Annotated in this window: 51 protein-coding genes (1 of these 51 only partly in view); 26 read left to right on the top strand and 25 right to left on the bottom strand. The window is 70.6% G+C overall.

The annotated features are described in order from the left end of the window. Together ABZ717_RS05900 and ABZ717_RS05895 are read left to right on the top strand one after the other, a co-directional pair. The coding region (locus ABZ717_RS05900) for an LCP family protein (protein ID WP_358506208.1) at positions 1-1,149 on the top strand (1,149 nt) is incomplete at its 5' end. A 112-nt stretch (positions 1,150-1,261) separates the two neighbouring features. Further along, positions 1,262-1,852 carry a CueP family metal-binding protein gene (locus ABZ717_RS05895; RefSeq protein ID WP_087103415.1) on the top strand — a complete coding sequence of 197 codons (591 nt, stop codon included), beginning with the start codon at positions 1,262-1,264 and terminating at the stop codon, positions 1,850-1,852. A gap of 13 nt (positions 1,853-1,865) precedes the next feature. Here the strand turns inward: ABZ717_RS05895 and ABZ717_RS05890 are convergent, their stop codons facing one another. From ABZ717_RS05890 to ABZ717_RS05875, 4 genes are all read right to left on the bottom strand, one after another. Continuing rightward, a complete protein-coding gene (locus ABZ717_RS05890) occupies positions 1,866-2,522 on the bottom strand; it encodes a response regulator transcription factor (RefSeq protein ID WP_087103417.1) in 657 nt (218 codons plus the stop codon). Then, positions 2,519-3,817 carry a histidine kinase gene (locus ABZ717_RS05885; RefSeq protein WP_358506204.1) on the bottom strand — a complete coding sequence of 433 codons (1,299 nt, stop codon included), beginning with the start codon at positions 3,815-3,817 and terminating at the stop codon, positions 2,519-2,521. Before ABZ717_RS05885 ends, ABZ717_RS05890 begins: the two co-directional genes overlap by 4 nt. A gap of 17 nt (positions 3,818-3,834) precedes the next feature. Then, positions 3,835-5,835, bottom strand: coding sequence for a serine hydrolase (locus ABZ717_RS05880; RefSeq protein WP_358506233.1), 2,001 nt, complete (start codon positions 5,833-5,835; stop codon positions 3,835-3,837). Positions 5,836-5,949: 114 nt separating this feature from the next. After that, positions 5,950-6,873 (bottom strand): sugar-binding domain-containing protein, encoded by a 924-nt coding sequence (locus tag ABZ717_RS05875; protein ID WP_358506231.1) that lies wholly within the window; start codon positions 6,871-6,873, stop codon positions 5,950-5,952. A gap of 172 nt (positions 6,874-7,045) precedes the next feature. Between ABZ717_RS05875 and ABZ717_RS05870 the strand changes: the two genes are divergently transcribed. From ABZ717_RS05870 to ABZ717_RS05845, 6 genes are all read left to right on the top strand, one after another. Further along, positions 7,046-8,059, top strand: coding sequence for a zinc-dependent alcohol dehydrogenase family protein (locus ABZ717_RS05870; RefSeq protein WP_087103424.1), 1,014 nt, complete (start codon positions 7,046-7,048; stop codon positions 8,057-8,059). 17 nt (positions 8,060-8,076) lie between these two features. Beyond that, positions 8,077-9,438 (top strand): sugar ABC transporter substrate-binding protein, encoded by a 1,362-nt coding sequence (locus tag ABZ717_RS05865; protein WP_358506201.1) that lies wholly within the window; start codon positions 8,077-8,079, stop codon positions 9,436-9,438. Then, the gene (locus ABZ717_RS05860; protein WP_087103428.1) at positions 9,435-10,394 is read left to right on the top strand and encodes a sugar ABC transporter permease; all 960 of its coding nucleotides are present in this window, start codon (positions 9,435-9,437) and stop codon (positions 10,392-10,394) included. Before ABZ717_RS05865 ends, ABZ717_RS05860 begins: the two co-directional genes overlap by 4 nt. 65 nt (positions 10,395-10,459) lie before the next feature. Continuing rightward, the gene (locus ABZ717_RS05855; protein WP_358506228.1) at positions 10,460-11,263 is read left to right on the top strand and encodes a carbohydrate ABC transporter permease; all 804 of its coding nucleotides are present in this window, start codon (positions 10,460-10,462) and stop codon (positions 11,261-11,263) included. Positions 11,264-11,318: 55 nt separating this feature from the next. After that, complete coding sequence (locus ABZ717_RS05850; protein ID WP_358506197.1) at positions 11,319-12,254, top strand: aldo/keto reductase; 936 nt, start codon at positions 11,319-11,321, stop codon at positions 12,252-12,254. A 72-nt stretch (positions 12,255-12,326) separates the two neighbouring features. Then, positions 12,327-12,959 carry a GNAT family N-acetyltransferase gene (locus tag ABZ717_RS05845; protein ID WP_358506194.1) on the top strand — a complete coding sequence of 211 codons (633 nt, stop codon included), beginning with the start codon at positions 12,327-12,329 and terminating at the stop codon, positions 12,957-12,959. A 12-nt stretch (positions 12,960-12,971) separates the two neighbouring features. Here ABZ717_RS05845 and aztD read toward each other — a convergent pair whose 3' ends face one another. The 4 genes from aztD to aztB form a co-directional block, all read right to left on the bottom strand. Then, the gene (gene aztD / locus ABZ717_RS05840; protein WP_358506191.1) at positions 12,972-14,159 is read right to left on the bottom strand and encodes a zinc metallochaperone AztD; all 1,188 of its coding nucleotides are present in this window, start codon (positions 14,157-14,159) and stop codon (positions 12,972-12,974) included. A gap of 75 nt (positions 14,160-14,234) precedes the next feature. After that, the gene (gene aztC / locus ABZ717_RS05835; RefSeq protein WP_358506225.1) at positions 14,235-15,158 is read right to left on the bottom strand and encodes a zinc ABC transporter substrate-binding protein AztC; all 924 of its coding nucleotides are present in this window, start codon (positions 15,156-15,158) and stop codon (positions 14,235-14,237) included. Beyond that, positions 15,158-16,342, bottom strand: a complete 1,185-nt coding sequence (locus tag ABZ717_RS05830) for an ABC transporter (RefSeq protein ID WP_358506188.1) — start codon at positions 16,340-16,342, stop codon at positions 15,158-15,160. The genes aztC and ABZ717_RS05830 overlap by 1 nt, the downstream gene beginning before the upstream one ends. After that, positions 16,339-17,235 carry a zinc ABC transporter permease AztB gene (gene aztB / locus ABZ717_RS05825; RefSeq protein ID WP_358506186.1) on the bottom strand — a complete coding sequence of 299 codons (897 nt, stop codon included), beginning with the start codon at positions 17,233-17,235 and terminating at the stop codon, positions 16,339-16,341. Before aztB ends, ABZ717_RS05830 begins: the two co-directional genes overlap by 4 nt. Before the next feature lie 73 nt (positions 17,236-17,308). Here aztB and aztA point away from each other — a divergent pair, with 73 nt between their 5' ends. Then, on the top strand, positions 17,309-17,932 hold the full coding sequence (aztA, locus tag ABZ717_RS05820; RefSeq protein WP_358506184.1) for a zinc ABC transporter ATP-binding protein AztA: 624 nt from the start codon (positions 17,309-17,311) through the stop codon (positions 17,930-17,932). Positions 17,933-17,953: 21 nt separating this feature from the next. Here aztA and ABZ717_RS05815 read toward each other — a convergent pair whose 3' ends face one another. Genes ABZ717_RS05815 through ABZ717_RS05795 form a run of 5 tightly spaced genes read right to left on the bottom strand, consistent with a single transcriptional unit; the run spans position 17,954 to position 23,178 of the window. Then, positions 17,954-18,787, bottom strand: a complete 834-nt coding sequence (locus ABZ717_RS05815) for a DUF1989 domain-containing protein (RefSeq protein ID WP_358506181.1) — start codon at positions 18,785-18,787, stop codon at positions 17,954-17,956. A gap of 24 nt (positions 18,788-18,811) precedes the next feature. Then, positions 18,812-19,636 carry a carbohydrate ABC transporter permease gene (locus tag ABZ717_RS05810; RefSeq protein WP_358506179.1) on the bottom strand — a complete coding sequence of 275 codons (825 nt, stop codon included), beginning with the start codon at positions 19,634-19,636 and terminating at the stop codon, positions 18,812-18,814. Continuing rightward, positions 19,633-20,547 carry a sugar ABC transporter permease gene (locus ABZ717_RS05805; protein WP_358506177.1) on the bottom strand — a complete coding sequence of 305 codons (915 nt, stop codon included), beginning with the start codon at positions 20,545-20,547 and terminating at the stop codon, positions 19,633-19,635. Before ABZ717_RS05805 ends, ABZ717_RS05810 begins: the two co-directional genes overlap by 4 nt. Next, entirely contained in the window at positions 20,540-21,898 is a 1,359-nt protein-coding gene (locus ABZ717_RS05800; RefSeq protein ID WP_358506174.1) for an extracellular solute-binding protein, read from the bottom strand. The genes ABZ717_RS05805 and ABZ717_RS05800 overlap by 8 nt, the downstream gene beginning before the upstream one ends. 41 nt (positions 21,899-21,939) lie before the next feature. Beyond that, entirely contained in the window at positions 21,940-23,178 is a 1,239-nt protein-coding gene (locus tag ABZ717_RS05795) for an ROK family transcriptional regulator (RefSeq protein WP_358506171.1), read from the bottom strand. A 90-nt stretch (positions 23,179-23,268) separates the two neighbouring features. On the opposite strand from ABZ717_RS05795, the gene ABZ717_RS05790 reads away from it, so the two are divergent. Both ABZ717_RS05790 and ABZ717_RS05785 read left to right on the top strand, forming a co-directional pair. Then, positions 23,269-25,446 carry an alpha-N-acetylglucosaminidase TIM-barrel domain-containing protein gene (locus ABZ717_RS05790; protein WP_358506169.1) on the top strand — a complete coding sequence of 726 codons (2,178 nt, stop codon included), beginning with the start codon at positions 23,269-23,271 and terminating at the stop codon, positions 25,444-25,446. Continuing rightward, positions 25,443-26,381, top strand: coding sequence for a BadF/BadG/BcrA/BcrD ATPase family protein (locus ABZ717_RS05785; RefSeq protein WP_358506166.1), 939 nt, complete (start codon positions 25,443-25,445; stop codon positions 26,379-26,381). The genes ABZ717_RS05790 and ABZ717_RS05785 overlap by 4 nt, the downstream gene beginning before the upstream one ends. On the opposite strand, the gene ABZ717_RS05780 is transcribed toward ABZ717_RS05785, so the two are convergent. Both ABZ717_RS05780 and ABZ717_RS05775 read right to left on the bottom strand, forming a co-directional pair. Continuing rightward, positions 26,378-27,049: a lysophospholipid acyltransferase family protein gene (locus ABZ717_RS05780; protein ID WP_358506163.1), complete on the bottom strand. Its 672-nt coding sequence runs from the start codon at positions 27,047-27,049 to the stop codon at positions 26,378-26,380. The genes ABZ717_RS05785 and ABZ717_RS05780 overlap by 4 nt on opposite strands. Before the next feature lie 134 nt (positions 27,050-27,183). Next, positions 27,184-28,107 carry a threonine/serine dehydratase gene (locus ABZ717_RS05775; RefSeq protein WP_358506160.1) on the bottom strand — a complete coding sequence of 308 codons (924 nt, stop codon included), beginning with the start codon at positions 28,105-28,107 and terminating at the stop codon, positions 27,184-27,186. A 103-nt stretch (positions 28,108-28,210) separates the two neighbouring features. Here ABZ717_RS05775 and ABZ717_RS05770 point away from each other — a divergent pair, with 103 nt between their 5' ends. Both ABZ717_RS05770 and ABZ717_RS05765 read left to right on the top strand, forming a co-directional pair. Next, positions 28,211-29,152: a LysR substrate-binding domain-containing protein gene (locus tag ABZ717_RS05770; RefSeq protein WP_358506157.1), complete on the top strand. Its 942-nt coding sequence runs from the start codon at positions 28,211-28,213 to the stop codon at positions 29,150-29,152. A 63-nt stretch (positions 29,153-29,215) separates the two neighbouring features. Continuing rightward, positions 29,216-29,632 carry a VOC family protein gene (locus ABZ717_RS05765; protein WP_358506154.1) on the top strand — a complete coding sequence of 139 codons (417 nt, stop codon included), beginning with the start codon at positions 29,216-29,218 and terminating at the stop codon, positions 29,630-29,632. A gap of 5 nt (positions 29,633-29,637) precedes the next feature. Here ABZ717_RS05765 and ABZ717_RS05760 read toward each other — a convergent pair whose 3' ends face one another. Continuing rightward, the gene (locus ABZ717_RS05760; RefSeq protein ID WP_358506151.1) at positions 29,638-30,270 is read right to left on the bottom strand and encodes a trimeric intracellular cation channel family protein; all 633 of its coding nucleotides are present in this window, start codon (positions 30,268-30,270) and stop codon (positions 29,638-29,640) included. A 95-nt stretch (positions 30,271-30,365) separates the two neighbouring features. On the opposite strand from ABZ717_RS05760, the gene ABZ717_RS05755 reads away from it, so the two are divergent. Next, positions 30,366-31,295, top strand: coding sequence for an ATP-binding cassette domain-containing protein (locus ABZ717_RS05755; RefSeq protein WP_358506149.1), 930 nt, complete (start codon positions 30,366-30,368; stop codon positions 31,293-31,295). 31 nt (positions 31,296-31,326) lie between these two features. Further along, the gene (locus tag ABZ717_RS05750; RefSeq protein ID WP_358506146.1) at positions 31,327-32,685 is read left to right on the top strand and encodes an NAD(P)/FAD-dependent oxidoreductase; all 1,359 of its coding nucleotides are present in this window, start codon (positions 31,327-31,329) and stop codon (positions 32,683-32,685) included. 18 nt (positions 32,686-32,703) lie between these two features. Here ABZ717_RS05750 and ABZ717_RS05745 read toward each other — a convergent pair whose 3' ends face one another. After that, positions 32,704-33,552 (bottom strand): siderophore-interacting protein, encoded by an 849-nt coding sequence (locus ABZ717_RS05745; protein ID WP_358506143.1) that lies wholly within the window; start codon positions 33,550-33,552, stop codon positions 32,704-32,706. A gap of 83 nt (positions 33,553-33,635) precedes the next feature. Further along, positions 33,636-34,613, bottom strand: a complete 978-nt coding sequence (locus ABZ717_RS05740) for a BadF/BadG/BcrA/BcrD ATPase family protein (RefSeq protein WP_358506222.1) — start codon at positions 34,611-34,613, stop codon at positions 33,636-33,638. Positions 34,614-34,760: 147 nt separating this feature from the next. Between ABZ717_RS05740 and ABZ717_RS05735 the strand changes: the two genes are divergently transcribed. Then, positions 34,761-36,053 carry a GNAT family N-acetyltransferase gene (locus ABZ717_RS05735; RefSeq protein WP_087103482.1) on the top strand — a complete coding sequence of 431 codons (1,293 nt, stop codon included), beginning with the start codon at positions 34,761-34,763 and terminating at the stop codon, positions 36,051-36,053. Between the two features lie 165 nt (positions 36,054-36,218). After that, the gene (locus tag ABZ717_RS05730; RefSeq protein ID WP_358506140.1) at positions 36,219-36,674 is read left to right on the top strand and encodes a nitroreductase family deazaflavin-dependent oxidoreductase; all 456 of its coding nucleotides are present in this window, start codon (positions 36,219-36,221) and stop codon (positions 36,672-36,674) included. A gap of 12 nt (positions 36,675-36,686) precedes the next feature. On the opposite strand, the gene ABZ717_RS05725 is transcribed toward ABZ717_RS05730, so the two are convergent. The 3 genes from ABZ717_RS05725 to ABZ717_RS05715 are packed head-to-tail and all read right to left on the bottom strand — an operon-like array spanning position 36,687 to position 39,724. Beyond that, positions 36,687-37,019 (bottom strand): hypothetical protein, encoded by a 333-nt coding sequence (locus ABZ717_RS05725; RefSeq protein WP_358506137.1) that lies wholly within the window; start codon positions 37,017-37,019, stop codon positions 36,687-36,689. Then, the gene (locus ABZ717_RS05720; RefSeq protein WP_358506134.1) at positions 37,016-38,323 is read right to left on the bottom strand and encodes an acyclic terpene utilization AtuA family protein; all 1,308 of its coding nucleotides are present in this window, start codon (positions 38,321-38,323) and stop codon (positions 37,016-37,018) included. Before ABZ717_RS05720 ends, ABZ717_RS05725 begins: the two co-directional genes overlap by 4 nt. Positions 38,324-38,368: 45 nt before the next feature. Further along, positions 38,369-39,724, bottom strand: a complete 1,356-nt coding sequence (locus ABZ717_RS05715; RefSeq protein ID WP_358506131.1) for a citrate:proton symporter — start codon at positions 39,722-39,724, stop codon at positions 38,369-38,371. Between the two features lie 114 nt (positions 39,725-39,838). Here ABZ717_RS05715 and ABZ717_RS05710 point away from each other — a divergent pair, with 114 nt between their 5' ends. Next, positions 39,839-40,765, top strand: a complete 927-nt coding sequence (locus ABZ717_RS05710; protein ID WP_358506128.1) for a LysR family transcriptional regulator — start codon at positions 39,839-39,841, stop codon at positions 40,763-40,765. A 25-nt stretch (positions 40,766-40,790) separates the two neighbouring features. Here the strand turns inward: ABZ717_RS05710 and ABZ717_RS05705 are convergent, their stop codons facing one another. Next, positions 40,791-41,846, bottom strand: coding sequence for an aminotransferase class V-fold PLP-dependent enzyme (locus ABZ717_RS05705; protein ID WP_358506125.1), 1,056 nt, complete (start codon positions 41,844-41,846; stop codon positions 40,791-40,793). An 83-nt stretch (positions 41,847-41,929) separates the two neighbouring features. Next, the gene (locus ABZ717_RS05700; protein WP_087103498.1) at positions 41,930-42,469 is read right to left on the bottom strand and encodes a MarR family transcriptional regulator; all 540 of its coding nucleotides are present in this window, start codon (positions 42,467-42,469) and stop codon (positions 41,930-41,932) included. Between the two features lie 237 nt (positions 42,470-42,706). Here ABZ717_RS05700 and ABZ717_RS05695 point away from each other — a divergent pair, with 237 nt between their 5' ends. From ABZ717_RS05695 to fahA, 5 genes are read left to right on the top strand one after another with little or no spacing between them, the layout of a single operon-like run. Further along, positions 42,707-43,669 (top strand): MBL fold metallo-hydrolase, encoded by a 963-nt coding sequence (locus tag ABZ717_RS05695; protein WP_087103500.1) that lies wholly within the window; start codon positions 42,707-42,709, stop codon positions 43,667-43,669. Between the two features lie 59 nt (positions 43,670-43,728). Further along, complete coding sequence (locus ABZ717_RS05690; protein WP_358506120.1) at positions 43,729-45,411, top strand: FAD-dependent monooxygenase; 1,683 nt, start codon at positions 43,729-43,731, stop codon at positions 45,409-45,411. A gap of 56 nt (positions 45,412-45,467) precedes the next feature. Then, the gene (locus ABZ717_RS05685; RefSeq protein WP_087101761.1) at positions 45,468-46,673 is read left to right on the top strand and encodes a cupin domain-containing protein; all 1,206 of its coding nucleotides are present in this window, start codon (positions 45,468-45,470) and stop codon (positions 46,671-46,673) included. 11 nt (positions 46,674-46,684) lie between these two features. Further along, positions 46,685-47,515 carry a hypothetical protein gene (locus tag ABZ717_RS05680; protein ID WP_358506117.1) on the top strand — a complete coding sequence of 277 codons (831 nt, stop codon included), beginning with the start codon at positions 46,685-46,687 and terminating at the stop codon, positions 47,513-47,515. A 20-nt stretch (positions 47,516-47,535) separates the two neighbouring features. After that, the gene (gene fahA / locus ABZ717_RS05675) at positions 47,536-48,747 is read left to right on the top strand and encodes a fumarylacetoacetase (RefSeq protein WP_358506114.1); all 1,212 of its coding nucleotides are present in this window, start codon (positions 47,536-47,538) and stop codon (positions 48,745-48,747) included. A 65-nt stretch (positions 48,748-48,812) separates the two neighbouring features. Here fahA and ABZ717_RS05670 read toward each other — a convergent pair whose 3' ends face one another. Further along, positions 48,813-49,826: a hypothetical protein gene (locus ABZ717_RS05670; RefSeq protein ID WP_358506111.1), complete on the bottom strand. Its 1,014-nt coding sequence runs from the start codon at positions 49,824-49,826 to the stop codon at positions 48,813-48,815. 287 nt (positions 49,827-50,113) lie between these two features. On the opposite strand from ABZ717_RS05670, the gene ABZ717_RS05665 reads away from it, so the two are divergent. After that, entirely contained in the window at positions 50,114-50,956 is an 843-nt protein-coding gene (locus tag ABZ717_RS05665) for a YihY/virulence factor BrkB family protein (RefSeq protein ID WP_223809112.1), read from the top strand. On the opposite strand, the gene ABZ717_RS05660 is transcribed toward ABZ717_RS05665, so the two are convergent. Continuing rightward, the gene (locus ABZ717_RS05660; RefSeq protein WP_067599598.1) at positions 50,953-51,780 is read right to left on the bottom strand and encodes a helix-turn-helix domain-containing protein; all 828 of its coding nucleotides are present in this window, start codon (positions 51,778-51,780) and stop codon (positions 50,953-50,955) included. The two genes, ABZ717_RS05665 and ABZ717_RS05660, sit on opposite strands and share 4 nt — an antisense overlap. 141 nt (positions 51,781-51,921) lie before the next feature. On the opposite strand from ABZ717_RS05660, the gene ABZ717_RS05655 reads away from it, so the two are divergent. Together ABZ717_RS05655 and ABZ717_RS05650 are read left to right on the top strand one after the other, a co-directional pair. Continuing rightward, entirely contained in the window at positions 51,922-52,179 is a 258-nt protein-coding gene (locus ABZ717_RS05655; RefSeq protein WP_067599704.1) for an Atu4866 domain-containing protein, read from the top strand. After that, positions 52,179-52,447, top strand: partial view of an SDR family oxidoreductase gene (locus ABZ717_RS05650; RefSeq protein WP_067599601.1) — the start only. Its footprint extends 466 nt past the window's final position; the window shows 269 of its 735 coding nt (coding positions 1-269); the start codon lies at positions 52,179-52,181; its stop codon lies off the right edge, out of view. The genes ABZ717_RS05655 and ABZ717_RS05650 overlap by 1 nt, the downstream gene beginning before the upstream one ends.

Raw genomic sequence — 52,447 nt, 5'->3', positions numbered from 1 at the left:
GCCGAGGGCGAGCGCCCCGACACCATGCTCATCGCCAGCGTCAACGTGGACAACGGCGCCGCCACCCTGGTCAACCTGCCCCGCGACCTCATGGTCGACCTGCCCGGCTGTGAGGCCGTGGAGGGTTACGAGGGCATGGACCCCCAGCAGGGCATGATCAACTCCGTCATGACCCTGGGTGGGGTGGGCTGCCAGTGGAAGGCCGTGGAACAGGTGACCGGTGTGCACCTGGACCACTTCCTCATGATGGACTTCACCGGGTTCAAGGACATGGTGGACGCCCTGGGCGGGGTGCGGATGTGCATCCCCGAGGCCGTCGACGACCCCAAGGCCCACCTACGGCTGGACGCCGGACTCCAGACGCTCGATGGCGAGGACTCCCTGGGCTTCGTGCGTTCCCGCTACGCCCAAGGGGACGGCAGCGACCTGTCGCGGATCGACCGCCAACAGGAGTTCATGGGCGCCATGCTCCGCGAGGTCCTCAGCAGCGAGGTCATGACCAACCCGGTCACCATCACCAACTTCCTCGGCGCCGTCACCGATTCCATCAGTACCGACGACGACCTCACCGTCGACATCATGACCGACCTGGCCATCTCCATGCGCGAGGTCGACCTGGACCGGGTCCAGTTCGTCACCGTCCCCAACGGGGCGCACCCCGACGACGAGAACCGCATCATGATGAGCCGGCCCCAGGCCACGGAGCTGTTCGAGGCGATCAACGCGGGAGCGGATGTTTCCGGGGGAGAGGAAGGGGACGGGGACGACGCGGCCGATCCACCCGATCCACCCGAGATCTCGGTCGAGATCGTCAACAACACCGGCATCGACGGGCTCGCCCTGGAGATCCAGACCCTCCTGGTCGACGAAGGATTCGTGGTCACCGGTACCGGAAACCCCGAACTGCGCGCCCCCGCCGCGACCACCGTCTACCACGGTCCGGGCGAGGAGGCGGCGGCCGAGCTGCTCGCCGGTTCCCTGGACAACGCCGTGACCGAGGAAACCGAAGGGCTGGAGCAGACCCTCGAACTCGTCGCGGGTACCGATTGGAACGGTCTCTCGGGCGACTCCTCGGCCGAGACCGACCTGTCCATCACCGACGACCTGGGCGGCGTCACCGCCGAAGAGACAGAGGAGAGCGCTTGCTGAGGTAGGACCCCGCACGTTCCACCGATCCGCCGAGCCGGGTACCCCGGGCGGGTATAGGATGATCCCGCTCGACGTCGACCACGGGATCACGGGATCGGAACGGGAATCGGACATGAGGTACACGGCCATGGCCACGGTCGCCGCCGCGGCGCTCGCACTCACGGCGTGCGCCGCTCCACAGACCCAAGAGGGCGCCCCCGCGGACCAGGTCACGGAACTCCTGGCCGCGCATGGGCTCGACGACCTCGAAGGGCTCGACCCCCGGGAGCTCGTCGACCGCCTCGACCTCATGGCCGTGGAGGATCGACCCACCGACCTCATGGCCTCGGTGCGGCCCGGCTCACTGCTCCTGTCCGACACCGCCGGGGGCGAAGAGGTCGAACTCGACCTGCCCGAGGACCTCTTCTACCTGTCCATGGCCCCTTACGTGGACCGGACCCACGACTGTTTCCACCACAGCCTCACCTCCTGCATGGGCGAGCTGCGCGGTGAGGAGGTCACCGTGACCATCACCGACGACGCCGACGACACCGTGCTGGTGGAGGAGACCGCCCCCACCTTCGACAACGGGTTCGTCGGCTACTGGCTGCCCGGCGACATCGACGCGACCGTCACCGTCGAGTACGAGGGCCGCTCCGGTAGTACGCCGATCTCCACCGGTGCGGACGACCCGACCTGCCTGACCACCCTCGAACTGGTTTGAGGTACTCGACGCCTCAAGGCCGGGCCACACCCGTCCGGTAGGCCCACACCACCGTCTGAAGCCGGTCCCGGGTACCGATCTTGGTCATCGCCCGCCCCAGGTGCGACTTCACGGTGCTGGTCTCGATGAACAACACCTCGGCGATCTCCGCGTTGGACATCCCCTTGGACAGCATCCGAACGATCTCCGCCTCGCGCGAGGTCAGCAGGTCCACCACCTCGGGGGCGCGCTCCTTGGGCGGTCGCCGCCGGGCGAACTCGGCCATCACCCGCCGGGTCACCGACCGGTCCATCAACCCCTGCCCTCGCGCCAACCGCCGTACCGCCTCCACCAGATCGTCCGGGTCGGTGTCCTTGAGGACGAACCCGGACGCGCCGGCCTCCAGCGCCCCGAACACGTACTCGTCGAGGTCGAACGTGGTGATGACCAGCACCTCGGGCGGCTGCCCGCCGGCATGGTCCAGGATCTCCCGGGTCGCGGACAAGCCGTCGCCACCGGGCATGCGCACGTCCATGAGCACCACGTCGGGCTCCAGCCGACGGGCCAGTTCCACGGAGCTCGGCCCGTCACCGGCCTCGCCCACCACCTCGATGTCCTCGGCCGACTCCAGGATGACCCGGAACCCGGTCCGAACGATGGCCTGGTCGTCCACCAGCAGCACCCTGATCAACGCGTCTCCTCCCGCTCCACCGGAATCTCCCACCGAACCCGCCAGCCCCCGCCGTCCGTGGGCCCCACGTCCAATCTCGCGCCGACCACGTCCGCGCGCTCACGCATCCCCAACACCCCGAGCCCTCGGTGGCGCCGGTCGGTGTCCGGGGTGCCGCCCCTCTCGTTCTCGACCTCCAACGCGAACCGCGCGGGTCGGTACCACAACCGTACGGACACCTTCGCGCCGGCGGCGTGGTCACGGGTGTTGGTCAGTGCCTCCTGCACCGTCCGGTAGGCGGTCACGTCGGCGATCGGTGGCAGTTCGTAGGGGCTGCCCTCACGAACGAGGCGAAGGTCGGTGCCCAGTTCCCGTTCCGTCGACACGAGTCGTTCCACGGCGGCCAGTCCCGGAACCGGCGCGTCCCGGACCTCCGTCTCGTGGCCGGGCCGCGCCTCCTCCTCGTCCGGGTCGCGTAGTGCCCCCACCACGGCCCGCAGGCCGGTGAGGGTCTCCTTGCCCTGGGTACGCACCCAGTCCATCGCGTGGCGGGCGGCCTCGTCGTCGCGACCGATCAGCCGTTCGGCGGCCCCCGCCTGGACGACCATGCCGGACAGGTGGTGGGCGGCGATGTCGTGCAGCTCCCGCGCCATGCGGGTGCGTTCGGCCCGGATCGCGGTCTGTGCGCGCTCCTTGTGCGCCTGTATCTCTTCGGCGTCGCGCAGCCTCACCAGTTCCGCGTAACGGCGGTGGGTCCCCACGTAGATGCCGATCAGGCCCGGGATGAGGAGCGCCGGCACGGTCAGGATCGGCGCCGTCACCCAGGGAGGCGGTTCGCCCGGCAGTACCAGGGAAACTCCTGCGGCCGGCGCCAGAGCACCCGTGAGCAGGCCCTCCGCCGTCCCGTACACCAGGGCGCACGCCACCAGCACGACCGACAACCGCGACAGTGACAGCATGGTGCCGCAGGTGTAGGCGGCGATGAACAGGGCCGGCCCATGGAAGTTGAACCCGGCCGGGGTCAGGGCCGCGAGCAACACCTGGAGCGCCGCGACCCCCACCAGGGACAGGACCGGGTTCCGCCGACGCAGCCCCAGAGGAAGGGCCTGCGTCAGCAACACCAGGCCGGCGGAGACGATCGTTCCCCGGGCGAGCACGAGGCCCTCCAACGCCTCCAAGGCGGGCAGGGACACCCACAGGACGGCGACGGACACCGCTGCCACCAGCAGACCCAGGGCGATGTCGCGGCGGGTGTCCCCCCGCAGTCCCAGACCGTCCAGCAGATGATCGAAACGGTGCGTCGCCGACCGATCCATGATGATGACCTCTCGCCTTAGTAGGACACGCTGGGGAAGAGCAGCCCGAAGGTGACCGCGAACCACTGCACGATCAACAGGGCGATCAGGACCAGGGCACCGCCCACCACATACTTCCATCCCGCGCGCCGTCGGAGGTCCTGGAACAGGCTCCAGGCCGCGGGCAGGATCGCCAGGATCCCGAGCAGTTGCAGCGCCTGGATCGAGCGCAGCACCAGGGTGGGGACGGTCTGGAACTCCATGATGACCATGACGACCGACACCCAGGACGAGAGCGCCACCACGGTGGATCCCACACCGACCCTGGTGAGGACGCGGGCGAGCCGACCTTCGCGGCCGCGCCCGGGTTTGCCGGCCCAGCGCCGCAGAAGGGCCCCGATCGGCCACGACAGCACGGTCACCACCAGGATGAGCACCGCCGCCGCCATGATCGGCAACGCCACCGATTGCTGACGCTCACCGTCGACAGGAAGCAGGGTGAACGCCGACGCGAAGCCGATGGCCTCGACGCTCTGCCCGTCCTCGTCCGGGCGCATGGTGATCACGCTGTGTCCGTCGACCTGGCGCCACACCCACGGTTCGATCTCCTCGTAGACCGTTGGAACGAACGTTTCCGGTCCGGGGGAGACCAGGATCGTCCCGTCGCCGAGGTCCTGTACCCGGGTCTGCCCCAGGAGGTTCAGGGTGGCGAGGAAGTTGCTCTCCATCTGCCGTGAGCTGATGTAGTAGCCCTCGGCGAGGGCGGCGTGTTCGGCGGCCGTGTCCTCGACCGAGGCGTCCTCGACGCTTCCCTCCTCGGCGGGGAAGTACCGGTCGAAGAATCCGTCCACGACGTCCATGCGCAGGAGGTGGCTGGCCATGTCCGCGTTGCCGCTGCCGTTGAGGGTCACGAAGATGCCGCTGCGCGCCTCGGGCAGGAACTGCATCTCGGTGTGGAAGTGCTGGGTGTCCCCGCCGTGCCCGAGGATGCGGTGACCGTTACGGTCCTCCTCGAAGAGCCCCAGCGTCATCCGCGGTCCACCCGCCATGGGGCCCAGGACGTCCTCGTCCAGGGCCGGGGCGTGCATCTGCTCCAGGGTGGCGGGTTCGAGGATCTCCCCCTCTCCCTCCTGCGGCATGTGGGCGAGCATGAACCGCGCCATGTCGGTGGCCGAGGCGGTGAACGCGCCGGCGGGGGCCTCGGCCACCGTCTCGAACGGTTGGGCGGGGCCGCCGGTGACCTCGTAGGCGCCGGACAGACGTTCCCGCAGGTCGTCGGGTAGCGGCTGGGCGAAGGAGGAGGAGTCCATGCCGAGTGGTTCCAGGACCTCGGACCGGACGTACTCGTCGAAGGGGACGCCGCTGACCTGTTCGACGATGAGTCCGGCGAGCGAGTTGCCGTGGTTGGAGTAGGACGGGACCTCACCGGGCGGGTAGATCTGCTCCGGTGGGTCGGTGCTCAGACGTTGGGCCAGATCGGTCTCGGCGCCCTCGGCGAGGATGGCCCCTTCGATGCTTTCCTCGAACCCGGGTGTGTGGGTCAGCAGGTGCCGCATCGTGATGGGCTCGTCGAAGTTCTTGGGCTGGGGGAAGTCGAGGTATTCGTCGATGTCGGTGTCCAGGTCGATCTCCCCGCGCTCCACCAGTTGCATGGCGGCGGTGGCGGTGAACACCTTGGAGACGGAACCGACCCTGAAGAGGGTTTCCTCCGGATCGACGGGTACCGGTTCCTCCCCGTCGACGCCGGTGTCGGCGTAGCCGTAGCCGCGGGCGGTGAGCAGTTCACCGTCGTGGACCACGGAGATCGAGGCGCCGGGGATCTCGGTCCTCGCCAACTCCGTGGGGACCAATCCGTCCAACCAGGCGTTGACGTTCTCCTCGGTGAGTTCGGCGGTTACGGGGGGCACGGGGGCGGGGGTGGCCGCGACCGGGTCGGCCGAGCCGGAGGCGCACCCGGTGGCGAGCACGGCCAGGGCGCCGAGGGCGGCGGCCAGGGTCACCGGGGTCCGGTGCCGGCGGGTGGGTGGGTCGGTCTTCATGGGGATCACGGATCTCCTTCTCGTGTGTGATCCCAGCCTTGTGGAGGGCGCCCCCTCGCCGCATCGGGCGCGGGTCGAGACCGCGTCTACGACCTTTGGTGGAGGCGGCCACCCTCAGAACCCTTCGAGCAGTACCTTCGCCACGTCGCCGTCGGTCACCAGGGTCGAGACCAACCCGCTCTTGAGTACCGCGCCGATCGCCCGGGCCTTGGCCTCGTCGCCGGCTCCGGCGACCGCCACCACCTCGGGAACCTCGCGCAGTCGGTCGGTGTCGATGCTGATGACCCGCTCGTCCAGGTCGGTGTGGATGCGCCGCCCCTCGGAGTCGAAGAGCCGGGCGGACATCTCCGCGCTCACGCCCAGCGCCGTGTACCGCTCGCGCGCCCGCGGGGTCAGCGCGGGATAGACGGTCGAGTTGTGCTCGTCCCAGCCGCCGATGGCCACCACGGCGGTGGAGAGTCGATCGAAGTGCCCGAACGCGGCGGCGATGCCCGGGTCGGCGCGCAGGGTCCGCGCGGTCGCCGCGTCCGGCAGGATGAGCGGCGCGTAGATCGGGTACGCCGCGCCACCGGACAGCCGCGCCACCCTGCGTACCGTCTCCACCGACCCGCCGGCCTCGGTGTGCTCCGAGAGCACCCCGTTGAGTTGCACCACCGTGCATCGGGGCAGTTCGACCATCTCCGCGCCCATGGCCTGGAGGCCGCGACTCCAGGCCAGTCCCAGCACGTCGTCGGGGCGCACGATCTCGGCCAGCAGTCGAGCCGCCACCGAACCCAGGGCCCGGCGGGTCTCCAGTGGGTCCTCCAAGGCGTCCACGACGATGGCCCGCCGCAGCCCGTAGGCCTCTCTGAGCCGTTCGGACTGTTCCCCGGCCAGCCGCGCGGGCAACCGGATGTCGATGCGCACGATCCCGCTCGTTCGAGCGGTCTCCAGGTCGCGAGCGATCTTGAACCGGCTCAGTCCGAACTCCTCGGCGATCTCCACCTTGGAGCGTCCCTCCAGGTAGAACCTGCGGGCTATCGCGGCGAGCCGCACCATCTCCGCGGGGCCGTCGGGGGTAGGGTCACTGCGCCGATCGCTCATATGTGCATGAGTGTACTCGATTGTTGCTCCACCCATTGACACGCTGATTCCGGTGGGCTTTGAATGTACGAACATCTGTGACACAGATCGCTCAAACGAGCGATCACGCTTTCGGGAGGGTTCAGCCGTGCGCGCCGCCATCATCACCGAACCGGGATCCCTCGCCGTGGGAGACCGCCCGGAACCCACTCCCGCCCCCGACGGAGTCGTCGTCCGGGTCGGAGCCTGTGGCATCTGCGGGACCGACCTGCACATCGCCGACGGGGAGTTTCCGCCCAGCCCCTACCCGCTGGTGCCCGGCCACGAGTTCGCCGGTACCGTGACCGCCGTCGGCGAGCGCGCCCCCGGGGGCCTGCGCCCCGGCGACCGGGTGGCCGTCGACCCCTCGCTGTTCTGCGGACACTGCGAGTACTGTCGCGCCGGACGCGGCAACCTCTGTGCCAACTGGGGCGCGATCGGCGACACCGTCGACGGCGCCTTCGCCGAGTACGTGGCCGTCCCCGCCGCCAACTGCTACCGCATGCCCGACTCGATGAGCATGCGCGAGGGCGCCCTCGTCGAACCTTTGTCCTGCGCCGTGCACGGCGTGCGACGCATCGGCGTGGAGAACGGCGAACGCTTCCTGCTGATCGGCGCCGGCACCATGGGCCTGCTCCTGCAACAGCTGCTCCAAAGCTCCGGTGCCCGGGTGACGATGGTCGACCGCAACACCCGCCGCCTGGCCATCTCCGCCGACCTGGGCGCCGAACACACCGCCACCGACGTCACCGAACTGGACGGTGTCGGACCGGCCGACGGCTTCGACGCCGCGGTGGACGTCACCGGGGCGCCCCCCGCCATCGAAGCGGCCTTCATGTCCCTGCGCAGAGGGGGACGCCTGCTCGTCTTCGGGGTCGCCGACGGAGAGGCCCAGATCTCGCTCTCGCCCTTCCGGATCTACAACGACGAGATCACCATCGTGGGCTCCATGGCCGTGCTGAACAGTTACGGAGCCGCCGTGGACCTCATGGCCTCCGGGGCGATCCAGACCGCGCCGCTGCTCACCGACACCCTGCCCCTGGAGAAGTTCCCGGAGGCACTGGCCATGATGCGGGCCGGTAGCGGGGTCAAGATCCAGGTCGTCCCCGAGACCTCCGCCTGAGCCGGAAAGGCATCACCGTGCGCACCACCACCTTCACCACCGGCGCCACCGCCGTGGCGGCCTCGGCGCTCCTGCTCACCGGCTGCGCCGGGGCGGGGGCCACCTCCGCGGGGGAGGGGGCCGTCCGACTGACCGTCGCGATCGTGTCCAACCCACAGATGCAGGACGCGATCTCCCTGCAGGACGAGTTCCGCGAGGAGAACCCCGGCATCGAGGTCGACTTCGTGTCCCTGCCCGAGAACGAGGCCCGCGCCAAGATCACCACGTCCGTGGCCACCGGCGGGGGCGAGTTCGACGCCGTCATGATCAGCAACTACGAGACCCGTCAGTGGGCCGAGTACGGCTGGCTGGAGAACCTGCAACCCCTCATCGACGAATCCGAGGGCTACGACCACGAGGACTTCATCCCCTCCCTGCGCGAGGACCTGTCCGTGGACGGCGACATGTACTCGGTGCCCTTCTACGGGGAGTCGTCCTTCCTGACCTACCGCACCGACCTGTTCGAACAGGCCGGCCTGGAGATGCCCGAGAACCCCACCTGGGACGAGGTCGCCGATCTCGCGGCCGAACTCGACGGGGTGGAGCCGGGCGTGGCCGGGATCTGCATGCGCGGCCTGGCCGGGTGGGGTGAGGTCCTCAGCCCGTTCAACAGCGTCCTCAACACCTTCGGCGGCCGCTGGTACGACGAGGAGTGGAACGCCGAACTCGACTCCCCGCAGTTCCAGGAGGCCGCCGAATTCTACGTGGACCTGGTCCGCGAACACGGACAGCCCGGCGCCGCCAACAGCGGCTTCGGTGACTGCCTGAACCACTACTCCCAGGGCCGCGCGGCCATGTTCTACGACTCCACCTCCATGGTCAGCACCATCGAGGACGAGAACACCGCGACCGTGGCCGGACTCAACGGCTACGCGCCCGCCCCGGTGGCCGAGAGCGACTACGGCGGCTGGCTCTACGCCTGGGCCCTGGGCATCCCCTCCACCTCCGAGCACAAGGAGGAGGCCTGGACCTTCCTGGAATGGATGACCGACCGGGACTACGTGCGCACGGTCGCCGAGGAGTACGGCTGGCAGCGGGTCCCGCCCGGCAACCGACTGTCCACCTTCGAGGAGCCCGCGTACCAGGAGGTCGCGGGGGCCTACGCCGAACCCATGCTCCAGGGCATCGAGGAGGCCGACCCGCAGGACCCGGGCACCCGACCCGTCCCCTACGACGGCATCGGATTCCTGGCCATCCCCGAGTTCCAGGACCTGGGCACCCGGGTCAGTCAACAGCTCAGCGCCACCATCGCCGGACGGATCACCGTCGAAGAGGCGCTCGCGCAGAGCCAGGAGTACGCCGAGACGGTCGGCGACACCTACAAGGAGGACGGGCGATGAGCACGGCGACGGCACCCGCCGAGAAGACGTCCGGGAAACCGACCGCACCCGCGGCCCGCACCGGTCGCGGCCCACGCGCCGCCGGGTGGGTGCGCCGGGCACCCCTGCTGCCCGCGCTGGTGTTCATGCTGGTCGTCACCCAGCTGCCGTTCCTGGCCACCATCGTCTACTCGCTCAGGTCCTGGAACCTGGTGCGCCCCGACTCCCAGGCGTGGGTGGGGCTCACCAACTACCTGGCGGTCTTCACCGACCGGCAGTTCCTCGCCGCGACGGCCAACACGGTGCTCATCACCGCCGCCTGCGTGGTGGTGGCGATGCTGTTGGGCGTCGGCCTGGCCCTGCTGTTGGACCGGAAATTCTGGGGGAGGGGCGTGGTGCGCACCCTCATCATCACCCCGTTCCTCATCCTGCCGGTGGCCACCGCGCTGCTGTGGAAGCACATCATGTTCGAGCCGGTGTTCGGCCTGATCAACTTCGTGCTCTCCCCACTGGGCGTGGAAACCTACGACTGGGTCTCCCAGACACCGATCGTGTCCGTGGTCATCGCCCTGGTGTGGCAGTGGACCCCGTTCATGACGTTGCTGGTCCTTGCCGGTCTCCAGAGCCAGGACACCGACGCCCTGGAGGCCGGACAGGTCGACGGCGCCTCCAGGTGGCAGAGCTTCGTGTGGATCACCCTGCCGCACCTGCGCCGCTACATCGAACTGGGCGTCCTGCTGGGGTCGATCTACGTGGTCAACACCTTCGACACGATCTACATGATGACCCAGGGCGGCCCGGGCACGGCCAGCTCCAACCTGCCCTTCTACATCTACCAGCGCACCTTCCTCGGCTTCGACATCGGTCAGTCGGCGGCGATGGGCGTCGTGGTGGTGGTCGGCACCATCCTCGTGGCGATGCTGGCGCTGCGACTGATCTTCCGCACGTTCATGAACGCACAGGAGGCCACATCGTGACCGCCCAGGCCACCGCACCCTCGGCCTCCGCCGACACCCGCGTCCCGCACCGGCCGCGCCGGCCGATCGGCGCGATCGCCCTGAGCGTGTTCACCTGGCTCGTGGGCCTGGTGTTCGTCGCCCCCGTCCTGTGGCTGGTGCTGACCGCGTTCAAGCAGGAGAACCAGGCCGCCACCGACCCGCCCACGCTCTTCTTCCAACCCACCCTGGACCGGTTCGCCGCGGTGCTGGGCGCGGACTTCATGCCCTACCTGGGCAACTCCGTGATCGCCACCCTGGCCTCCACGCTCCTGGTGCTGGCCCTGGGCATACCCGCGGCGTACGCGCTGTCCATCGCCCCGGTCAAGCGCACCAACGACGTGCTGTTCTTCTTCATCTCCACGAAGATGCTGCCGGTGGTGGCGGTGGTCGTGCCGATCTACGTCGCGGCCGCGCACCTGTCCATGCTCGACAACATCTGGACCCTGGTGGTGCTGTACACGGCGATGAACCTGCCCATCGCGGTGTGGATGCTGCGCTCGTTCTTCCTGGAGGTGCCCAAGGCGATCGTGGAGGCCGCCCGGGTGGAGGGGGCGGGTCTGGGCCGGGTGCTGTGGTCGGTGATGCTGCCGATCATGGCACCGGGCATCGCGGCCACCGCCCTGATCTGCATGATCTTCGCGTGGAACGAGTTCTTCTTCGCGGTCAACCTGACCGCCGCCCAGGCCGCCACCGTCCCGGTCTTCCTCACCGGCTTCATCACCAGCGAGGGACTGTTCGTGGCGCAGCTGTCGGCGGCCGTGGTCATGGCGTCGCTGCCCATCGTGGTGATCGGCTGGACCGCCCAGCGTCAACTCGTCCGCGGCCTGTCCATGGGCGCCGTTAAGTAGTGGATTCTTCGATCGGGTGCCCGTAATGTGGGCGCCCGATCGGAAAGGACCCCCGTTGAAGACGTTCACCCTGCCCGGAACGGGCATCACCGTTCCCAATGTCGTGCTCGGGCTGATGCGCATCGCCCGCAAGACCGACGAGGAGATCCGCGCCCTGGTCGGCGCCGCACGCGAGGCGGGGATCGACTTCATCGACCACGCCGACATCTACGGGCCCACCACCCACGCCTGTGAACGTCGCTTCGCCGAGGCGATGCGCCTGACCCCCTCCGAGCGCGAGTCCCTGACCATCCAGACCAAGGCCGGTATCGTCCCCGACGGGCCCTACTTCGACCACTCCTACGAGCACATCGTGGCCTCCGTCGAGGGTTCCCTGCGGGCCCTGGACACCGACCACGTCGACATCCTGCTGCTGCACCGACCCGACGCGCTCGTCGAACCCGAGGAGGTCGCCCGCGCCTTCGACGAACTCGAAGCGGCCGGGAAGGTGCGCGCCTTCGGGGTCTCCAACCACACACCCCGCCAGGTCGACCTGCTGCGCAGGTACGTGCGGCAGCCGATCGTGGCCAACCAGCTCCAGCTGTCCATCACCCACGCCCCGATCATCACCCAGGGCCTGGCGTCGAACATGCTGGGCGAGCCCCAGTCGGCCACCCTCGACGGCGGCGGTGTCCTGGACCACGCCCGCCTGCACGACATCACCGTGCAGGCCTGGTCGCCCTTCCAGGCCGGGTTCTTCGACGGGGTGTTCCTGGGCTCGGACGAACACGCCGAACTCAACGCGGTCATCGACCGTCTCGCGGAGAAGTACGGCGTGCCGCCCATCGCGGTGGCCACCGCCTGGATCACCCGCCACCCCGCGCGGATGCAGGTCGTACTGGGCACCACCACCCCCGAGCGGGTCACCGGCGCCGCCCAGGGTTCGGAGCTGAACCTGACCCGCCCCGAGTGGTACGAACTGACCCGCGCCGCAGGTCACCGCGTTCCCTGACCCCGCGAAGGGGTCCCTCGTCGGGCCGATCTCCGGTACTGTACCGTCTGGACGGTTCATGAAAGGAGAGGCATGGGAAGCGCGGAGGAAAGAGGGGGCGGGCTCTCGATACGGGCGGCCGGCCGTCGGGACGTGACGGCCGTGTCCCGGGTGCTGGCACGGGCCTTCGAGAAGGACCCGTTCGTGGCGTGGATGTTCCCCGAGGACCTCGGGCGGCGGGCACGCCGGCTCTACGCGATCGAGGCCGGGTTCGAGTACCTGCCGTACGGGCTGATGGACGTAGCCGTGCTCGACGACCGGGTCGTAGGCGCTGCCCTGTGGGGCAGACCCGACGTCTCCACGGGCCCGGGCGCCCTGCGCTCCCTTCCGCACCTGGCCGCGCTCTTCGGGGCGGATCGGCTGCCCACCGTGCTCCGGGGCCTCACCAGCCTTTCCGAACACACACCCCGCACGCCGCACTGGTACCTCGCGGAACTGGGCACCGACCCCGACGTTCGTGGCGTCGGGGCCGGTGTGGGCCTGCTGCGTCATGGGCTGGAACGGGCCGACCTGCACGGTGCGCCGGTCTTCCTGGAGTCGAGCAACACGGAGAACCTGCCGTTCTACGAACGCTTCGGGTTCCGAGTCCTGACCGAGGTCCCCATGCCCGACGGGCCGACCCTGCACACCATGCTGCGCGACCCGGCCCAGGCCGACGATCACTGACCGATCAGTCGATCAGTGATCGACCCCGCTGAGCTCGTTGGGGGTCTGCTCCAGCGTCACCGAGGCGGTGACCTCACCATCGGCCAGGTCCACGGCGTGCACCTGGTCGGTGGCGGTGTCGGTCACGTAGGCGGTGCCACCGCGCACGAACAGGGCGGGACGGGGCTCCTGCCACTCCAGCGGCTCCTCCCAGGCGTCCATCAGGTCGATGCCGTCGGTGATCTCGGCCGATTCGGGGTCGATCACGTGCAACGTGCCGTCGGTGCCCAGGACCAGGGCCTCACCGTCCGGGCCACGGCCCAGGGAACGGAAGGTGTAGCTGGAGGGCAGGTCGACCAGATCCATGGAGGAGTCGGCGGTGTCGACGAGGGCGACCTGCTCGGGGCGTTCCAGCTCGGCGTCCGGGTCGGTCTTGTAGTCGCCCAGGACGATAGGGGAGTCCTCGGAGCCGGCCTGGTTGCCGATGCGCCCGTAGTCGTCCTCGCTGTCCACCTTGGTGAACTCGCCGTCCTGGTAGGTCAGGACACCGTCCTCGCAACCGATGACCACGGCCTCACCCTCGGCCGTGGTCTCCCCGTGCACGCCGGGGCACTCCTCGCTTCGGGCGACCTCTTCGTGGTTCTCGTCCAGGACGATGGCGCCGACACGTTCCTCCTCGTCGCCGAGGGTGACGAGCAGCTCCCCGTTCCCCAGTTCCACGGCCACGCCGTGGTGGGCCTCCTCGGTGGTGTAGGTGTCGAGGTCGGCGGGCGTTCCCTCGCCGAGCGCGTCGGTGTCGAAGGCGGTCACCTCACCGGTTCCGTCGGCGAACAGCACGGTGCGGCCCGCGTGCCGGACCACGTGCCCGGGGGTGTCCGCGGCGAAGACCGTGTCGGTCAGCCGCGCGCCGACGGCGTCCAGGACCTGGAAGCCCTCGGAGGTGGAGACGAACACGTGCTGCTCGTCCCCGGCGGGGTTGAGGCGGTTGAACCCCTCCAGTTCGATGTCCTCGATGACCTCCAGGGTTTGGCCGTCCAGGACGTAGAGGCCACCGTCGTAGGTGGTGACGATCGGTTCGTTCACCGAGACGCCGGTCTCGTCGGAGGTCTCCGCTCCGGCCTCGGAGGCGGCGTCGTCGTCGGTGCCGCAGGCGGTCAGCAACAGCCCCGCGCAGAGCAGGACGGGTAGTGCGACCCGGCGTCGGTGGTGTGGTGTGCGCATGGTTCTCTTTCGGTTCTCGGTGTGGGAGAAAACGGCCGTGGCGGGAGACCACGACGAGGGGACCCGGAGTTCGGGTCAGTCGCCGCCGAGTCCGGCGGCGATGGCTTCGGTGTTGGCGCGCATCATCTCCAGGTAGGTGGCGGCGCCCCCGCCCTCCTCGGTGAGGGATTCGGAGTAGAGCGGGACGACCTCGATCTCCACCCCCGCCTCCTCGGCCATGACGGTGGCCAGCCGGTCGGGTTGGGAGGAGTCGGCGAAGACGGCCGAGACACCTGCTTCGGCGACGGCGTCGGAGAGGTCCTTGAGGTCGGAGGTGCTGGGCGAGGCCAGGGTCGTGCCGCTGGGGATGACCGCGCCGATGACCTCGAAGTCGTAGCGGTCGGCGAGGTAGCCGAAGACGTGGTGGTTGGTCACGAGCCGGCGGTCCTCGTCCGGCAGGGCGGCGAACTCCTCGCCCATCCACGCGTCGAGTTCCCGGACCCGGGCGGTGTAGGCCTCGGCGTTGGCGCGCACGGTGTCGGCGTCGGCCCCGTCGACCTCCTCGACCACGTGTTCGGTGATCAGGTCCACCGCCATGAGCACACGGGCCGGGTCGGTCCAAAAGTGCGGGTCGGGCTCGCCCTCGCTCTCGTCGGAGGTGTAGGGGAGGGGGTCGACGTTCGCGCCGACCTCCAGGGCGGGCACGCCCGCCTCCTCCGCGGCGGCGACGTTGCGCGCGATCCCCTCCTCCAGACCGAGACCGTTGTGCACGACCAGGTCGGCGTTCTCCAGCCTCGCGGCCTCCTGGGCGGAGATTCCGAACGAGTGCGGGTCGGCGTTGGGTTTCATCAGTACGGTCACCTCGGCCTGGTCGCCGACGATCTCCCGGGTGATGTCGCCGAGGATGTTGGTGGTCACCACGATTCCCTCACCGCCGTCGTCGGCGGAGCAGGCGCCCAGCGCGACGACGAGTCCGGTGACGGTGAGCGCGGCCAAAGCCTTGCGGGGACGCACGTCGATCACCGTCCCGTCTCGACCATGAGGTGCGGCGCGATGTCCACCTCGAAGGTGCGGGCCGTGCGAAGGTCGTCGTTGTAGTCGATCTCGTGGACCAGACCGGCCTCGGCGTCGTTGACGTAGGCGCGGGAGGTGTCCACCTGGAGCGTGGGTGGATGTTCGGCGTCGACGGTCGCCACCAGCGATGTTCGGGCGATCTCCTCCCCGGTCTCGGGGTCGAGGGAGTGCAGGGCGCCCTCACCGTCCAGGGCCAGAACGGGCATCCCCTCGCCGACCGCGGTGACGGCGATCGTGTCGTCGAGGTCGAGGGCGCGCCACTGGGCCGCGGCCAGGTCCAGGACCCACGGGTCGCCATCGGTGGACAGCGCGGCCAGGACCGCCGATCCGGGGCGGTGATGGAAGGAGTCGACGCGCCCGGTCCCCGGGTAGGACAGGAGGGACGCTTCGAGGGCGTCGTCCTCCTCGGTCAGGTGCAGGGCGCCCTCGGCGCAGCCCACGACCAGGCCGCGGCGGGTGACGGCCGCCCCTCGGGGGTCGGCGCAGGTCTCGTCCAACGTCTGGGCGGACCCTCCGTCCCTGTCCAGGGACCGGACCGCGCCGTCGTCGTCCACGGCGACCAGGCCACCGCCGAACGGCAGGGCGAGCGACGTTTCCTCGGAGGTCGGGTCGACGGCGGAGACCGTTCCGTCCTCCAACCCCTCCCGTTCCAGGACCAGGGAGGTACCCGCCTCATCGATGACCGAGGTGAGCACGGTGTCGGTGACGACCGAGGAGGTGGTGACCCCGTCCAGGGCGCCGACCGGCCCGGTGCCGGTCCGGTAGTAGTGGTTGTGATCGCCGTGGTCGACCGTCCATACCCCGCTGTCGAACACCTCTGTCATCCCATCACCGGATGAGTTGAGGTAGGCGAATCGGCCATCCCCGGCGATGCCGTCCGCTCCGGGGACGGTGCCGAGTTCGCTGGTCTCCTCGGTGATCAGGTCCACCAGCCGCACCTCGCCGCTGTCGGCGTCGGCCAGGACCAGCCGGGACTGCGGTTCGGCGGCCTCCTCGGCCCCTTCGACGTAGCCGTGGGGTGTTTCCTCGGCCTCGGGCGCCTCGTCCCGGGGCGGTTCTCCGGCGCAGCCGGCCAGGAGCAGGGCGCACAGCCCCACGGCTGCGGCCTTCGCTGTGGTCAGGGGTCTCACGGGGTCATCGACCTCTCTTCGAGTCGAGGGTGGGAAGGGGACGTGGCGGAGGGGGTCGTGGGGCGCTCTCGTCGCGTGAGTCGAGAACGCAGGGCCGAGAGCGCCACCGAGACGAAGAAGAACGCCACGGCGGTCGCCGCGATGCTCGCCCCGGCCGCGGTCTCCCAATGCCAGGAGGCCAACAGCCCGACGAAGGTCGAGGCGACGCCGATCAGGGCGGCGGCGCACATGATCGTCGGCACGCTCCTGGCCCACAGCACGGCCGCCGCGGGCGGCGCGATCAGGAGGCCGAACACCAACAGGGTGCCGACCACGTGGAAGGAGGCGACCACGGCCAGGGTGACCAGGGCGAGCATCGCGGCGTGGGCCGCGCGCGGGGCCAGCCCCAGGGTGTGCGCCTTGCGGGGGTCGAACGCCAGGGCCATGAACGCCCGGTGCCCCACGATCGCCACCACCAGCGCCACCAGCAGACAGATCCCCAGGTGCCACAGGTCGCGTTCGCGTACCGCCAGTACGTCACCGAAGAGGAGCCCGGTGAGGTCGACGGCGAACGTGGCCGAGTGGGAGACCAGGATGACGCCGAGGGAGAGCATGCCGACGAACAACAGTCCGATGCTCGTGTCCTGCGACAGCCGCGGGGAGCGGTTCAACAGGGTGACCCCCGCGGCCATGGCCCCGGCCGCCAGGGCGGCGCCCAGGAACAGGCTCTGACCGAGCAGGGCGGCCAGGGCCACCCCGGGAAGCATGCCGTGCGACATCGCGTCCCCGAGGAAGGCCATTCCCCGCAGGACGACCCACGTTCCCGCGATCGCGCAGATGAGGGAGACGAGGGCGCCGCCCCACAGCGCCCGCTGGACGAAGGTGACCCCGAACGGATCGATCAGTGCTTCCATGATGGGACACTCTACAACGATAACCATTATCGTTTTAACATCGGGTCGAATGAGGGGAAGGCGGAGGAAGCGGATGAACCACACCGAGTTGCGGAACGTTCACGCGGGGTACGGGCGTGAGGACGTGCTGAAGGGGGTCGACGCGCACATCCCCCAAGGCCGGGTCACCGCGCTGGTGGGGGCCAACGGCGCGGGCAAGTCCACCTTGCTCGCGGTTTTGGCGGGCATCCTCAGGCCGCGCGGCGGTGAGATCGTCCGGGCCACGCGTGCCCGTCCCGCCTTCGTGGTCCAGCGCAGTGCGGTGTCCGACACGTTGCCGCTCACGGTGCGCGACGCCGTCGCCATGGGGCGCTGGGCCCATCAAGGCCTGTGGCGGCCACCGACCCGACACGACCGCGCGGTGGTGGAAGGGGCGATGGAGCGGGTCGGTATCGCCGACCTGTCCGGTCGCCAACTGGGAGAGATCTCCGGGGGCCAGCGCCAGCGCGCCCTCATCGCCCAAGGACTGGCCCAGGAGGCGGACCTACTGCTGTTGGACGAGCCCTCCGCCGGCCTGGACCGTGGGGCCAGGGAACGGATCGCGCGGGTGATCGCCTCGCTGCGGGGCGAGACCACCATCGTGCACGCCACCCACTTCCCGGACGAGGCCGCGGGCGCCGACCACCGTCTCACCCTGGACGAGGGCCGGGTGGCGTAGGCGGACCGGGCCCCGGTCCCCTCAGCCCTGGAAGCGCAACCCGTGCGCGCCCCGGTAGGCGGCCGGCTCCGGCTCGCTCCAGCCCTCCAACAACTCTGGAGCGAGCCGGTACACCTCCACGGCCAAGGGGCGGCACACGTCGATCGGGTCCCGCGCGTCCGGACCCCACAACGGCACCGACAGGTCCCCGCCCGGACACGTCGACAGCGCGCACAACAGGTCCTGTTCGGCGAAGAACTCCAGGAAGTCACCGGGACGGGCGGGCGAGGCCTTCATGAAGTAACGGTCCTCGTCGTTGAGCCCGGTGCACTGGAAGACGTTGAGCACGTCGTGCACGTCGAACTCGGTCAACCCGTGCGGCAGTACCGCCCGGGTCAGGTTCGAGTGGCAGTGCAGGTCGAAGTCCTCGCCGGTGAGCATCCGGTTGACGTACGGATCGCAGCGGGTGCCCAACAGGTCGTGCACGCGCCCGCCGTCGGCGTCGGTGCCGTACCACGCCAGGCTGTCGGCGGTGATGGTGACCAGCGGCCGCAGGTAGGGCAGCGTGGACCAGAGCCGGTCGTGGGTGGACACATGGGCGCTCTGCAATTGCCGGGTGCGCGAGGCCCACAGGCGCTCCCGGGGATTGTGCGTGTTCCACACGTTCAGGTCGCCCACCTGCGGGCCCTCGGGGGTCAGGATCCGGAACAGGTGACCGGCGGGCACCCGCCAGGCCCGGCCCGAACGGATCGGGATCGTGAACCGCTCCACCGGGACACGGCCGTCGGTGTGCGTGGCCAATCGGTCGTAGAAGGCGGTGTCGACGTCGAGGGCGCCGCCCGCAACGGCTCGGTAGGCGGCTTCCGGTGAACCCATGGGACTCCGTTCGTTGGTGTTCCTTCAGGCCTTGACCGCTCCTTGGGTGAGGCCGTTGACGAAGCTGCGCTGGAAGAGGAGGTAGACCACGACGATGGGGGCGATCACGATCAGGCTCGCCGCGGACAACAAGGGAATGTCGGTGCCGTACTGGCCCACGAACAACCCCAGCCCGGTGGGCGCGGTGCGCAGGTCCGGGTCCTGCATCATCACCAACACCAACAGGAACTGGTTCCACGACCACATGAACACCAGCACCGCCAGGGTGGTGATGGCCGGCCACGAGATCGGCAGCAGTACCCGGGCCAGCACGGTGTGGTCGCGCGCCCCGTCCACCCGGGCGGCCTCCACCAGCTCCCGGGGCACCGAGGCGAAGTGCGACTGCATCCAGTACACGCCGAAGGGTAGGAACAGGGCGATCTCGGCCAGGATCACCCCGGTGTAGGAGTTGGTCAGCCCCACCTCACGCATGTTGAAGTACAGGGCGATGACCAGCAGTTCCACCGGCAGGGTCAGGCCCAGCACGAAGGCCAGGGAGATACCCTTGCCACCCCACACACCCAGGATGGACAGCGCGTACCCGGCCAGCGTCGCGAAACACACCGTCAAGGGCACCACGAAGACGGCGATGACGAAGCTGGACCACATCAGTCGGCCGAAGTCGCCGCTCTGCCAGGCGAGCGCGAAGTTGGACCAGGACCACTCACTCGGCAGGGAGAACGCGCCGACCTGCCCACCGGCCGGGTGCACCGAGGCCAGCGCGATCCCGACGAAGGGCGCCAGCACCAACACCGCCAGGGTGCTCAGCAGCCCGTACCGCAGCGCGGTCGTCATCGCCGAACGGTTCACTTCGCCTCCCGGGTGAGTAGACGGATCACGCTCACCAGCACGATGACCAGCAGCGTCAGCACCACCGCCAGCGCGCTCGCCCCGCCGATGGTGCCCTCGTTGAACGCCAACCGGTACACCAAAAGGGCCGGCACGTTGGTCTGTCCGGCCGGTCCGCCGTTGGTGGTGACGAACACCAGGTCGAAGGAGGCCAGGGCGGCGATGGTGGTGATGACCGCGGCGATGCCGACCTCGCGGCGCAGCCCGGGCAGGGTGACGTAGACGAACCGGCGCAAGGGGCCGGCGCCGTCGATGGCGGCGGCCTCGTTCAGGGAGGGGTCGATGCGTTGGGCCCCGCTCATGAACAGGACCATGCACAGTCCGCTCATGCACCAGGTGCCGATCAGGCCCAGGGCGATGAGCGCGAAGTGGTAGTCGCCCAGCCAGGCGCGGGTGATGGCGCCCAGCCCGATGGTTTCCAGGGCCCGGTTGATCATGCCTTCGTCGCTGTAGAGCCAGCGCCAGGTGATGCCGACCGCGACCAGTGGCAGGACCTGGGGCAGGAAGAACACGGTGCGGAAGAACGTCATCCCGGTGCGTACCCGGCCCAGCAGTAGTCCGGTGAGAAGTAGCCCGATCGCGATGGGGATGAGTGAGAAGAACACGATGAGGATCAGGCCGTTGAGGATGGCCTGGGCCAGCAGTGGTTCGGTGAGTACCCGGGTGTAGTTGGCCAGGCCCGCCCAGGTGGGTGGTGCCACCCCGTCCCAGTCCAGGAAGGAGAACCACACGGTGCTGGCCGCGGAGTAGATCGCGAAACCGGCGTAGACGGCCAGCGCGGGCAACAGGTACAGCCAGGCGCGCAGGCGCGACCGCCCGGGGCGCCGGGCCCCGGCGGTCGCGTTCCCGCGCAGCAGCGCGCCACTAGCCATGGACGCGGTCCCACTCGGTCTGCAGATCGGACAGGAACGTCTCCTCGTCGGTTCTCCCGGCGATCAACCCCTGCACCCCAGGGGTGAGCTGGTCGATCATGCCGGGCGTGGCGAAATCGGGGAAGGGCACGATGCCGTCCTGCTCGGCGGCCGTCCCGTAGACGCCGTTGATCTCCTCCAGCACGCCGCCCTCCCCGGTGGAGGCGTCGGTGTCCACCGGCATGAACCCGGTGTCCAACTGGATCCGCGCGGCCTCCGGCGAGGACAGGTAGTCCAAGAACGCCGCTGCCACGTCCGGGTGTTCGGTGCCCGAGGAGACCGTGTAGGAGACGCTGGAACCGGAGGTCATCGGTGCCTGCTCCGGGTCCTCACCCGGCAGGAGGAAGAAACCCACGTCCTCGCCCAGGGCCTCCTCCATCTCGAACGCCGCCCAGTTGCCGATCATCAGGAAGGCGCTCTCACCGTTGCCGAAGGCGGCCTTTGCGTCGTCGTCGGAGGTGGCGTTGGCGCTCTCGGGTATGTATCCGGCGTCCACCCACCGAGTGAGGGTCTCGGTCGCCTTCATGGCCCCGTCGGTCTCGATGGTGGAGTCGGGAGCCCCGTGCACCCAGTCGCGGTAGGCCTCGTGGTCGCCGAAGGCGTTGAGCAGCGTGTTCCAGACCTGGAAGCCGCCCACCTCCAACCCGCCCACGCTGAACGGGGCGATGCCCTCCTCGTCCACCGCCGCCAGGGCGTCCTCGAACTCGTCGAAGGTCGCGGGCGGCTCCTCCACCCCCGCCTCCGCCAACAGTTCACGGTTGTAGAACACCCCCAGCATGGACAGCGCCCCCGGGACGGCGTAGAGACTTCCGGTGCCGAACCGGGTGGCGTCCTCGTCGGCGCGCAACGGCTCCAGGCTCGCCTCGGGGAAGGACTCCTCCCACCCGTAGGCCTCCACGTACGGTTCCAGGTCCATCACGTGCCCGCTCGGGATGAGCGAGCGCATCGCCCCCGGGTTGTACTGGGCGAGGTCGGGCGCCTCATCGGAGGACATCGACAACGTGACGGTCTTGACGTAGTCGGTGAACGGGGTCTGCTGCAGCTCGATGGAGACGTTGGGGTGCTGCTCGGTGAACCCCTCGACCAGCTCGGTGGAGGGCGGGTCGTCGGTGTAGGCCAAGGTCAGTTCGACCGGCTCGTCGGTGATGGTGGTGGACACGTCCTCGGGCACGTTGTCGCGTTCGCCGTTCCCGCTGGACAGGGTCGCGCACGAGGTGAGGAGCAGGACGGCCGTGGCACCGGCCGCGACCCGGATCAGAGGTCGGTCGATTCGTGAACGGATGGACAGTGGATCGGTGGACCTGGTGGACATGGTGTCCTCCGTGGTTGTCGGGTCTGCCGGGCCGGACCGGTTCAGCCGGTCGTCGAAGGGGGTCTCAGACGGGTGTGTTCGACCTGGTCGAGCGAGTGGCGCAGGGCGCCCTGGACCACGGCGTCCTCGCCCAGCCGGGACAACTCCAACGGGGGAGGGCCCAGGCGTTGGCGGCGCAGGTGGGCGCGCAGGGCCGCCAACAGCGCGGGACCGCACCGCGCCATGGGGCCGCCGACGACGACCACGTCGGGGTCGAGCAGGGCGCGGACCGCGCCGACGCCCTGGGCGAAGCGACGGGCGATCTCCTCCAGCGCCGTCAGGGCCGCGGGCGCTCCATCGACCACCGCGGCGACGACGGTGGCGGTCCGCGCCTGCGGTCGCGCCAGTCGGGCGAGCAGGGCGTGGTCGCCGCGCTCACGAGCGGCCTCGCGGACCAGGCCGGCGAACGCGCCGGTACCGGCCCAGGCCTCGAACGCGCCCAGAAGGGTGTCGCCTTCTCCCCGGGCGGGCTCGGGCGCGTCGGTGAACAGGTCGAGGTAGCCCAGGTCCCCGGCGTCGTTGGCGGCGCCACGATGCAGCGCACCCGCCACGACGATGCCCGCGCCCACCCGCTCGCCCCAGTGGATCAACACCATGGAGCGGTGTCCGGCGCCGTGCCAGAGTTCGCCCACGGTGGCGAGCTTGACGTCGTTGTCCAGGTAGACCTCGCAACCGGCCGCCTCACCCAGCGCCCGGATCAGCGCGTCGCCGGTGACACCGGGCATGCTGGGCGCGAATCGCACCCGTGCGGTGGCGGGGTCGACTATGCCGGGCACACCGATCGAGGCGTGCCACACCCCGCCGGCCTCGATCCGTGCCTCGGCCAGGACCCGGTGCGTGGCCTCGGTCAGCGCCCGCGCCACGACCTCGGAGTCGACCTCCTCGAACCCGGGCGGTGATGTGTGGTGGGCGGCCACGATCGCGCCCGACAGGTCGGCCAGACCCACCCGGATCCCCTCGGGGGAGACCGACGCGCCCACCACGTGTGCGGCCTCGGCGCGGAACCGCACCCGCTGGGCGGGCCGGCCCGAACCGGCCCCCGAGCGCATCGGGGCCAGGAACTCCACCAGGCCGGCCTCGCTCAGGTCGGACAACGAACGCGACACCGCCTGCCGGGACAGCCCCGTCCGTCGGGCCAGCTCGGGGGCACTGGTGTGCTCGACCGTGCGCAGCAGGGTGAGCACGGCGGTCGTGTTGACCTCGCGCATGTACCGCGTGCCCGCTGCGACCGGCACGTCCACGTGCCCCCGCCCCTTTCCACCCTTGCCCGTCGGTGAATTAGGTATGTACCGTACGTAACTCCCGAGCATCCCGGCAAGAGGGGCGATCCGATGGCCGACACTCCGAAGGACCCGCCCATTTGGGGCGAATCCGTGGACGCGCTGGCCCACCGGGTCCTGGGCCGATCACACCGTCCGATCGACTTTCGTGAGCGCCCCGGTGCGAAGCGTTCCTTCACCTACCACGTCGAGGGGGGAGCGCTCACGATCGAGGCGACCGACGCGGTGGCCGCCGCCGTGGCCCTGCACACCTACCTGCGCCGTGAGTGCGGACGCTCGGTCACCTGGGACACCCCGCTGCCGCTGCGGGTCGACCACCCCGAACGGGTACGACCCGTACACGGCACCGCCGAGGTCGACCAGGGCTACTACCTGAACTTCTGCACCACCGGGTACACCAGTGCCTACTGGGACTGGGACGACTGGGAACGCGAGATCGACTGGATGGCGCTGCACGGCGTCACCATGCCGCTGACCGTCGTGGGCCACGAGGCCGTCCTGTTCGAGACCTACACCCGCCGTGGCCTGGAACCGGATCGGGTGCGGGCCTTCCTGGGCGGCCCCGGCTACCTGCCCTGGCAGTACATGGGCAACCTGGACGGCTTCGCCGGCCCCCTGCCCGCCTCATGGATCGACGGCCATCGGGACCTGGGACTGCGCATCCTGCGGCGCCAACGCGCCCTGGGCATGACCCCGGTGCTGCCCGGGTTCACCGGACACGTGCCGGCCGAACTGGCCCCCGACCGGACCCGCGCCCGCACCTGGCACGGCCTGACCACCCACGTCCTGGACCCCGCCGACCCCCGCTACCCCGAGCTCGCCGCCGACATCGTGCGCGTCCAACGGGAACTGTTCGGCACCGACCACCTCTACGCCATCGACCCGTTCATCGAGATGGTCCCGGTCGACGCGGACCCCGGATTCCCGGCGCGGCTGGCCCGCGCCACCCTGGACGGGCTCACCAGCGCCGACCCCCACGCCGTGTGGGCGCTACAGACCTGGCCGTTCTCCTACCAGAGCCGGTTCTGGAGCTCCGAACGCGTCACCGCCTTCCTTGAGGCCATCCCGGACGAACGCCTGCACCTGCTCGACCTGTGGGCCGAACACGACCCCCAGTGGAGCCGCTTCGACGCCTTCGGCGGCACCCCCTGGACCTGGTGCGCCCTGCTCAACTTCGGTGGACGCAGCGAACCCATCGCCGACCTGCAGGGCGCCGTGGACCGCGTCGGCGAGGCCAAACGGGCCGAGTACCCGCCGACCGGCATCGGCCTGTCCATGGAGGGCACCCGCAACAACCCGGCGTTCTTCGAACTGGTCGCCGACCAGATCTGGTGGCGGACCGAGGACGTGGCCACCGACTGGCTGCCCGACTTCGTACGGCAACGCTACGGCTCCGACGACCCCGCCCTGCTGTCCGGCTGGCGGGGGCTGGCGGAGACCGTCCTGGGCGCCTCGGGGGCGCGGATCTTCCCCGAACAGTTCAACGGGGTCCTCACCCGGCGCCCCGACTTCGCCGACCTGGCCGCACCCGAACGGCATCGAGCCGAGGTCGAAGGCCTGGTCTGGTACCCCTGGCCACGCCTGTCGCGGGCCTGGGCGGACCTGGTCGGCGCGGCCGAGACCGACCGGGCCCTGGCCGAGGGGCCCTTGGCGCACGACCTGGTCGACGTGGCCATGGCGGTGCTCTCCCGGACCGCCGACCGCCACCACCTGGAGCTGGTCGAACACGCGGCCCGGTACCGGGAGGTCCCCGAGGATCTGCTCGGCCGGTTCCTACGGGTGTTCGACGACCTGGACGCTCTGCTGGACACCCGGCCCGAGTACCGTTTCGCCACCTGGGAGGCCAAGGCCACCTCCTGGGCCACCAGTACCGAGGATCATCGTGTGCTGGCCGACAACGCCCGCCGCGTCCTCACCGTCTGGATCAACCTGGACAACCTGCGGCTGGACGACTACGCCGCGCGCCTGTGGTCGGGCCTGGTCGGCGGCCACTACCGCGTGCGCTGGGAGCTGTGGGGAGGGCTCCTGCCCCAGGCCCTGACCGAACCCGAGCGGGCCGCCGCCCGCCTGACCGATCGCCTCAGCGACCACGCCGACCGGTTCCTGCGGCACGGACCCCCGGCCCGGCCCGCGCCCACCGAGGGCACCCTCGCCCTCTCCCGTCGACTCCTGGACCACTACGGCGCCGACCGCGACGGCGGCGGTTCGATCGGGGGACGGGTCGGGTGAGATGCGCCGGTATCGACGTGGGCGGCGGAGGGATCCGTGTGCTCGTCCACGACGGCGACCGCAAGGTCCGCTCCGGAGAGGACGTTCCGGCGCCCCGAGGGGAGAGGGGGCTGGACCTGGACAGGTTGGCCGCACGCCTGTCCACGCTCCTGACCCGGGCCGCCCCGGTGTTCGACCGGGTGGCCATCGGCATGACCGGCCTGCCCGATCTGGTCCCCGACCCCGGTGAGTTGGTCCGAGGCCTGCGGGGGCGAGTACCGGTGGGCACCGTGGTGCTCGCCGGGGACTCGGTGACCACCCATGTCGGAGCCCTGGGCGGCCGGCCCGGCGTGGTGGTCGCGGCCGGCACCGGCGCGGTCGCGCTCGGCACGGACCTGGAACGCACCTGGAGCCGCGCCGACGGGTGGGGGATCCTGCTCGGCGACCATGGTGGGGGAGCCTGGGTGGGACGGGAGGGACTCCAGGCCGCGTTGCGTGCCCACGACGGCCGACGCGGTGGTTCGTCGACTTTGTCGAGCCACCTCACCGCACGCTTTGGCAGCGTGAGCGCGCTGGAACACCGGGTCTACGCGGCCTCGGCGGCGGACGCCGCCACCGTCCTGGCCGGCTTCGCCCCCGACGTGGCCGCCGCCGCGCGAAGCGGGGACGTCGTGGCCCGAAGGATCTGGCAGGAGGCGGGCACGCACCTGGGCCGGGCCGCCGTGGCGGCCGCCGCACCCGGGCTGGCTCGGCGCCTATCCTGGGGCGGCGGGCTCTTCTCGGTGGGCGAGACCGTGTTGGGGCCGATGCGCGCCGAGGTGCTGCGTCGCATGCCCGAGACCGAGTTCGCGACCCCCGAGGGAGGGTCGGTCGAGGGCGCGCTCACCCTGGCGCTCACCCCGCCGATCCCGCACCCGCCCCACCTGTACGTCTTCGATGGGCCGGCGGGTGCCTAGTCGCCGGCGTCGTGTTCGTTGTAGGTGCCGGCGCGCTCCTGGCCGGTGAGGTCGCCGATGGAGTCCATGATCCGGTCGGTGATGACCCGACGGGCCTTGCCCGGGGCCAGGTGATCGAACCCGGTGGAGAAGTCCAACGGCTCGCCGAACCGCACGGTGAACCGGCGCGGGCGCGGCATGTTCGCACCGATCGGCTGCACCTCCTGGGTACCGCTGAGCCCGACCGGCACGACCACGGCCTTGGACTCCAACGCCAGGTGCGCCACTCCGGTGCGGCCCCGGTACAGACGCCCGTCCCGCGAGCGGGTGCCCTCGGGGTAGACCACGCAGGCCTCCCCGTCGTTGAGCCGGCCCAACATCATCTCCAGCGACATCATGGCGTCGCGTGCGTTGCCTCGGCGGACCGGCATGGCGCCCAGCGCGCCGAACATCGTCTTGGTGAGACGACCCTTGACCCCGGGGGTCTCGAAGTAGTCCGACTTGGCCAGGAACCGGACCCGACGCTGGGTGACCGACAACGGTATGACGACGCTGTCCACGAACGACAGGTGGTTGCCGGCCAGGATCACCGGCCCGGTGGCGGGGACGTTGTCACGGCCCTCGATGGTCGGGCGGCACAGGGTCCGGGCGAGGACCGCAGCGGTCTGCCGCAACGCACCGTAGAGCACGTGTGTTCTCCCTAGTCATGGGGTCGGACGCCGTGAGCGAGGGACGGCCGAACCCAATGTAAGGGTGACCGATGGGTAATGAAACGCGCGCGCTCGAAAGAGTGCTCCAGGTCACCCACCGGCCATCGTGGTGTTCAGCCGATCGGTCGCCAGTCGGCGTTGGCCCCGCACACCACCAGGCACGGGTTCTCGCCCGGGACCCGTCCGGCCAGCCAGGCGGCGAAGGGCACCGCGGCGGCCGGTTCGGTGGCGATGCGGAATTCCTCCCACAGGCGGGTCTGCGCGCTGATGATCTCGGCGTCGGAGACCAACGCCGGGGTGATGGGTTCGGCGCGCAACACCTCGAAGGGCACCCGCCCCAGGGTGGAGGCGCCCAGGGCGGAGGAGGCCACCGACTCCACCGGGGTGCTCACCGGCTCCCCGGCGGCCAACGCCGCGTGCATGCTCTGGCAGCCCTGCGGCTCCACGCCCACCACACGACGGCCGCCCGCGCCCAGGCGCACCCCCGCGGCCAATCCGCCTCCGCCCACGGCCACCACGATCGAGTCGCAGTCGGGCACGTCGTCGACCACCTCCAGACCGATGGTGCCCTGTCCGGCCACCACCAGGGCGTCGTCGAAGGCGTGCAGGTAGCGTGCCCCCTCGGAGTCGGCCCGCTCGCGGGCGGCCTCGGCGGCCACCGCGTAGTGCTCGCCGAGCCGGACGATCTCGGCGCCGGTGGCCTCCAGCGGTGCGGCCTTGGCCTCGGGGATCGTCTCGGGCACGTACACCGTGGCCCGCACGCCCAGGATGCTCGCGGCGGTGGCCACCCCCAGACCGTGGTTGCCGCCAGAGGCGGTGATGACCCGGTCGGTGGGTTCGCCGCCCAGAAGCGCGTTGAGCGCCCCGCGGAGCTTGAAGGCCCCGGTGCGCTGGAGGTGCTCCAACTTGAGGGTGAGGGGACGTCCGTCCAGTTCGGTGCGCATCACCGGAGTGCGCCGGGCGTGCGGGGCGATGCGTTCGGCGGCTGCACGGACGTCGGTGGCCGTGGGTACTGCGGGCGCGGTCATGGTGCTCATGTTCCCACTCTGTCGCTACCGGCGGTTAACTTAAAGTTGGGTCTGCTAAAGATCATTAAGCACAACTTTGTGTCAACTTTTGTCTGAGCGCGAGGAGGGCCGGATGCTGGACGCCAACCGGGTGCGGATCCTGGTGGAGATCGCGCACGCCGGATCGATCACGGCCGCCGCCCAACGGCTCTCCTTCACCCCGCCCGCCCTGTCCCAACAGCTCACCAAACTCGAACGCGAACTCGGCTGCCGCCTGGTCGAACGGGGCCGCACCGGCGCCACCCTCACCCGGGCCGGACAGGTCCTGCTCGAACACGGCGAGCGCGTCCTGGGGGAGTTGCGCGACGCCGAGGCGGCAGTGCGCGAGGCCGCCGGACAACGCCCCGACCGGCTCTCCCTCGGCGCCTTCGCCAGCGCCGGCAAGGTCCTGCTGCCCGAGACACTGGCGGTGTTCGGCCACGAACATCCCCACGTGCGACTGTCGCTGTCCGACATCGAACCACCCGGCGGCCACGACCTGGTCGCCTCCGGGGACCTGGACCTGCTCATCACCCACCGCTACCCCGGGGTGCCGCTGCCCCGCGCCGGTGGCCTGCGACGCGAACGCCTCCTGGTGGACCCGCTCATGGTGGTGGCCCCCGTCGGACACACCGTGGCCGACACCGAGATGAGCCTGTCCGAGTTGGCCGAGGAGGAGTGGATCTGCGGCGCCCCGGGCATCCACAACCGGGTGAGTCTGGACATCGCGGCGGCCGCCGCCGGGGTCCACCTCACCGTGGCCTACGAGACCCGCGACTACGAGGTGGCCCTGGCCCTGATCGAGGCCGGTGTGGGCATCGCGCTCATCCCCGGGAGCATCCTGGGCGCCGCCCGCGGCGGCGGGTGGGTGAGCCGACCCCTGCGCGGCGTGGACCTGGCCCGCGAGATCTACACCGTGCACCGCCGCCGCCCGCCCGAACCGGTCCCGGCCATGCTCGCCACCCTGCGCCGCGTCGCGGCCCGCACACCGCCCACCCGAGGAACCGCACCCGAAACCGACCTCGACACGCGATGAGTTCCACGCCGCGCGGGGGTCGGTACGGGTGACCATGTAATCCCCGAACGACCAGGAGCCATCGTGACCACACCCGCGGGTCTGCTCGTCCTCAGCCTTCCCATCGCCGACCGGATGAGCGCGATGGTGTTCTACCGCGACGCCTTCGGTTTCGAGCTCGTCGGCGAACCCGCCGAGGACGGGGTGCCCGAGCCCCTACAGTTCCGACTCAACGACCAGGCGCTGCTGATGTTGGTCCCCACCGGAGGGTTCGGCTGGGTCGTCGGGGACGGCCGTGAGATCGCCCGACCCGGAACCAGCGAGTGTCTGCTGAGCATGGCGGTCCCCACCGAGGACCACGTCGCACAGGTCGTGGACCGGGTCACCGAGGCGGGGGGTGAGGTCGTCACCCCGCCCCAACACCACCCGTGGGGTCACTCGGCGGTCTGCGCCGACCTGGACGGCCACCTGTGGCAGATCATCGTCGAACCCACCGGCTGAGGAGGCTACAAGGGCGGGGATCCGGGCGGCCTGGGCGCGTTCCAGCGGTAGCGCAGCGACATCATCCGCATACCGAAACACATCAGGGCGCCCACCACGGCCACCCACCAGGCCGCGAAGCCGAACAGGTTCCCGACGACCACGATCCCCGCGCCGAGCATCGCCGGGATCGCGTACAGGCGCGAGTTGGCGCTGAGCACCGTCGGCACCCGATTGAGCATCACGTCGCGCAGGGTACCGCCGCCCACCCCGGTGATCACCCCCAGGATCACCGCCTGCATCGGCCCGAACCCGTACTCCAGGGCCTTGGTCGATCCGATCACCGCGAACAGGCTCAGCCCCGCCGCGTCGAACAACAGGATGGGCTTGCTCAGGTGGGTGAGCTGGCGGTTGAGGAAGAACGCCAACGTCGCCCCCGTCAACGCGACCACCAGGTAACGCCAGTCCTGGAAGGTCGCGGGGGTGTCGCCCAACAGGACGTCGCGGATGATGCCGCCGCCGATGGCGGTCACCACCCCCAGGACCATCACCCCCACGATGTCGACCCGGGCGGAACGGATCGCCGTCAGGGCGCCGTCGAGGGCGAACGCGAAGACCCCGAGGAGGTCGAGGACGAGCAGAACATCGAACGAGGTCATGAGCGTGCGCCTGAGAGGCGGTTCCCTTCCGGACGCGAACCGAGTTGCCGACCGCGATTCCCCACCCTAATCCGCCGTGCTCTAGGGTGCGGCACATGTCGCAGCCCGAATCCTTGCTCCTCACCCGCCACGAAGACACCGCCGACGACCACGCGCCCCCGGTCGTACGCGCCGTCGACGTGGACTTCGTACGCGGCGGGAACCCGATCCTGCGCGGGATCTCCCTGACCGTCCGGGCCGGGGAGCACTGGGCGCTGCTGGGTGCCAACGGCGCCGGCAAGAGCACCCTGCTCGGTCTGCTGGGCGCGCTCTCCCACCCCACCCGCGGCACCGTGGAGGTGCTCGGCCACCGCCTGGGTCGGGTGGACCTGCGCGAACTGCGCTCCCACATCGGCCACGTCAATCCGAGGCACACCCCCGACGGGCCGCTGGCGCTGCGCGAGGTCGTGCTGACGGGCCTGTCCAACACCACCGCGTGGCCGCCCCGATGGACACCCGATACCGAAGAGGCCGACCGGGCCGAACACCTGATCGACCTGCTCGGGCTCGCCCACCGCGTCGACGCCCCCTGGACCACCCTGTCCCAGGGGGAGCGGGGACGCGCGCTCATCGCCCGCGCCCTGATGCCCGACCCGCGCCTGCTGCTGCTCGACGAACCCGCCACCGGCCTGGACGTGGCCGGACGCGAACAGCTCATCGAACGGATCGACACCCTCCAGTACACCTGTCCCGAGCCGGCCACGGTCCTGGTCACCCACCACCTGGAGGAGTTGCCGCCCGGCACCACGCACGCGCTGTTGCTGCGCGAGGGGACCCGCCAGGCCGCGGGCCCGGTCGAGGGGGTCCTGACCGGCGAAGGGATCGGCGCCTGCTTCGACCACCCGATCCGCCTCACCCGTGTGGACGGCCGTTGGGCCGTCCACAGCGCCCGCGCGATCCGCCGCCCCTGGCGGTTTCGCCCGCGCGGAGAGGAGAATCGCGTGTCGGTCTTCCCACCGACCCGGCTCGGAGGGAGCATCGGGTGAGACCACCGACCAGAGGGCGGAAACAGAGACCATGGAACACCTGGACGCGATCGTCATCGGCATGGGACCCGGGGGAGAGGTGGTGGCCGACAGGCTGCTCACCGAGGGACGCCGGGTGGGGGTGGTCGAACGCGAACTCATCGGCGGTGAATGCGGCTACTGGGCGTGCATCCCCACCAAGGTTCTGCTGCGCGCCCCCGAGGTGCGCGCGGAGGCCACCGAAGCGGCCGGGACCACCACTCCCGACCTGGACTGGTCGGCCCTGCGCGATCACCGCGACCAGATGATCCGCCACCTGGACGACTCCAAGCAGGTCGAGGGCTACCGCGAACGCGGCGCCCGGGTCCTGCGCGGCGTCGCCAGGGTGGTGGGCCGCGACCCCTGGCGGGTGGCGGTGGGCGAGACCGAGGTGACCGCCGACCACGTGGTGGTGGCCACCGGCTCCAGCGCGGTGCGCCCGCCGGTGGACGGACTGGACGACCTGGGTCCCGACCTGGTGTGGACCAACCGTGAGGCCACGACCCTCACCGAGATCCCGCCCCGCGCCCTGGTCATCGGTGGCAGCGCCGTCGGTGTCGAGTTGGGCGCCTTCCTGGCCGGGATGGGCACCAAGGTGACGATCGTCCAGCGCGGATCACGGCTGTTGGACCGCGAGGATCCGCGGCTGTGCGCCCTCATCACCGAACGGTTCGAGGCCGACGGTGTGGACGTGCGCACCGGTGCCCAGGTCGAGTCCGTGCGCCGGGATGGTGACGGTGTCCTGGCCACCCTCTCCGACGGCTCGAAGGTGCGCACCGACGTGGTGGTACTGGCCACCGGACGACGTCCCCGAGGAGACGAGCTCGGCCTGGCCGAACTGGGCGTGGAGATGGACGGGTCGGCGCTGCCCATCGACGAGCACTGTCGGGTGGCCCCGGGACTGTGGGCGGTGGGCGACGTCAACGCGCGCGCGATGTTCACCCACGTGGCCAAGTACCAGGGGCGGATCGCGGCCGACGGTGTCCTCGGCTCCCCGCGCACCGCCGACTACACGGCCGTGCCCCGCGTGGTCTTCTCCACCCCCGAGATCGCCGCCGTGGGCCTGACCGAGGAACAGGCGCGCGAGGCGGGCGTGGACGTGGTCACCTCCGAGGTCGACCTCACCGAGGCGCTGGCCCGTCCCTGGACCTACGCCACCGATCCGGTCGGCCACCTCGGGCTGGTCGCCGACCGCGAGCACGGGGTATTGGTGGGAGCCTGGGCGTTCGGGCCGCTGGCCGCGGAGTGGATCCACACCGCGGCCCTGGCGATCCGGATGAGGCTGCCGGTGGAGGCGCTGCGCGACTCCATCCCGCAGTTCCCCACCTTCAACGAGGGCTACCTGGCGGCCCTGGACGCGCTCGACGTGTGAGGCGCCCAGGGCAGGGGCTCAGCCCTGGAGCGCGGCGGCCTCCTCGGCCTCCACACTCTTGTTCCACTCGGCCTTGGAGGCCTGCCAGCCGTCCTCGTTACGGCCCAGCCTCCAGTACCCGGAGATCGAGAGCTGTTCCTTGGCCAGACCCAGCTCCACCCGCAGCATTCGGCGCAGGTCGCGTACGAAACCCGCCTCGCCGTGCACGAACGCGTGCACCCGGCCGTCGGGGAATTCCAGTTCCCGCACGGCCGGGACCAGCAACGATCCGGGGGTGGCGTCGCCGCGGTGCAGCCACCGCACGTGCACGTTCTCGCCCTCGGTGAGCTTCTGCTCCTCGGCGGTGTTCTCCACCTCCAGGAACACGTGCGCGATGGCGCCCTCGGGCAGGTGGTCCAGGGCGGCGGCGATGGCGGGAAGGGAGCTCTCGTCCCCGGCCAACAGGTGCCAGGCGGCCTCCGGGTCGGGGGCGTAGGCGCCGCCGGGGCCCAGGAAACGCAGCCGGTCCCCGTGGCGGGCACCGGCGGCCCACACCCCGGCCAACCCGAGGTCGCCGTGGTGGACGAAGTCGATGCTCATCTCACGCGCGGCCGGGTCCCAGGAACGCACGGTGTAGGTGCGGGTGACCGGCCACTGCTCCCGGGGCAGCTCGGCGCGCGCGGCCTCCAGGTCGAAGGTCTCGGGGTCCTGCGGGGTGGGCGCGGGGAACAGCAGCTTCACGTAGCTGTCGGTGGAGCCGTTGGTGTCGAAAGCGGCGAGTCCCTCACCGCCCAGTACGACCCGGATCATGTGCGGGGTCAGGCGCTCCACGCGCTCGACCCGACCGGTGTGTACGACCTGCTTCGGACGTGATGGCCGCTCCGACACGGCGCCCCCTCTCGCTCAGGTTAGGTGAACCTAACCAAGGACACCGTAGGCCACCACGACCGAACCGGGCAAACCGGCTTCCATCAGGTGGGAACCGTGAACGCGGTGTGCAATCGGGCGTCGTGCTCGTCGGCGCCGGCCCACAGCGCCGCCACCCAGGCCGCGCCGCCCGCGGTGCAGCCCGCTCCCAGCACCGGCGAGGCCGTGCCCAGGGTGAGCTTGTGCGTCAACGACTCACGCACCGGAGCGGATCGGGCCAGCACCCCGCCGGCCAACACCACCGGCGACCGTTCACCCGGAACACGCACCTGGTGCACCGACTGGGCCAGGTGACCGGCGGCCGCGTTCACGATCACCTGCGCGGCGGCGTCGCCCTGGTGGTGGGCCTCGGTGACCAGCGGCGCGAACTCGGCCAGGGCGATCGGCGGGCCGGCCGTCAGTGTCCGGGCGAAGTTGCGGGCGTGCTCCTCGGGCAGGTGGTCGGGCCCGTTGGGGCGCTGGCCGGGGATGACCCTCTTGGCGATGGAGCGCGCCAGGGGACTGAGCTCACCGCCGATCCCCAACTGCCGGGCGGTCTCTCGGGCCGCCTGATGCCCGATCCAGAACGCCGACCCCTCGTCGCCGATCAGCCACCCCATCCCGTCCGCCGACCGGGCGCGCCGTCGCCCCTCGATCCGGGTGGCGATCGCCCCGGTTCCGGCGATGAGGATGGTGCCGTCGCGTTCGGGCGTGCCCGAGGCGAAGGCCACCACGTCGTCACCGATGAAGCGCACGGCGCTCGGGGTCAGCCCCGCCTTGGTCATCGCCCGATCCATCCGGGCGCGGACGGCCTCCTCGCGCAGTCCGGACACCCCGGCCAGTCCGACGACGGTGGCGGCCACGGCCTCCCGGGCTCCGGTACCGGACCGGTCCAACGCGGTGCCGATCGCCTCGGTCAGTTGCTCCGCGGCCCTTTCGGGACCGTGGGTGTTGGGGTTGGCGCCCCCGGACCGGGCCTCGCCCCGCCGCTCACCGGTCAGGGTGGTCACCAGGGCACGGGTGGTGGTGCCCCCCGCGTCCACCCCTACGACCAGGGCGGGGGAGGAGGAGAGAGGATTTCGTCGTGTCGTCACGAACAGAGGGTGCCCCGACCCCGGCCCCCTTACTCGCCCGACCAGCGCCGGAAAAAGCGGTGGCCGTCATCTCCCGTGGCCTGATAGTCATCGACCATGACGAAGAACCAGCAGGCCGTACCCATGAACGGGGCCCCGCGCGCGTGGACCGTGCGCCACGGGGACCGCGACGACTTCGCCGAGGTGGCCCGGGTCGTCGGCCTGGCACTCCTGGCCGACGAGTCCCCGGAGTCCATGCTGGAGCGCATGCGGCCCCTGCACGACGCCGAGGGCTACGACCGGGTGCTGTACGCGGTGGACGACCGCGAGGGGCGTGAGGAAGTGGTCGGTTCCACCAACCACTTCCCCTACGAGATGACCCTGCCCGGCGGTCCCCGGGCGGTCGCCGGAGTGACCGGCGTGGGCGTGTGGCCCACCCACCGCCGCCAGGGCGTGCTCAGCTCCCTCATGCGCCGCCAGCTCACCGAGATCCACGAGTCCGGGGTCCACCACGCCGCCCTGTGGGCCTCCGAGGGTTCCATCTACGGACGCTTCGGCTATGGCCTGTCCGCCATCGAGACCTCGCTGACGGTCCACCGCCGCCACACCGTGCTGCGCGCCGACGCGCCGCGTGACCCGAACCTGCGCGTCATCCTGTCCGACCCCGAATCGGTCCGCGCGGACCTGGAACGCGTGCACCGCGAGGTCGCCGCCGTCCAACTGGGACAGTTCCAACGCTCCCAGGCGTGGTGGGACAAGCAATTGCGCGACGGCCCCAAGCAGCGCCGCGACCAGAGTCCGTTGATGGCCGTGGTGGTCTACGCCGGCCACGCCCCGCTCGGATACGCCTTGTACCGCGCCAAGGCCGACTGGGGGTCGGACGGGTCCCAGGGGCAGGTGCACGTCCTGGAGTTCACCGCCACCACCCCCACCGCCCGGGTGGCCCTGCTGGAACACCTGTTCAACCGGGACCTGACCGCCACGGTGACCTTCCACGAGCTGCCCGCCGACACCCCGATCCCGCACCTGTTGGTCGACCCCGAACGCGCCCGTCTCACCCCGCAGAACTCCCTGTGGGTGCGCCTGGTGGACGTGCCCGGCGCGCTGCGCGAACGCACCTACAAGGCGCCCTTCGAAACGGTCCTGGAGGTCACCGACCGCTACGCCCCCTGGAACGCCGGCCGCTGGCGGGTCAAGGCCGACACCGACGGCGCCCACGTGGAGGCCACCGAGGCCGCCGCCGACCTGGCCCTGGACGCCTCCCACCTGGGTGCGGCCCACCTGGGGCAGATCCCGCTCACCGGTTACCTGAACGCCGGCCTGATCACCGAGCACACCCCGGGCACCGTCGAGCGCCTGGACACCGCCCTGCACCGCACCGACGCGCCCTTCTGCGGCGTCGTCTTCTAAGAAGCGGGGAGGGATACGCGGACACCGCCCCGCACCGGGAACGGTCACCACCGCGCGGGGTGGGGTTCTGAGCGTCCGCCTCCCCCGGTGGGCATGTCGTGTCCCACCGCCGACGCGCACACGTGCCACCATCGGATCGGCCCGACCACCGACCCAGGGAGCGACATGACCAAGCAGATCCTCGAAGGCGAGTACCGGCCCAGCGCCTCCCAACGGACCAGGGACCAGGTGGAGCAGTACGAGCGCACCGGCGGCCGTGAGGCCAACACCCTCATGGACACCGGCATGCCCGTCATCATCCTCACCACCCGCGGCCGCAAGAGCGGCGACGTGCGCAAGACCGCCCTCATGCGGGTCGAACACGACGGCGAGTACGCCGTGATCGGCTCCGAGGGCGGCGCTCCCACCCACCCGGCCTGGGTGCACAACCTGCGCGCCGCCCCCGACGAGGTCGCCCTCCAGGACGGCCCCGAGCCCTTCGCCGCCCACGCCCGCGAGGTCGAGGGCGACGAACGGGGCCGCTGGTGGGACCGGGCCGTGGCCGCCTACCCGCCCTACGCCGACTACCAGAAGAAGACCGACCGCCACATCCCCGTCTTCGTTATCACCAAGGCCTCCTGAGCGGCCACCCCGTCAGGCCCGGTCCCGTTCCTCGGGGAACGGAACCCGGGCCGCCGAGAGCACCGACCCCAACGTCTTGCCGTGGGTGTCCGTGTGCGGGGACGTGGTCACCGTGTCATCGGACGCCCGCGCGCACACCACGATCAGGGCGTGCACGTCGTCCATACGGTGTACCTCCACCGGGCCGCGCACCCGATCGGACAACACCTCGCGCACCAGCTCCGGGGTCAGGCCCGCGCACAACACCGGGTACCAGCGCTCCTGCCGGGCGATGACCGCGATCGTGTTGAGGTTGCCCTTGTCCCCGGCCCTGGTGTGCGCGATCTCGCGCAGGACCACGCTCATACCGTTCCCTCCCCGACATAGGTGGTGCGGGGCTCGACCAGGTCGCGTCCCACCGTGGTCGACAGGATCCCGATCACCTCCGAGGCGCGGGTGCGGACCCCGCCGCCACCGGCCGGCCCGCACGTGTACAACGCGGTGACCTCCTCCTCCACGGCCTGGGCGATGGTCCGGTCCGCGCCCAGTCCCGCCACCCGCAGCCTGCACTCACCGACCTCGGCGGGGTCGTCCCCGCCACCGACGAGGTCCACCCGCACCGGAAGCAGTCCGCGCAACCGTTCGCGCACCACCTCACCGGCCAGCCGGGCACGCGCCCGAGCCCCGGGCCCGGCGTAGGAGATCTCGCCCTCGCCGCGAAAACCCGCCCAGTACCCCACGCTCACCTTGAGCCGCTCCGGCCGCGCACGGCCGCGCGCCCCCGACACCCGCACCCGGTCCGCTCCGACCTCCTCGGGCCGCACCCCGGTCAGGTCCAGGGTCACGTCCGGGGTCAGATAGGCGGTGGGGTCGGTGACCTCGTACGTCAGCTGCTCGGTCACGGTCCACCGGTCCACCCGCCCGCCCGTCCCGGGGAGCTTGGTGATCACCGCCGTACCGTCCCGGGAGACCTCGGCCAGCGGGAACCCCAGGTTCGCCAGGTCCGGGACGTCCTTGACACCCGGGTCGGCGAAGTAGCCGCCGGTGACCTGACCGGCGCACTCCAACAGGTGCCCCACCAGCGTTCCCGCCGCCATCGGCTCCTCGTCCCGAGGGTCCCACCCCAGGGAGTCCAGCAGCGGCGCCAGGAACAGGGAGGGGTCGGCGGCCCGCCCGGCGATGACGACGTCGGCGCCCCCGCGCAGCGCGGGCAGTAGGGCGTCGACCCCCAGATAGGCGTTGGCCGAGACCAACTCGCCGTGTTCCTCCAGAGGGCGGCCGTCCTCCCAGGCCGGCGCCGAAAGGTCGATCCGGTCCAGCACGTCGTCACCGGTGACCGCCGCGATCCTGGGCGACACACCCAGTTCGAGGGCCAGTTCGCGGGCCATGCGCGCGGCGCCGATCGGGTCGGCCGCCCCGGCGTTGGTCACCAACCGGGTGCCCCGGCGGGCCAGGGGCTCCAACAACGACGACAGGCGTCTGCGCAACAGCGGGTCGTGGCCGGGGCCGGAACCGTCGGTGGCGCGCAGGGACGCCAACGACACCGTCCTCTCGCCCAGGCACTCCAGGACCAGCGTGTCGAGCGCGCCGCGCTCCACCAGGTCGACGGCGGGTTCGAGGCGGTCGCCCGCGAACCCCGCCCCACAGCCGATACGGACGACTTCGGACACGTGCACTCCTTCGGTATCGGTACGTGTGTTCGGTTCCGCGCGGGGTCAGGACACCCAGAGCGGGATGACGCCCGTGGCCACCGCCGCGCCGAAGACCACCAGGCTCACCAGCCAGGCCCACGGCAACAGGAAGCGGATGTGCGAGCCGATGGAGACCCCGCTCAGCCCCACCAGCAGGTAGAAGGAACCGGTCATCGGGCTGATCGGGAAGCCCACGGTCTCCTGACCGGTGATGGAGGCCTGGGCCACGTGCGACGGTTCCACCCCGAATTCCGCGCCCACGGCCGTCAGCACCGGCATCACGGCGAAGTAGTAGGCGTCCGGTCCGAAGAGCAGGCTCATGGGCACCGCGAGGACCCCGATGAGCAGCGGCAGACCCGGGCCGAGGAAGGTGGGCATCGCCCCGGTCATGGCCTGGGCCATCGCGTCGATCATCCCGCTCTCCTCCATGACCCCGAGGAACACCCCGGCGGCCAGCAGGGTGCTGGCCATGAGAATCGCGCCCTTGGCGTGGGCGTCGATGCGGGCGGTCTGCTCCTTCATGCCGGGGTAGTTCAGGACGAGCGCGACGACCAGGGCGAGCATGAACACCAGCTCAGGCGGCAGCACCCCCGAGATGAGCACGCCCACGGTCGCCAGGGTCAGCAGCGCGTTGAGCCGGTACAGGCGCGGGCGCAGCAGTTCGGGGTTCTCGGACTCGTAGACGGGGGCCTGCTCCGCCGCTCCGCTCGCGGTGTGGTCGCCGCCGCCCACGCGACTCGGCGCCCGTTCCTCGGTCGGGACCGCGCGGAGCCGGTTCCGCTCGCGCACCCCCAGGTAGTAGGCGATGGCCACGCAGGTGATCATGCCGATGATCTGGGCGGGGATCAGCGGGACCCACAGGTCGTTGGCGGGGATCCCGCTGGCGGTCGCGGCCCGCGCGGTCGGTCCGCCCCAGGGGACGAAGTTCATGATTCCCGCGCCCAGGCCGGTGAGCGCGGCCAGGACCACGCGTCGCATGCCGAGCGCGTCGTAGAGCGGCAGCATCGCCGGGATGGTGATGAGGAACGTGGTGGCCCCGGCCCCGTCCAGGTGGGCCACCATCGCCAACACCACCGTGGCCACCGCGATGGTCACCGGGTTGTCGCCAGCGAACCGCAGCACCCGGCGGACGATGGGGTCGAACAGGCCCGCGTCGCGCATCACCCCGAAGTACAGGATGGCGAAGACGAACATGGCCGTGGTCGCGGCGACCCCGCCGATGCCCGCCGTCGCGAACTCCGCGACCTCGTCGGGACCGAAACCCATCAGGAACGCCGCGGCGACGGGTACCCCGATCAGGGCGACCACCGCGCCCACGCGGTTGGACAACAACAGCGCGAGCACCACGGCGATGGTCGCGAATCCCATGACGGTCAACATGCGGTCGGCTCCTCGGCTTCCAGGGGGTTGTGGCGCGGGCCACACGCGCCATGTTCGCCCTGGTCGTCCTTGCCTGTCCAGCATCGATCGGGCATTGACCTATGCTCTGAGAGCATGGATCTAACGCTGAGGCAGTTGGAGGTCTTCGCGACCGTCGCCCGTCGCGGGAGTTTCACCGAGGCCGCCGAACGGCTCCACGTCGCCCAGTCCTCCCTGAGCCGCACCGTGAAGTCGATGGAGCGGAGCCTGGGCGTGTCCCTGCTGGAGCGCACCACCCGCAGGGTGCGCTGCACCCCCGAGGGCGAGGAGGTGCTCGCGGTGGCCGAACGCCTGCTCTCCCGGCACCGGGCGGAGATGAACGGCCTGGAACGCTACCTGCGAGGTGATCGCGGCACGGTCACCGTGTCGACCCTGCCCTCCCTGGCGGCCACCCTGTTGCCCCCGGCGATCGTGCGCCTGCGCGAGGAGGCCCCCGAGGTCGACGTGCACGTCCTTGACGGCATGGCCGAGTCGGCCCTGGACCGGTTGGAGGCGGGCGAGAGCGACCTGGCGTTGGTGGCCGTGGGCCGGCTCCGTCCGGGACTCCACGCCTCGGCCCTGGTCCGTGACCGCTTCCTGGCGGTCCTGCCACCGGGGCACCACCTCGCGGAGCGGGACGAGACCACCTGGGCCGAACTGGCCGCCGAGCCCTTCGTCGTCACCGGTGGGGACTCCAGTGTCCGCAGGGTCGTGGAGGACGCCCTACGCGACTCGGGCGTGGACGAGCCGCACCTGATCCAGGCCGGCAACATCTCCACCGTGGGCGGTCTGATCGGCGCGGGAATCGGGGTCTCGGCCCTGCCCGCGCTCACCCTGCCGTTGATGGGCTTCGCCGAACACGCGCGGGTGCCGCTCCAGGGTCCGGTGACCGAACGCCGCATCAGCGTGGTCGTACCCGAACACCGGACCCTGGGGCCGGCCGCCGCCCGCCTGCTGCGGGTGTTGCGGCGGATGCGCGCCCTGGAACATCCCCTGCCCGAGGGCGCCGTCTGGGAGCCCTGACGGTTCCCGGCCGGTGCCGCCGGCCTCAGCGCGGGTCGGCCAGGACCTCCAACAGGCGGTCCACGTCGGTATCGGTGTTGTACAGGTGGAACGCCACCCGCAGTCGGCCATCGCGCACGGCCGCCGCGATACCCGCCTCGGCCAGACGCTCGGCCGCGCCCTCCGGCGCGGGCAGCGAAACGATCGCCGATCCCTTGCCTTCCAGACCCGCCTCGGCGCGGAACCGGTCGGCCAGGGCGACGTCGTGCTCGTGGATGGCCGGCACTCCCACCCGTTCGATCAGGGCCAGGGAGTGTTCCAGGGAGACGAACGCCGGCCACACCGGTGCCATGTCCAGGCGGTTCGCCTCGGTGCCGTGTTCGATCGCGGCCCCGTACAGCGAGTCCCACTGATCCACGGCCGAGTACCAGTTGGCGGCCAGGGGTCGCAGTTCGCTCAGCGCCTCGGTGGTCCCGGACAGGAACGCCGAACCCCGGGTGCCCAACAGCCACTTGTAGGCGCTGCACACCACGTAGTCGAACCGATCGTCGTCGCTGGGCAGCCAACCCGTGGACTGGGTGGTGTCCACCAGGGTCCGGGCGCCGTGGTCGGCGCAGGCCACGACGAGATCGTCCAGCGGGGCCAGGGCACCGTCGGCGGACTGGACCGCCGAGACCGCCACCAGCGCGGTGTCGGGGCGCACCTCGTCGGGCAGTCGGTCCAGGGGTACCTCGCGCACCCGTAGTTCGGAGCGGACGGAGAACGGGTGCACGGTGGAGCTGAACTCGTTCTCGGCGACCAGGACCTCGGACCCGGCGGGCAGGCTCGCGGCGACCGTTCCGGTGAACTGGGAGGTGTGCGTGCCGATGGCCACGCGGTCCGGGGTGAGTCCGGTCAGGCGGGCGTAGGCGGCGCGGGCGCGTTCGATGCCCGGGTCCTGGGCACCGGCGGAGAACCGCCCCGTGGCCACCTCGTGGATGTGCTCTTGGAGGGCCCGACTCGCCGGGTGGGGCGTCAGGCCGTGGGTGGCGGTGTTGACGTAGGTGCCGTGCGCGGAGAACTCCCGTTGCGCCTCTTGCAGGCGCTGTGCCGTCTGGTCCATGGGAGGCATGGTCACAGGGCAAGGGGAGCGCTTCAAGGGCCGATCCGGTCGGGAGTGGCCCCTTCTCGGTCGGGCCGGCCCGGTCAGTTGCGGAACTTGGCCTGTGCGTCGGTGGAGCCGGCCATGAGTTTGTTGAGCAGGCGGACCAGTTCGCGGCGTTCCTCGGGTTCGAGGGCCTCGGCCCAGGCGCTCTCGCGGCGGTTGTGCGCGCGGAACACGCCCAGGATCGCCCCGTAGCCGGCCTCGGTCAGGCTGAGCTGGAGCGCGCGCCGGTCGTGGGTGGCGCGTTCGCGGGAGAGCAGTCCGTCCCGTTCCAGGGTGTTGAGCAGGGCGGACAGAGCAGCGCGGCTCATGCCGGAGATCTGGGCGGTGGTCTTGGCCTCCATGGGTCCGGCGAGCCAGAGCGCGAAGAGCACACGAAAGCCCGGCCAGGTCCAACCCCGTGGGCGGTGTACCGAGGACTCCAGGTCGTAGACGACCATGCTCGTCGCCCGGTTGAGGGTGAGGATCATGCGCATGGCCTCGGCGTTGACGGAGGGAAGCTCGCGTTCGGCCTTGTGCACCGCGTAGTCCACGAATGACCAGAAGGTGAGCTCGTCGGGGGGTGCGGTGTTGTGAGTCACGACGGCCAGCCTATAACTCGGCCCTTCGTCGGGTCGTTCTCGGTCGCGGTGGCGGGCACGTCGTGGATCGGCGCTCGAAGGGCGAAGGAGTAGCCTGCTTCTGTGAGCCGCGTCACCGATGCTTGGGGTCTGGGACCCATGGTGCTGTGGTGCGCGACACGTTATGGTCAGATTCATCAAACATTTGATCATTTGGGCGGTTCGAGCCGTCCGCGACGAGTGAAGGGCCCTTCGACCATGGCAGCCAAGCCGTTCGCCTCCTCCGCCGACACCCAGGCCAAGGAACAGACCCTCGAAGTCCTGGCCGACGGCGTCTACGCCCTCACCGCGGAGGGCGACCCCAACGTGGGCGCCATCGAGGGCGAGGACTTCGTCGTGGCCTTCGAGGCACTGGCCACCCCCACCGCCGCCGGGGAATGGCTCGCCAAACTGCGCGAGCACACCGACAAGCCCGTCCGCTACCTGGTGCTCTCGCACTACCACGCGGTCCGCGTCCTGGGCGCCAGCGCCTTCGACGCCACCATCATCCTCACCCACGAGAAGACCCACGAACTCATCCGCGAACGCGGCAAGGAGGACTGGGACAGCGAGTTCGGCCGCATGCCGCGCCTGGCCAAGGACGCCGACTCCGTGCCCGGCCTGACCTGGCCCACCCAGACCTTCGCCGACCGCACCACCATCGACCTGGGCGGCGACCGCGGCGAACTCGTCCTGCAGTACTTCGGACGCGGCCACACCGAGGGCGACATCGTCGCCTGGCTGCCCGAACAGAAGATCCTCTTCGCCGGCGACCTCGTCGAGGCCCAGGCCGCCCTCTACACCGGCGACGCCTTCCACAAGGACTGGGCCGGCGCCACCCTCGACAACGTCAAGGCCCTCCAGGCCGAGATGCTCGTCGGCGGACGCGGCGCCGTCAGCCGCGGCCGCGCCGAGGTGGACGCCGCCATCGAACAGACCCGCAACTTCCTCGACGTGATGATCCGCGAGGTCGGCGCCGTCCACGAACGCGGCGGCACCCTCAAGGAGGCCTTCACCGCCACCCACGTCGCGCTGGTCGACGACTACGGCCACTGGCCCATCTTCGAGCACTGCCTGCCCTTCGACGTCTCGCGCCTGTGGGACGAGTTCTCCGGCATCGAACGACCCGTCATCTGGACCGCGGAGCGCGACCGCCAGGTCTGGGATCAGTTGCAGGACTGACCCTCCCTCTCCACCATCCACCGCGCCCGTACGGGGCGCCCCGAGATACGGAGCCCACCATGCCGCACCCCCCGGCGCCCCGACCACCCGCGGACCCCACCACCGACCCCGTCCTGGTGCTCGGCGCGGGACCGGTCGGACAGACCGCGGCCCTACTGCTCGCCCGACGCGGGGTCCCCGTACGGATCGTCGACGCCCGCCCCGGGCGCGACGCGGTCGGTTCCAAGGCCATCTGCCAGCAACGCGACGTCCTGGACGTGTGGGAATGGCTCGGCGGCGGCATCATCGCCGAAGAAGGCCTGACCTGGAACACCGCTCGCACCTTCTACCAGGGCCACGAACTGTTCAGCGTGCGCCTGCCCGACCCGGGAGCCTCCTCCCTGCCCTCCTTCGTCAACCTCTCCCAGTCCCGCACCGAGGAGGTCCTCGACGACCTCCTCGCCGAGGCCGGGATCGTCATCGGCTGGAACCACGAGGTCACCGGCCTGGACCAGGACGAACACGGTGTCAACGTCGAGTGCGCCACCCCGCACGGACCCGTCCGCCTGCGCGGCTCCCACGCGATCTCCTGCCTGGGCGCCCACGGCGGCGTCGTCCGCGAGGCACTGGGCGTGGACTTCACCGGCACCAGCTTCGACGACCGCTTCCTCATCTGCGACATCCGCGCCGACCTGGGCGACTGGGAACGCGAACGCCGCTTCTACTTCGACCCCGAGTGGAACCCCGGCCGACAGGTCCTCATCCACCCCTGTCCCGACTCGGTGTTCCGCATCGATTGGCAGGTCCCCGCCGACTTCGACCTGGAGACCGAGGAGTCCAGCGGCCGCCTCGACGCCCGCATCCGCCAGATCGTGGGCGAGACCCCCTACGAGATCGTGTGGCACTCGGTGTACCGCTTCCACACCCGGGTGGCCGACCGCATGCGCCGAGGCCGGGTCCTGCTCGCCGGGGACAACGCCCACCTGGTCGCCCCGTTCGGCGCCCGCGGCCTCAACTCCGGGGTCCAGGACGTCGAGAACGCCGCCTGGAAGATCGCCTACGTCCGCCACGGGTGGGCCGACGAGACGCTCCTGGAGAGCTACCACACCGAACGTCACGCCGCCGCCCTGGAGAACGCCGACATCACCAGCGCCACCATGCGCTTCCTCGTCCCCCACGACGAGGCCGATCACCGGATGCGCCTGGAAGTGCTCCAGCGCGCCCTCACCGACCCCGACGTCCACCCGAAGGTCGACTCCGGGCGCCTGGCCGAACCGTTCTGGTACTGCGACTCGACCCTCACCACACCCTGCCCCGAACGGCCCTTCGGCGGTCGACCCCCGCGCGGTCAGGCGCCCACGCCCTGCCCCGGCGTGATCCTGCCCGACGTGCCGCTGGCCCTGGCCGAGCGACCCGACCTCATCCGACTGCGACCCCTGCTGCGCGAAGGCCTCACCCTGCTGCTGGGCCCCGCCCCCGAGGGAACCGACGCCGAGACCCTGCGCGCCGCCGTGCACACCATCGCCTCCCGGGCCACCCCCGCCCCGGTCGCCACCCACCACCTGGTCGACGTCGATCCCACCGGTGCCCTGTGCCAGGCCCTGACCCCCGAGCCCGGGCAGGTGTGGCTGATCCGCCCCGACGCCCACGTCGCCGCGGTCGTCGCCGGCACCGACACCGACGCCGTGCGCGCCGCCGTAGGCACGGCCCTGGGCCGGGCCGTCACCGAGACCGCGCCCGCGTGGTCCACCGCCCTGACGTAGGACACCGCCCGCCCGGGCATCCCACCAGCAGACCCACGAACTCCAGGAGGACGACGATGGCCCACTACCGCCAGGTCGGCGAGGTGCCCCGCACCCGTCACACCCAGCACCACAACCCCGACGGCGGCCTGTACTACGAGGAGCTCATGGGGGAGGAGGGCTTCTCCGCCGACTCCTCCCTGCTCTACCACCGGGCTATCCCGTCGGCCATCGTCGACGCCGCCGAGTGGGAGGTCCCCGACCAGTCCCGCAAGCGCAACGCCCCGATGATCCCTCGCCACCTCAAGCTCCACGACCTCTTCCAGGGCCAGGAGTGGAAGGCCGCCGACGTCGTGGAGTCCCGCCGCCTGGTCATGGGCAACGACGACGTGCGCATCTCCTACGTCGTGGCGGGGGCGCCCTCGCGCCTGTACCGCAACGGCATCGGCGACGAGTGCGTCTACGTCGAATCCGGCACCGCCCGCGTGGAGACCGTCTTCGGTGTGCTGGAGGTGGGCCGCGGCGACTACGTCATCCTGCCCCGGGCCACCACCCACCGCTGGGTGCCCACCGGCGACGAACCGCTGCGCGCCTACGCCATCGAGGCCAACAGCCACATCGCCCCGCCCAAGCGTTACCTGTCCCGCTACGGCCAGTTCCTGGAGCACTCGCCCTACTGCGAACGCGACCTGCGCGGCCCCCAGGGACCACTGCTGGCCGAGGGCGAGAACGTCGACGTGCTCATCAAGCACCGAGGCGACGGCCCCGGCGGCATCTCCGGCACCGTCTACACCTACCCCACCCACCCCTTCGACGTCGTGGGTTGGGACGGCTGCCTGTACCCGTACGCGTTCAACGTCGAGGACTTCCAACCCATCACCGGCCGCGTCCACCAGCCGCCGCCCGTCCACCAGGTCTTCGAGGGCAACAACTTCGTCATCTGCAACTTCGTGCCCCGCAAGGTCGACTACCACCCCGCTTCCATTCCGGTGCCCTACTACCACTCCAACGTCGACTCCGACGAGGTCATGTTCTACTGCGGCGGCGACTACGAGGCCCGCAAGGGGTCCGGCATCGGGCAGGGCTCCATCTCCCTGCACCCGGGCGGGCACTCCCACGGCCCCCAGCCCGGCGCCTACGAGCGCAGCGTCGGCGTGCAGGCCTTCGACGAACTCGCCGTCATGGTCGACACCTTCCGACCCCTGGACCTGGGCGAGGGCGGCGTCGCCGTCGACGACGGCGTCTACGCCTGGACCTGGTCCAAGGGCCGGCGGGACAAGTGACGGGAGAAGGCATGGGTGACGTCCTCTACCGAGGCCTGTTCGACGACGCCGCGCTGTTCCCACCCGGCAACGCGCCCATGGGCCAGGCCCTGCCCGCGCACCGGGAGCACCGCGCGTCCGGGCGTGCCCGCTACGTGGGTCCCTTCCTGGTCTCGGGCGGTCGCGTGGGTGAACTGCGCGCCGTCCTGGCCTGCGAGGAACCAGCGTCCGAACCGCTGGACGTGGTCATCACCGTCCCCGGTGGCGCCGACGACGTACCCGGCGCCCTCGACTCGCTCGGCGTCGACCCGGTCCTGAACCTGGTCGGCATGGAGGTCGCCGCCGCACCGGGCGAGGCCTCCGACACCGCCACCGCGCTCACCAAGGCACTGCCGGGCGGCGCGGTCGGCTACGTCGAGGTGGCCCGAGGAGTGAAGGCGGGCGCCGACATCGCCGCCCTGGCCGGCACCGGCGCCAACGCCAAGTTCCGCACCGGCGGGGTGAAGGCCGAGGCCCATCCCACCGAGGCCGAACTGGCCGACCTGCTCTGGGCGGCCATCACCGCCGGGGTCCCGTTCAAGTGCACGGCCGGACTGCACCACGCCGTCCGCCACACCACCGACGAGGGCTTCGAACAGCACGGATTCCTCAACGTCCTGCTGGCCACCCATACCCTGCTGAACGCGGGGTCGGCGGCCGACGCCGAAGCGGCCCTGGCCGACCGGGACGGTCGCGCACTGGCCGCCCGTATCGCCGCCCTGTCCGACCTCGAACAGGCCGAGATCAGAGCCCGGTTCCGTTCTTTCGGCACGTGCAGCATCATCGACCCCCTGGAGGACCTCACCGTCCTCGGGGCCCTCTAACGACCCGGAAAGCGAGTTCCATGCCCGACAGTTGGCTCGACATCGCCCCCGACGCGCAGTTCGGCCCGGCGACCCTGCCCTATGGGGTGTACACCGTCGACGGCGCGCGCCCCCGCGTGGGCGTGGCCGTGGGCGAGTACGTGCTGGACCTGGGCGCGGTGGCCCGCGCCCAGGGGGCACCGTTCGCCGAGGCGGTGAGCGGCCCGAACCTGGACGCCCTGATGGCCGCCGGTCGGCCGGTGTGGGACCAGGTGCGCCAGAGCCTGACCACCTGGCTCACCGACCCCGTCCACGAGCAGGTCGTGCGCCCCCACCTGGTGGACCGCGCCGCGGTGACGCTGCACCTGCCGTTCACCGTCGGCGACTACGTGGACTTCTACGCCTCCGAGCACCACGCCACCAACGTCGGTCGCATCTTCCGGCCCGAGCAGGAGCCACTGACTCCCAACTGGAAGCACCTGCCCATCGGCTACCACGGCCGTTCGGGCACCATCGTGGTCTCGGGCACCGACATCGTGCGCCCCACCGGCCAGCGCAAACCGCCCACCGAACCCGTCCCGGTGTTCGGTCCCTCCGCGCGCCTGGACATCGAGGCCGAGGTCGGATTCGTCGTCGGCACACCCAGCGCCATGGGCGAACGGGTGCCGGTGGACGACTTCGCCGACCACGTGTTCGGGGTGTTCCTGCTCAACGACTGGTCCTCGCGCGACCTCCAGGCCTGGGAGTACGTGCCGTTGGGCCCGTTCCTGGGCAAGTCGTTCGCCACGTCCATCTCGCCGTGGATCGTGCCGGTCGCCGCCCTGGAGTCGGCCCGCGTGGAACAGCCCGCCCAGGACCCGGAGCCGCTGCCCTACCTGAAGGGCGAGCGGTCGTGGGGCTTGGACCTGCGCCTGGAGGTGCGGCTCAACGGACACGTGGTGTCCAACCCGCCCTTCTCCCAGATGTACTGGACCGCCGCCCAACAGTTGGCGCACATGACCGTCAACGGGGCTTCGTTGCGCACCGGCGACGTGTACGCCTCCGGTACCGTCAGCGGCCCCGAGGTGGAACAGCGTGGTTGCCTCCTGGAACTGACCTGGTCCGGCAAGGAGCCCATCAAGCTGCCCGACGGCACCGAACGCGCGTTCCTGGAGGACGGTGACGAGGTCACCATCACCGCCACCGCCCCGGGCCCCGACGGAACCAGGGTGGACTTCGGCGAGGTCACCGGCAAGATCCTCCCTGCCCGCTGAACCCAGCGATGATCTTGCTCGCAGCGCCCATTTGGGCGCCCAACATGGCGCTGCGAGCAAGATCGTCAGGGTGAGGAAGTGGCCCCGGCTTTGATGAGGGTCGCCAAGACGTACTGGGGACGCTTGAGGTCCTGCCAGGTGAAGCGTACGAGTCGAGTCCCCGGGTGCCAGGCCTGCAAACCGTTCTGCCTGACTCGGTCTCGGGCGAGGACCTCGGGCAGACTGTGCGGGCCGATCCCGTCCGCTTCTCCGATCACTCGCAAGCCTTCCCACCAGAAATCGACCACGCCGATGAGACTTCCTCCGGCGTCGTAGAAGGGACGTTGCAGTTCGGTGGGAGGGAGACCACCATCGGTGCAGATCAGACGAATTCTGGTCTCCAGCGGGCTCTGTGAACGACCATCGGCCAGGTGCCACCACGGACGGACCCGTACACACCCCCTGCGCCCGCGATTGGCCGATTCCAAGTGCTCGAACTCCTCCTCGCCCACGAGCCTCTGGTTGAGAACCGAGTCCATGAGGCAGACGGCGGTATCCCGGCCGACGCGCAAAAGGGTGTCACGCAGGGTCCTTCCGGGGGTCGTCAAGCGCAGAACCTCATCGATGCCGGTGACCTCATCGGGCAGTGTGTCCCAGGTGTGGAGGACGATGCCACGGATGTGCCGTTGCGCGCCCAGAGCCGGGAGGACCATGTGGACGGTCTCGCCATCCCAGCGCGGTAGCCCTTGCATCCGCCACAAGTGGGCGGCGGTTTCGGCGCCCGCGAAGGAAGCGGGACCCAAAGCCAACTGGGCCGCCATGACCTTCGTGCGAAGGTGCTGTTCGGGGTCGTCGACGCTGAGTAGGGCACGGACGGAATACACCCGGGGGAGGGGGTGCCCCCACTGCCCGGCCCGTAGGAATCTACGGATGTCGCTCCAGGTGAGCCCGGTTCTGAGGGCCTGCTCCCATGTGAGGAGTCCGTACTGACGTGCCGCGATCCCGAGCACGGCGGTGTACGTGCCGTCCGCCGGCACGTCGCGCACGGACGCGATGACATGACGATTCCCGGCTCTGGGCCCGGGAGAGGTGGAGCTCATGACACCACGGTGTGTCGACGGCGCGAAGGACGCCAGCCCGTTCTTCCGAACTGTGGATAACCGGCCCTCTCCCTGGCGATGATCTTGCTCGTAGCGCCCATTTGGGCGCCCAACATGGCGCTACGAGCAAGATCATCGGAATTCCGGGCCTCGGCCGGGTCACGTGGTTCTCGCCCTCTTGTCGCCGACAATGAGGGGCCCAGGGCCAGGGAGGGCGGATGTCGGAAGAGCGGGGTCGGAGCGAAGGAGCGCGCCGCGCGTCGGGTGCCGTCGCGTGGCGACCGGCCTTGCTTTCCAAAGCGGACCTGCGCGCCGTCGCCGCACGGGTCTGGCGGGACCTGAAGGAGAGCCAGTTCAGCCTGCTCGCCGCGGGAATGGCGTTCCGGGCGCTCCTCGCGCTGTTCCCCGCCCTCATCGCCGTGGTCAGCGTCTTCGGAATCCTCGCCGACCCGGACGACCTCACCGACCAGATCGGCACCTGGCTGCACGCCGTCCCCAAAGCCGCACGGGAGCTGATCGAGGACCAGCTCCGCACCATCATCGCGACCGACACCGGGACCCTCGGGTTCGCGTTCGGCGGCTCCGTCCTCCTGGCGACCTGGAGTGCCTCCGGCGGCATGTACGGGCTGATGCAGGGCTGCAACGCCGCCTACGACGTCGTGGACAGGCGCAACTACCTCGTCAAGCGCGGCATCGCCCTGTCGTTGGCCCTGGGCGTGGGCGCCTTCCTGTGCGTCGGTGCCGGTTCGATGGTCGTCATCCCGGTACTGCTGGACCAGGTCGGCCTGAACCGGATCGCCGCACTCCTGGTCATCGTCGGCCAGTGGATCGTGCTCGGGTGCGTGACCGTCATGGGCCTGGCCGTCGTCTACCGGATCGCGCCCCACCGCGAGTCACCCTCGGGCCGCCGGCTCACCCCGGGCGTGTTCATCGCGACGGTGTTGTGGGTCGCGGGCTCCTGGGTGTTCACCTTCGCCGTGCAGCGGTTCGGCCACTTCGGCGCGACCTACGGCACACTCGCCGGGGTGATCGTACTGATGCTGTGGCTGTGGTTGTCCTCGATGATCGTGCTGTTGGGGGCCGTGGTCAACGCCGAACTCGAACGTCGGCGCGTGACCGCCCCGACCTAGGGCGTGTACGTCTTGGCGGACAGAGCACCGAGCAGCGCGAGGGCCTCGGCGCTACGGCTCGCCGGCTCCGCCTGGTAACAGAGCAGCTGTTGGCCCGGCGTCTCGGCGACGTCGAAGGTGTGCACCCGAAGCGTCAGCTCACCGACCAGTGGATGCACGAAACCCTTGACCTCCATGCGTTTGCCACGGGCCTGGTTGTGTTCCCAGAACCGCGCGAACTCCGGGCTCGCCCCGAGGAGACCGTCGACGAGCGAACGAATACGCGGATGCTCCGGCGCCCGCCCCTGCGCCAACCGGAGCGCGGCCACCGAGTTGCGCGCCGCGAGCCACCAGTCGGCGTGGAACTCGCGGGCGTCCGGGGCGAGGAACACGTGCTCCACCAGGTTGCGGCCGACGGGAAAGCCGAGGTAGAGGGCCTCGCCGAGCACGTTGTGCGCGAGAACGTCGTAGGCCGCGTTGGTGATGAGCACGGGGGTGTCCGGCCACGAGTCCATCAGCCGCAACAGGTGCGGGTCCACCCGCCGCGCACCGAGATCGGCGCGTGGACGGGGCGCCAGGCCGGCCAGGCGGTAGAGGTGCTCGCGCCCGTCGTCGTCCAGGGCGAGCGCGTCGGCGAGAGCGTCCAGGACCTGCGCCGACGGACCGGTCTCACGCCCCTGTTCGAGCCGGACGTAGTAGTCCACGCTCACGTCGGCGAGCATCGCGACCTCCTCCCGGCGCAGTCCGGGAACCCGACGCCGGGCGTTACCGCGCAATCCCACGCTCTCCGGCGCGGTCGCGTCACGGCGGGCCCGCAGGAACCGGGCCAGGGCAGGTGTGGTCATGGCCGAAAGCTACCCCGCGCCGGGCCCGGGAGGGAGGGTGCGGTGCACCCAGGCTCGCACCGGCCTGGTCCGGTCGGCCGAGCGCGCACAGGGTGGTGTTCCGACAGAAGAAGGACTCCCGCCCAGAGGATGAGCAACGCGATGACAGACCATCCCTACGTCGGCCTGTGGGTCACCGCCGACGGCCACATCCGACACGAACTGTTGCCGGAGGGACGCTACGTCGAGGCCCGAGGCAGCCGGGAACGCGCCTACACCGGCCGGTACACGGTGACCGGCACGCACATCGACTACGTCGACGACACCGGTTTCAGCGCCGACGGCGACTTCGTCGAAGCGAACACCCTGCACCACGCCGGCATGGTGCTCACCCGTCGCGCCGAAGAGGAGAACGCCTGATGAAGGAGATGTCGGACAAGGTCGTACTCATCACCGGAGCCTCCAGCGGCATCGGAGAGGCGACCGCGCTGCACCTGGCCGAGCGGGGTTGCGTCGTGGTGCTGGGAGCGCGCCGAATCGACCGGCTGCGGTCGCTGGTCGAGCGCATCGAAGAGATCGGAGGGCGGGCCCACGCCCACCCCCTCGACGTGACCGACGCCGACGACGTGCGCGCCTTCGTCGACCGCGCCGTCACCGAGCACGGGCGCGTGGACGTACTCGTCAACAA

It is taken from the genome of Nocardiopsis sp. NPDC006832 (genome assembly GCF_040635885.1).
Classification (GTDB): Bacteria; Actinomycetota; Actinomycetes; order Streptosporangiales; family Streptosporangiaceae; genus Nocardiopsis.
Note: the sequence above shows the minus strand (reverse complement) of the source record. Positions and strands in the feature narration are given on the sequence as shown.

What these genes read in the sequence shown, in the direction of transcription:
- ABZ717_RS05660 (WP_067599598.1), bottom strand. Translation starts at nt 51,780, where the DNA reads ATGACCACACCTGCCCTGGCCCGGTTCCTGCGGGCCCGCCGTGACGCG.
- ABZ717_RS05770 (WP_358506157.1), top strand. Translation starts at nt 28,211, where the DNA reads ATGCTGGACGCCAACCGGGTGCGGATCCTGGTGGAGATCGCGCACGCC.
- ABZ717_RS05885 (WP_358506204.1), bottom strand. Translation starts at nt 3,817, where the DNA reads ATGGATCGGTCGGCGACGCACCGTTTCGATCATCTGCTGGACGGTCTG.
- ABZ717_RS05805 (WP_358506177.1), bottom strand. Translation starts at nt 20,547, where the DNA reads ATGGCTAGTGGCGCGCTGCTGCGCGGGAACGCGACCGCCGGGGCCCGG.
- ABZ717_RS05715 (WP_358506131.1), bottom strand. Translation starts at nt 39,724, where the DNA reads ATGTTGACCGTCATGGGATTCGCGACCATCGCCGTGGTGCTCGCGCTG.
- ABZ717_RS05705 (WP_358506125.1), bottom strand. Translation starts at nt 41,846, where the DNA reads ATGGACCAGACGGCACAGCGCCTGCAAGAGGCGCAACGGGAGTTCTCC.
- ABZ717_RS05895 (WP_087103415.1), top strand. Translation starts at nt 1,262, where the DNA reads ATGAGGTACACGGCCATGGCCACGGTCGCCGCCGCGGCGCTCGCACTC.
- ABZ717_RS05880 (WP_358506233.1), bottom strand. Translation starts at nt 5,835, where the DNA reads ATGAAGACCGACCCACCCACCCGCCGGCACCGGACCCCGGTGACCCTG.
- ABZ717_RS05670 (WP_358506111.1), bottom strand. Translation starts at nt 49,826, where the DNA reads ATGAGCTCCACCTCTCCCGGGCCCAGAGCCGGGAATCGTCATGTCATC.
- ABZ717_RS05775 (WP_358506160.1), bottom strand. Translation starts at nt 28,107, where the DNA reads ATGAGCACCATGACCGCGCCCGCAGTACCCACGGCCACCGACGTCCGT.
- ABZ717_RS05755 (WP_358506149.1), top strand. Translation starts at nt 30,366, where the DNA reads ATGTCGCAGCCCGAATCCTTGCTCCTCACCCGCCACGAAGACACCGCC.
- ABZ717_RS05860 (WP_087103428.1), top strand. Translation starts at nt 9,435, where the DNA reads ATGAGCACGGCGACGGCACCCGCCGAGAAGACGTCCGGGAAACCGACC.
- ABZ717_RS05735 (WP_087103482.1), top strand. Translation starts at nt 34,761, where the DNA reads ATGACGAAGAACCAGCAGGCCGTACCCATGAACGGGGCCCCGCGCGCG.
- ABZ717_RS05725 (WP_358506137.1), bottom strand. Translation starts at nt 37,019, where the DNA reads ATGAGCGTGGTCCTGCGCGAGATCGCGCACACCAGGGCCGGGGACAAG.
- ABZ717_RS05730 (WP_358506140.1), top strand. Translation starts at nt 36,219, where the DNA reads ATGACCAAGCAGATCCTCGAAGGCGAGTACCGGCCCAGCGCCTCCCAA.
- aztD (WP_358506191.1), bottom strand. Translation starts at nt 14,159, where the DNA reads ATGCGCACACCACACCACCGACGCCGGGTCGCACTACCCGTCCTGCTC.
- aztB (WP_358506186.1), bottom strand. Translation starts at nt 17,235, where the DNA reads ATGGAAGCACTGATCGATCCGTTCGGGGTCACCTTCGTCCAGCGGGCG.
- ABZ717_RS05875 (WP_358506231.1), bottom strand. Translation starts at nt 6,873, where the DNA reads ATGGTGCGGCTCGCCGCGATAGCCCGCAGGTTCTACCTGGAGGGACGC.
- aztA (WP_358506184.1), top strand. Translation starts at nt 17,309, where the DNA reads ATGAACCACACCGAGTTGCGGAACGTTCACGCGGGGTACGGGCGTGAG.
- ABZ717_RS05680 (WP_358506117.1), top strand. Translation starts at nt 46,685, where the DNA reads ATGGGTGACGTCCTCTACCGAGGCCTGTTCGACGACGCCGCGCTGTTC.
- ABZ717_RS05685 (WP_087101761.1), top strand. Translation starts at nt 45,468, where the DNA reads ATGGCCCACTACCGCCAGGTCGGCGAGGTGCCCCGCACCCGTCACACC.
- ABZ717_RS05800 (WP_358506174.1), bottom strand. Translation starts at nt 21,898, where the DNA reads ATGTCCACCAGGTCCACCGATCCACTGTCCATCCGTTCACGAATCGAC.
- fahA (WP_358506114.1), top strand. Translation starts at nt 47,536, where the DNA reads ATGCCCGACAGTTGGCTCGACATCGCCCCCGACGCGCAGTTCGGCCCG.
- ABZ717_RS05655 (WP_067599704.1), top strand. Translation starts at nt 51,922, where the DNA reads ATGACAGACCATCCCTACGTCGGCCTGTGGGTCACCGCCGACGGCCAC.
- ABZ717_RS05750 (WP_358506146.1), top strand. Translation starts at nt 31,327, where the DNA reads ATGGAACACCTGGACGCGATCGTCATCGGCATGGGACCCGGGGGAGAG.
- ABZ717_RS05845 (WP_358506194.1), top strand. Translation starts at nt 12,327, where the DNA reads ATGGGAAGCGCGGAGGAAAGAGGGGGCGGGCTCTCGATACGGGCGGCC.
- ABZ717_RS05815 (WP_358506181.1), bottom strand. Translation starts at nt 18,787, where the DNA reads ATGGGTTCACCGGAAGCCGCCTACCGAGCCGTTGCGGGCGGCGCCCTC.
- ABZ717_RS05710 (WP_358506128.1), top strand. Translation starts at nt 39,839, where the DNA reads ATGGATCTAACGCTGAGGCAGTTGGAGGTCTTCGCGACCGTCGCCCGT.
- ABZ717_RS05690 (WP_358506120.1), top strand. Translation starts at nt 43,729, where the DNA reads ATGCCGCACCCCCCGGCGCCCCGACCACCCGCGGACCCCACCACCGAC.
- ABZ717_RS05760 (WP_358506151.1), bottom strand. Translation starts at nt 30,270, where the DNA reads ATGACCTCGTTCGATGTTCTGCTCGTCCTCGACCTCCTCGGGGTCTTC.
- ABZ717_RS05790 (WP_358506169.1), top strand. Translation starts at nt 23,269, where the DNA reads ATGGCCGACACTCCGAAGGACCCGCCCATTTGGGGCGAATCCGTGGAC.
- ABZ717_RS05695 (WP_087103500.1), top strand. Translation starts at nt 42,707, where the DNA reads ATGGCAGCCAAGCCGTTCGCCTCCTCCGCCGACACCCAGGCCAAGGAA.